This is a genomic window from Reinekea marinisedimentorum (assembly GCF_004341165.1).
Lineage (GTDB): Bacteria > Pseudomonadota > Gammaproteobacteria > Pseudomonadales > Natronospirillaceae > Reinekea > Reinekea marinisedimentorum.
In genome coordinates this window covers 57,672-115,342 of sequence record NZ_SLZR01000008.1, presented here as the reverse complement: position 1 = coordinate 115,342, position 57,671 = coordinate 57,672, and the positions used below count along the sequence as shown (strand labels likewise).

Below are 57,671 nucleotides of genomic sequence, written 5' to 3'. Positions count from 1 at the left end.
ACGTTTTCATCGTACTTTTCACCGAACAGGGCCATAGCTCCGGCTTCGCGTGCCGAATCAATATCCATCAACTCTGTCACTACCGGGCTGTTTGACTGAATCTGCTGGTTTACCAGCAATTCAACCTGCTTTAGCTCTTCCCGGGTAACCGCTTCAAGGTGAGAGAAATCAAAGCGCAGTTTATCGAACGCAACCAGCGAGCCACGCTGCTGCACATGGGTGCCCAGCACCTTCCGCAGTGCGGCATGCATCAGGTGAGTAGCACTGTGATGGCGTGCGGTATTTAGACGCTCATCACGAGCAACGGTTGCATCCAGCACGGCGCCAACGGCGACTGTGCCGCTTACAACCTTAACCCGATGCAGGTGATGCCCTTGCAGCTTGGTGCAGTCAACAACTTCCAGTTCCACACCCTCAGCGGATAAACGACCGATATCACCGGATTGACCGCCGGACTCGGCATAGAAAGGTGTTTTGTCGAGAATAACCAGACCTTCATCCCCGGATGATAGCTCGCTGACAGTTTCGCCAGCCTTCAGCAGCTTAGCCACTTCACCACTGCCAATCAGTGACTCATAGCCCAGGAATTCGGTTTCACCTTCCAGGTTTAAATCAATGTCACGATCGAGCGTAAACTTGCTGTTGGCTTTAGCTCGCTCACGCTGGGCAGCCATCGAAGCCTCAAAGCCCTGCTGATCAATCTCCAGACCTTTTTCACGGGCGACATCAGCCGTCAGGTCAGCTGGGAAACCGTAGGTATCGTATAATTTGAACACCAGCTCACCCGGAATCACCTTACCTTCCAACGATTCGATACCATCCTCCAGGATGGCCATACCGTTGGCGAGTGTGCGGGCAAACTGTTCTTCTTCAATAATCAGAACTTTCTGAACATGAGCCGCCTGCTCCGCTAACTCCGGATAGGCTTCACCCATTTCATTAACCAGATCGGAAACCAGCTTATTAAAGAACAGGCCTTCACAACCAAGCTTATAGCCGTGACGAATGGCACGACGAATAATTCGCCGTAACACATAGCCACGACCTTCATTGGAAGGAATAACACCATCGGCAATCAGGAACGCAGAGGAACGGATATGGTCGGCGATAACACGCAATGAGCGGTTTTCAATATCAGTACAGCCGGTCTCGCGCATGGCTGCTTTGATGAGTGCCTGGAACAGATCGATCTCATAGTTACTGTGTACGTCCTGGAGGATAGCCGCCAAGCGCTCCAAACCCATACCCGTATCAACAGACGGTTTAGGCAACGGCTTACGGATACCATCTTCCTGCGTATCAAACTGCATGAAGACCAGGTTCCAGATTTCGATATAACGGTCCAGGTCATCGTCCGGGCTGCCCGGAGGGCCACCGGGCACATCTTCACCGTGATCATAGAAAATTTCAGAACAGGGGCCACACGGACCGGTATCGCCCATCATCCAGAAGTTATCTTTATCGCCAAGACGGGAGAGCCGATCCGCCGGAACACCTATTTTGTTCACCCAGATATCAGCGGCTTCATCGTCATCTTTATAAACGGTGACCCAGAGTTTTTCGGCAGGCAGGCCAAGCTCTTTGGTCAGGAAGTTCCAGGCAAAACCGATTGCTTCTTCTTTGAAGTAGTCGCCGAAACTGAAATTACCGAGCATTTCAAAGAATGTATGGTGACGGGCGGTGTACCCTACATTTTCCAAATCGTTATGTTTACCACCTGCACGCACGCAGCGTTGCGCGGTTGTCGCTCGTGAATAATCCCGTTTATCTGAACCCAAAAACACGTCTTTAAACTGGTTCATACCGGCATTGGTAAATAGCAGGGTCGGATCATTACCTGGAACTAATGAGCCAGCGGGTACTACTCGATGGCCATTTTCAGCAAAATAATCAAGAAAGCGGCGGCGGATTTCTGAGGTTCTCATTGGAAATAGGATTCTCTATTGAATGCTTCGGCTAAAAAAGGCAGACAATAGTACACACATGGACTCACAGAGGAAATACCAGCTATTTAAGATTAGGAACCCGCTGTTCGATTTGGTCTAAATTCCGCGACAAATGCTTGTAAATTAGTGAAACGATGAGCTGTCACTAGTAGACAATTGCTCGACGGCATAACGAATCATATCGGGATTAAAACCCCGATAACTGAGAAACCGATAGGCTCTGGCCTTCTCTTTTTGATCGGCTACGGCTGAAAACTTACGTTGCAAACAGGCCGCTGCCAACTCGAACCAATCAATATTTTTAGCCTGCATCGCACTCTCCATCAGGTGGGCAATACCTTTCTGGCGGGCGTCATAGGTTATCCGAACCGGGCCACGCCCCTTTTCTATCTGACTGTTCAGCCACATATCAACATAGCGCTCATCCGATTGCAGCCCCTGATCAATCAGCCGTGCCAGCACCTGCTCGATCTCTTCCCCGGAATCAGGAAACTTTCCGCTCAGTTTGCTTTTTAACTCGTGCTGCGAATATTCCCTACGGGCAAGCAAACCCAGCGCGGCATTCCAGATACTCATTCAACCTCCCTTAAAAACCAAAAAGCCCGCTCAATTAGCAGGCTTTGGATTGCGCTTACAGACCCGAGATCAGCCCTTAGCTTTGGCTTTTGGCTTAGCCGGCTCTGCTTCTGCTTCAGCCTTGGCAGGTTCCGGGTCTTTTTTATCCAGAAACTTAGCCCGAACAGCGGTCTCAATCTCATTGGCCATTTCCATGTTGTCACTCAGGAAGCGTGCGGCATTTGCCTTACCCTGGCCGATCTTGTTGCCCTTATAAGAGTACCAGGCACCCGATTTTTCAACCAGGCCGATCTTAACGCCCAGGTCGATCACCTCACCCATATGGTAGATACCCTGGCCGTACATAATCTGGAACTCTGCCTGTTTAAACGGTGGAGCCACCTTGTTCTTCACGACCTTAACGCGGGTTTCGGAGCCCACTACTTCGTCACCGTCTTTGATGGTACCTGTACGACGGATATCCAAACGAACAGACGAGTAGAACTTCAGGGCATTACCACCCGTGGTGGTTTCCGGATTACCAAACATAACGCCAATCTTCATACGGATCTGGTTAATGAAGATCACCAGACAGTTGGCGGTTTTGATGTTACCGGTAATTTTACGCAGCGCCTGAGACATCAATCGTGCCTGCAAACCAACGTGGTGGTCACCCATTTCGCCTTCAATTTCTGCCTTAGGAACCAAAGCCGCGACCGAGTCGATAACGATGACGTCGACAGCATTGGAGCGCACCAGCATATCGGCGATTTCCAGTGCCTGCTCACCGGTATCCGGCTGGGAAACCAACAGATCATCTACCTTAACCCCCAGTTTCTGGGCATAGGAAGGATCCAGAGCGTGCTCAGCATCGACAAACGCACAGGTGCCACCGGCCTTCTGTGCTTCTGCAATAACCTGCAGCGTCAGTGTAGTTTTACCGGAAGATTCAGGACCATAGATCTCAACAACCCGACCTTTAGGCAAGCCACCAATACCGAGCGCAATATCCAAACCCAGCGAGCCGGTTGAGATTGCCGGAATATCCAGCTGGTCTTTATCGCCCAGGCGCATAACCGAGCCTTTACCGAACTGGCGTTCAATTTGACCTAATGCCGCGGTTAAAGCTTTTTCTTTATTGATGTCCATAATCGTTCTTCCGAATTAAAGGCTGTATGAATAAACAGTATATTGTCATAATTTGATTCAGGCTGACAAGCGCTAATTTTGCTTGCTCAGCAATTCAACTAATCGCACCAAGGCATAATCCGCTGCCTGGTCGCGTACCTGCTGGCGATCGCCGCTAAAGAGTCTTTTTTCAGACCATACTTTTTTACCATTTGCCCAGCTGAAACAGACCGTGCCAACCGGCTTGGATTCAGTGCCACCACCCGGTCCGGCAATGCCGCTGACCGACAGTGCCCAAGCGGAAGCAGCATAGTTACGGCCGCATTCGGCCATCTGCTCTGTGACCTCACAACTGACCGCGCCATACTGCTCAATGGTTGCGGACTGTACACCCAGCTTAATTTTCATCTCGTTTGAATAGGTCACAACGGCGCCCAGAAACCACTCGGAGCTACCTGCCAGGTCGGTACACAACTTGGCGATTCCACCGCCGGTGCAGGACTCTACCGTTGCCAGAGTTTCATTCCGTGCAACCAATAAGCGCGCTAATTCATCAATCTGCATATAGCCTCCGGGTTTTGATTAAAACCGGAATGGCATACCATTGCCGGTCCGTAAATTTCAGACACTTGGTAAAGCATGAGCAAGCAAGACGCAACCGCAAAACACACCCCCATGATGCAGCAATACTTCAAATTAAAGAAGCAGCATCCTGACGATCTGCTGTTTTACCGAATGGGTGACTTTTATGAGCTGTTCTTTGACGACGCCAAAGAAGCCTCCAGGCTGCTCGACATTACACTGACCAAGCGCGGCCACAGCAATGGTGAACCGATCCCCATGGCCGGCATTCCGTTCCACGCAGCGGAAGGCTACATAGCCCGACTGGTGCAGACCGGCCGTACCGTTGCGATTTGCGAACAAGTCGGCGACCCGGCTGCCAGCAAAGGGCCGGTAGAGCGTAAGGTTGTCAGAGTACTGACACCAGGCACGCTCAGTGACGAAGCCTTTCTTCAGGACAGAAAAGAATCTCTTCTGGCCGCAATATACACGGTAAACAGCAACTGGGGCCTGGCAACACTGGATATGGCCAGTGGCCGGTTCAACCTGATGGAACTGAAAACCGCGCAGGATTTAACCAGTGAGCTGGAGCGCCTGAAACCCAGCGAACTGCTCTATTCGGAAGGCGCTCAGCCGCCTGAAATCTACGCCAAACCCGCCTTTCGGGCACAACCGGAATGGCTGTTTGATTACGACAGCGCAATAGAAAACCTGACCTCTCAGCTGGGCACTAAAGACCTGAGCGGTTTCGGGGTCGATGAAATGCACAGCGCCATTTGCGCAGCCGGCTGCCTGCTCAATTACGCCCGCGAAACCCAGAAAAGCGACCTGCCCCATATTCGATCTCTGACGCCCGAATACCACAATGACAGCGTAATCCTGGATGCTGCCACGCGCCGAAACCTGGAAATTGACATCAACATCCGCGGCGAATCCGAAAACACCCTGTTTGCACTGATGGATATGTGCAGCACAGCAATGGGCAGCCGCATGCTGCGGCGCTGGCTCAACAGGCCACTGCGCTCGCACAATACACTTAACGATCGCCTGGCAGCAGTAAGCACTCTGCTGGGTGATTTTCGCTTCGAACAATTTATCAGCATTATGAAGCCGATCGGCGATGTCGAGCGGGTACTCAGCCGGGTTGGCCTGCTCTCGGCACGCCCGCGCGATTTAATCCGTCTGCGCGAAGCGCTGGAGGCAATCCCGGCATTACAGGCACAGCTGGCAGAATGCGATTCACCGCTGCTGAACCGGCTGAAGGGCGAACTTCAGGCAAACCCTGCATGGCTGAAAGAAATATCTGCAGCAATTAAAGAAAACCCTCCGGTGGTTATTCGCGAAGGCGGCGTCATCGCCGAAGGCTATGATGCCGAACTGGACGAGCTGCGCGGACTGGACAGCAATGCCGGTGAATTCTTAACCAACCTGGAAACCAGTGAGCGCGAGCGCACCGGGCTCTCGACCCTAAAGGTCGGCTATAACCGGGTTCATGGCTACTATATTGAGATCAGTAAAGCCCAGTCTGGTGACGCGCCAACAGAATACATTCGTCGTCAGACCCTGAAGAATGCCGAACGCTTTATAACCCCGGAGCTGAAAACCTTTGAGGATAAAGCCCTGAGTGCGCGAAGCCGGGCTTTAGCACGGGAGAAGTTCCTTTATGACCAGCTGGTACAAACGCTTGCTGGCGACCTGTTACCGCTGCAAACCTTTTGTCAGGCCCTGATTGAGCTGGATGTTCTGACCAACCTGGCAGCCTGCGCTGACAAATTCAACTGGACAGCGCCGAGCCTTTCCGCAGAACCGGGCATTAAAATCTCAGCCGGCCGACACCCGGTTGTGGAATCGCTGCTGGAAACGCCATTTGTACCGAACGATACCGAACTAACGCCGGAAACCTGTATGCAGGTCATTACCGGGCCCAACATGGGCGGTAAATCGACCTATATGCGCCAGGTTGCGGTCATCGCGCTGCTCGCCTCAATTGGCAGCTATGTACCGGCAGAGTCCGCCAGCATTGGCCAGCTCGATCGCATCTTCACTCGTATGGGCTCTTCCGATGACATTGCAGGCGGCCGCTCTACCTTTATGGTAGAAATGACAGAAACCGCCAGCATCCTCAATAACGCCAGCAATAAAAGCCTGGTTATCATGGACGAAGTCGGTCGCGGAACCAGCACCTTTGACGGCCTGTCACTGGCCTGGGCCAGCGCCAGTCATCTGGTCGGCGAGATAAAAGCGCTGACCCTCTTTGCCACCCACTACTTTGAAATGACAGCCCTGGCAGAAACATTCAGCGCGGCCAGCAATGTTCACCTCGATGCCACCGAGCACCAGGACAAACTGGTCTTTCTGCATCGCGTTCAACCCGGACCGGCTTCCCAGAGCTATGGTATACAGGTAGCCAGGCTCGCTGGCCTGCCAACAGAAGTAATTACTCAGGCAAAATTCAAACTCGATACACTTGAAGGCACACCAGCACCTGCGGCAGCTTCCAAACCGGTAACACAGGGCGACATTCCCGCCCAGGCAGACCTGTTTGCGGTATCAGAACACCCAGTGGCCGAAAGCCTGAGAGCACTGAGCCTTGACGATTTAACACCCAGACAGGCGCTGGAATGGCTGTACCAACAACGGGACAAGCTGTAAAAAGCAGGTCACTGGCGTTGTTTATTCACTTTTAGAATAACGCCCATACTTAATGACCTGAATTTTTAATTGAGGCATCCAAACTCTGGCACTACTATTAGCCAAAACTAAGGAAGAGATAATTCAATGGCATTTGTTGTTTTAGAAAACTGCATTAAGTGCAAATACACCGATTGCGTAGAGGTCTGCCCGGTAGACTGCTTCTATGAGGGTCCAAATTTTCTGGTTATTCACCCGGATGAGTGCATCGATTGTGCGTTGTGCGAGCCAGAATGCCCGGCCGAAGCCATCCTGTCTGAAGATGAGGTTCCGGCGGATCAAATCGACTTTATCGAACTGAACGCTGAGCTGGCAGAGGTTTGGCCAAATATTACTGAGCAGAAAGACCCTCTGCCGGATGCGGATGAACAAAACGGCGTTCCCGGCAAACGCGCTGCATTAGAGCGCTAATCCAGAAACCTGCCTGCCTCCTTTGTGGTTTTCAATACCGCAAAACGAAAGAAGCCCGCGTAAAGCGGGCTAAAGTACTGCAGCCTGATAGCTTATTTCAGGTTCTAAACTCCAAACAGTGCGGTAGAAGTCAGCCCTTGCTTCTCCATAATATCCCGCAACCTGCGTAAAGACTCGACTTGAATCTGGCGAACACGCTCACGGGTTAACCCAATTTCACGGCCTACATCTTCAAGAGTGCTTGTTTCATAGCCACGCAGACCAAAGCGACGGGCGACCACTTCACGCTGCTTTTCTGACAGCTCGTCCAACCAGCGATCAATGCTGGCCTTCAGATCATCTTCCTGCAGTGCATCAGAAGGGTCATTGGCTCGTTCATCAGCAATGGTATCCAACAGGTTTTTATCGGAGGTATGGCCAATAGGTGTATCGACAGAGGTTACGCGCTCGTTCAGTGCGAGCATTTTCTTAACGTCTTCTACCGGTTTTTCCAGCAGAAACGCGATGTCTTCCGGCGTAGGCTCGTGATCCAGCTTCTGAGACAGCTCACGGGCAGCACGCAGGTAAACATTTAATTCTTTTACAACATGAATCGGCAGGCGAATGGTGCGGGTCTGATTCATGATGGCCCGTTCAATAGTTTGACGGATCCACCAGGTAGCATAGGTTGAAAAGCGGAAGCCACGCTCGGGGTCAAACTTCTCGACTGCACGGATTAAACCGAGGTTACCTTCTTCGATCAGATCCAACAGTGTCAGACCGCGATTGAGGTAGCGACGTGCAATTTTCACGACCAGACGCAGGTTACTTTCGATCATGCGCTTACGACCGGCAGGCTCACCTTTACGCGCCAGACGGGCAAAGTAAACCTCTTCTTCCGGGCTTAACAGCGGCGAGAAGCCGATTTCGTTCAGGTAAAGCTGTGTAGCATCGAGAGAACGCTGTAGGTTTCCATTGGCATTGAGCGCCTCCTGAAACTCACCTTCGTCTTTCGAGGAATCGTCAGAATCGAAGCCGTTATAATCTTCTTTTTCAACGTGAGAATTTTCTGATTCAAATTCAGCCCCGGACATTAAATCTTTGAAGGCTGTAATCTGGTCGTCGGCAATATTAGCGGCATTATCCCTGAGTTCAGTCATAGTATTCACCTGTTTTGCTGAGCTTCTTATATCGGTCAGAATGGTGAAGTCTTTAACGCTTCGGCAAATACTGAATAGGATTTACCGGCTTACCATCCTGACGAATTTCGAAGTGCAAGCCGGGCTGGTCTCCCTGCTTACCCATCGTTGCGATTTTCTGCCCGGCAGCTACGCTATCTTTCTCGTTTACCAGAATTCTCTCTGTAAAGGCATACGCGCTTAAAAAGGAATTCGTATGTTCAACGATGATCAGATTGCCGTAACCGGGTAGTCCATCACCTGCATAAACGACAGTTCCTGTCGCCGCTGCAACTACAGAATCTCCAATTCGACCGCCGATATCAATGCCTTTTCTATCCGACACCCTGGAACTAAAAGCTCGCACTATTTTCCCGTCGTGCGGCCAAACCCATGATGCCGCCTTAGACTTGTCATTTAGACTCGCTTTCACAGAAGCGTCATTTTTCTGACTGTTAGTATTTGTAACCGAGTTCTGAACACTGCTGTTCTTGGTCGTTTTAGTGGTTTTTACCGAAGCAGACGCGGTTTTAGAGACTGGAATTTGTTCGCTCAGTTTGAGCGACTGACCTTCAAATATCCGAAAATCTGAGCCGATACCGTTAGCTTTCGCGAGCTTTTTATAGTCCAGCCCGAAACGGAAGGCTATGGAGTAAAGGGTGTCACCCGGTTTAACCAGGTAATAGTCCGGCCTGTAATTTGAAGGCTGTACCGACTTAGCCGCAGGCTTGGTTTGCTGCCAATCGGGCGTGCCCCGTTTTTCCAGAGAAGCATAACGTTCACTGTTCAAACAGGATGTCAGCATCAGAATAATGACAAAAACTATACTGTTTTTTGACACACAAAACACTGTATATATCACCTCGAGTCTGGATGCGTTCTACAGTGAAAACTTCGGATGAACGCCGTTAAAACCTATCAGAACATACTAAAAAGAAATTTAAAATAAAACTTTAATTCCAAATAAGTCTAACCAATCAAGCAGATTAAGTGCATTTTGAGATTTAATTGGCAGAACCGACTTGATTTAATTCAAACACCTGACCTTTTGTATAGAAAATGGGTAAGCAGGCAGCCGGACAGAAATACCAAAACACTGATCAGCAACCAGGCAGCTTCCCCTGTTTGTACCTCATAAGACAAGGGGCCGTACCAGCTGCCGCCACCTTGCCATGGCCACACCTTAATCAGTGCGCCTGCTATGACACCCAACATGAAACTTAGCACCGAATCATGCCAGCGGGACATCAGCCATTGAAGAAATTTACTGAAACTTAATATGCCGGCTACACAACCCAGGCCAACCCAAAGGATGACCATCAGGTCTTTTTCATGCACGGCCTCCACCACTTGCGGGTATATACCGAGCAGCAACAGAATAAAGGATCCGGAAATACCCGGAAGCAGCATTGCGGAAATGGCCAGCGCACCGCCCAGGAACAACACAAGCGGGCTTGAGCCAGCATCTATGGCCGTCATAAACACCAACATAACCGACATAGCCAGCCCCGACGCAAACAGCAGCAGATCTTTAGTGCCCCATTGATGCTCACGCACCAAATGAACCAGCGAGAGTAGAATAACCCCCATAAAAAAAGACCAGACAACCGGGGCAGCCACAGCCAAAAGTACATGCAGCAGATTTAGCACGGTGATCAGGCTGAACAGAATACCGATACCGAGGCACAGCAAGAAATTACCGTCCACCTCCAGCCATAGTTTTTTCCATTTACCCTGTATCACCAGGGGCAGTAAAGCGGGGCGAATGCCTGCCAGTGCGGCAATGAAGCGTTCATAAATGCCGGTGATTAATGCAATCGTTCCACCGGAAACACCCGGGACCGCATCGGCAGCGCCCATGGCCGCGCCCTTTAATATCCAGCCGATAGCTTGCTTGCGCATTATTTTTTTACTCCACTCAACATCGGTACAAAAACAACCGGTTCAATTTTCTGTATCACTAGTTCGTCATCGTTTTTATCAATAACCGTCAGATATTGATCTACTTCACCGATGGGCATAATGAGTCGGCCGCCGTCAGGGATCAGCTGATCGAGCAATTCCTTCGGAGGCTCATGGGGTGCTGCTGTGCCGATAATTACGTCAAAAGGGGCTTCTTCCGGCCAGCCAAAGAATCCATCATCCAGTTTCAGCCGCACATTTCTCAGCTTCAGTGTGGCCAGTCGCTCACGCGCCTTTTCCTGCAACGGCTTAATACGTTCAACGGAGCAGACTTCATCGACCAGGTTCGCCAGCACACAGGTTTGAAAGCCAGAGCCGGTACCAATTTCAAGAACCCGTTCATGGTGAGGCGCCTGCATAACAAGCTCAGACATTCTGGCAACGATATAGGGCTGCGACAGCGTTTGTGCGTAGCCAATAGGCACCGACATATCTTCGTAGGCTTTGTGGCCCAGTGCCTCATCAACAAACAGGTGCCGGGGTACGGCTTCGAAACAGGCCAACACCTTTGAATTGGTAATTCCCTGCTCAACCAGACGATCGATCATGCGGGTACGGGTGCGGGCAGAGGTCATACCAATACCATGAACGCGATTCGACGACTTACTCATGGCATTCGGTTCCGTCGCCTTCCGTTAACTGACATAGCTCTGCAATCACGGAAGTAGCAAAGCAGCCGGCCGGCAGAAAAAAGGAGATGACCGGGTCGCCGTCGATAACCTCAAAGTGCGGTTGCTCGGGTATAACCCTGAACTTCCGGAAGTGACGGCTGACCTTTTTGGCGTGCAGAGCCTCGATAACAGTCTGAAAGCTTTCCAGTACAGTGCCTTCCCGATCATCCAGCGCAGTGAATTCATCTTTGGAAAGACCAGGCAAGCTGCCGCTGGGTGATAGCCGCCCCTGCACACAGCGTTCAGTATCATCAGCAGAGGGGTGCTCGCAGTAAAAGCCTGCTTTACCCTCGGTAAACTGTGCGAAGTCGCCGGGGATAAGCGTGTTCCAGGTACCCGCCTTTACACGCTCAGCGAGCAACAGGTTAAACAGATAGGAGCGTACCGAAGACAGGAACAGTGATTCCAGGTGCCTTGGGAAGCGAGCGCCATTCAGTAGCTGAATACCCTTTTCCACATTCTGACCGCCCATGCCGAAGCGCTGAGCACCAAAGTAATTCGGCACCCCGGCTTCGGTGATCTGCTGCCAGTTTTGTTCAAGCAGGTTGGCCGGCAGCTGCGAGTCGCGAATACGAATCACAAAGCGGTTACCAATCAACTGACCGGTTTTCAGCTTTCTGGAGTGACGGGTGGCACTGAGAATTTCGACATTGGGGATATTCAGGGTACTGAAATCCGGGTCTGTCTTGCCGGGAAGGTGCACGGAAAAGGTTTGTTCAGTCACAGCCTGGCGATCTTTTAAGCCGGCAAAGCTGACATCACGAGGCTTTACGTTCGCCCAGCGGGCAAGTTGCTTTGCAAGCCACTGAGTATTTTGTCCGGTTTTTCTGACTTTTAGCCACAGATGCTCGCCTTCACCGCAGGGTTCTTCCGGCAGTCGCTCAATAACGACGAAATCTTCGGGTAGCTGTTTAATCCTGCCTTCAGTAATGTCAAAACGATGGGCACGCGGCCAGTCAAATTTCAGATTCACGTGGCTGATTTCTCCAGCAGGCATACCGCATCTACAGCGATCCCTTCTTTTCGGCCAACAAAGCCAAGCTTCTCGGTTGTGGTCGCCTTTACATTAATGTTGCCGACAGCCGTACCCAGCAGCTCAGCGATTCGCTCGGCCATGGGCCGTTTATAATCTTTCAAACGCGGCGCCTGTGCGGCAATGGTAATGTCGGCATTCATCAGCCGGTAGCCCTCAACCGTCACCAACCTGTATACCTCGACCAATAACTCAGCGGAATCAGCCCCTTTCCATTGCTCGTCGGTATCGGGGAAGTGCTCACCGATGTCACCTTTTGCAATTGCACCCAGCAGGGCATCGGTTAGGGCATGAAGAACAACGTCACCGTCTGAATGGGCGAGTAGCGCCTGATGCGAGGGAACATCGATACCGCCGAGCTTTATCAAACACTCGCTGCTTTGCGGGTCAAACTTATGAACATCGTAGCCATGACCAATTCTGAACATTAAATTCTGCCTTGTTGCGTTAAGTAAAACTCAACCAGCGCTGCGTCTTCCGGGTGAGTAAGTTTAATGTTATCCGACGAGCCAACCACCAGATTCATGGGCTGGCTAATATGCTCAATTGCAGAGGCTTCATCGGTCACGTTCACTCCGTCATCCAGCGCTTTACGCAGGGCATCGCGCAGCTCCTGCACACGAAAGCACTGCGGTGTCTGGGCGGCACACAGCGTTGAGCGATCAATGGTTTTCGGAATACCCTGCAGAGAGCTGGCCTGCTTGACGGTATCGGTAATCGGCTGACACAGAATACCGCCCATCTGGGTAACCAGTACTGTATCAATTAGCCGCTGAATATCTATCGCCTGAACGCATGGGCGGGCAATATCATGTACCAGCACCCAATCAAATGGATGAACAGATTCAAGCATATGATTCAGACCGTTCAAAACGGTTTCAAAGCGCTCACCACCGGCGGTGAACACCTCAAGCTCATCATACCCGGCAGCGATGGCTTGACCGGCTGCATCTTCTGCTGACAAGCCGATGAAGGCACGCCCCTTGCGGTCGGTTTCAAAACAGGCATTCAGAGTCCAGGCCATCACGGCCCTGCCGGCAATCTCTGTTAACTGCTTGGGCTGATCAGAGCCAAAACGGCTGCCTACCCCACCGGCGGGAAAAAGAAAATGAACGGCCATTAGTTGTTCTCATCTACAACGATGATGTAGGTCTCTCCCGGCTTAACCAGCCCGAGATCCTGACGGGCGAGCTCTTCCACCGCATCATCACCGGATTTTAAATCTGCCACACGGGCTCTGAGCTTATCGTTTGTCGCCTTTTGCACCTTTAATTCCAGTTCTAAGGCTGCGATTTCTTTTTCCAGGCGTTTTTTATCTGCATGGCCATTTTCTGCAAACCAGAATCGATACTGAAGCATGACGATCAGTACCAGCAATGCAATTTGTACAAGGCGCATCTGTTCAACCTTCCTTATGAGTGCGCTTATTTTCACGCATAAAAAAAAGGGAGCCAAGCCCCCTTTTTTAAAATCAAGCATTTAGCTGAAGGTATCGCTGCGGATACCTTCAGAATCTGCCATTACAATTACGCCTGACCTTTAACTTCTTTCAGACCATTGTAAGGAGCTTTGTCGCCCAGCTGCTCTTCGATGCGGATCAGCTGGTTGTACTTAGCAACACGGTCAGAACGGCTCATAGAACCTGTTTTGATCTGGCCAGCAGCAGTACCAACCGCCAGGTCAGCAATGGTTGCATCTTCAGTTTCACCAGAACGGTGAGAGATCACTGCAGTGTAGCCAGCGTCTTTAGCCATCTTGATTGCAGCCAGAGTTTCAGTCAGAGAACCGATCTGGTTGAATTTAATCAGGATAGAGTTAGCGATGCCTTTTTCGATACCTTCAGCCAGAATCTTAGTGTTGGTTACGAACAGGTCGTCACCGACCAGTTGCAACTTGTCGCCCAGCAGTTCAGTCTGGTGCTTGAAGCCGTCCCAGTCAGACTCGTCCAGACCGTCTTCGATAGAAACGATTGGGTATTCGTTAGCCAGACCCTGCAGGTATACGTTGAACTCTTCAGAAGTGAAGATCTTGCCTTCGCCCTTCATGTTGTAGTTGCCAGCTTCTTTGTCGTAGAACTCAGAAGCAGCACAGTCCATAGCCAGAGTAACGTCTTTACCCAGCTCGTAACCCGCCAATTCAACAGCTTCTTTAATTGCAGCCAGTGCAGCAGCGTTAGATTCCAGGTTAGGCGCGAAACCACCTTCGTCACCAACAGCTGTGCTCATGCCTTTAGACTTAAGTACTTTAGCCAGGTTGTGGAATACTTCAGCACCGATACGCAGACCTTCTTTCAGAGTCTTGGCACCAACAGGCTGGATCATGAATTCCTGGATATCAACGTTGTTGTCAGCGTGCTCACCACCGTTGATGATGTTCATCATTGGCAGAGGCATAGAGTAAACGCCAGAAGTACCGTTCAGGTCAGCAATGTGCGCGTACAGCTCAACACCTTTCTCAGCAGCAGCTGCTTTAGCGTTTGCCAGAGATACCGCCAGAATAGCGTTAGCGCCGAAGTTGGACTTGTTCTCAGTACCGTCCAGATCAATCATAACCTGGTCAATTTCAGCTTGGTTCAGAGCGTCTTTACCGATCAGAGCTTCACGGATTGGACCGTTAATAGCGGCAACGGCTTTCAGTACGCCTTTACCTAAGAAGCGGCTCTTGTCGCCATCACGTAGTTCCAGAGCTTCGCGAGAACCAGTAGAAGCACCAGATGGAGCAGCTGCACGACCTTTCGCGCCACCTTCCAGTACAACATCAGCTTCAACCGTTGGGTTACCACGGCTATCAATGATTTCACGAGCTTTAATATCTACAATTTTCGCCATTTCAGGACTCTCCAATGAGTAATAAAAACCAAATCGCGCCATATTGTTGGGATTTGGCAGAACAATATCTTGTTCAGGGTCAATCAAAATGTAATTTTGTTACAGAATTAGGGGATAGCCAAGGTGAAATTCACCAAAACGCCCCCTAAATCAGACATCAAACAGCATCATGCTTTAACACCGCTGAAATAAAACCACTAAATAAACCGTGGCCCTTTCTTGGTGTCGAAGTAAATTCAGGGTGGAACTGACAGGCAACGAACCATGGATGATCCGGATTCTCAACAATTTCCACCAACGCTCCATCTTGCGAGCGACCGGCAATAACCAAACCGGATTTTTCCAAGTCTGCCACATAATGGTTATTTACTTCATAACGATGACGATGACGCTCAACAATGCGCGGTTCGCCATACGCTTCCCTGGAATGCGTACCTTCTGTCAGCTGGCATTCCTGGCCGCCCAGGCGCATGGTGCCGCCCAGATCGGTGCTTTCATCACGCTCAACAACCTTACCATCGGCCTCGATCCACTCGGTAATCAAACCAATCACCGGATGGCGCGACTGACGGTCAAACTCGGTCGAGTGAGCGCCTTCCAAACCACAAACATTGCGGGCAAACTCGATCACCGCAACCTGCATACCCAAACAAATACCCAGGTATGGAATCTTGTTTTCACGCGCATACTGCGCCGACAGGATCTTACCTTCAACACCACGATGGCCAAAGCCACCCGGCACCAGAATACCGGATACGCCGGCGAGTACTTCCACGCCGTTCTTTTCCACATCTTCAGAATCGATGTACTTAATTTTCACCTTGGTACGCGAGCGGATACCGGCATGATCAATCGCTTCGATCAGAGACTTATAGGCATCCAGCAGATCCATGTACTTGCCAACCATAGCAATGGTGACTTCATTCTCAGGATTCAGCTTACGGTCGGTCACATCGTCCCAGTCTGAAAGGTCGGCTGGAGCGCACTCCAGTCCAAACTTCTCAACAACAATAGCGTCTAATCCCGATTTCGCCAGCATGCCAGGAATGCGGTAAATAGTATCGGCATCGAGCAGTGGAATAACGGCGCGTTCTTCAACGTTTGTGAACAGTGCGATCTTACGCAGCTCGGTTTTACCAATCGGACGCTCAGAACGACAGATCAGGATATCCGGCTGCAAGCCAATGGTGCGCAGCTCTTTCACCGAGTGCTGGGTCGGCTTGGTTTTTACTTCACCGGCAGTGGCGATATAAGGCACCAGTGTCAGGTGCATAGACAGCGCACGGCGGCTGCCCAGTTCGATCTTCAGCTGACGAACAGCCTCCAGGAACGGCAGGGATTCGATGTCACCGACCGTACCACCGATTTCAACCAGCGCAACATCAGCGTCACCGGCACCTTCAATAACGCGGCGCTTAATTTCATCGGTAATATGAGGAATAACCTGAACAGTACCGCCCAGGTAGTCGCCACGGCGTTCTTTACGCAGCACATCCTGATAGATGCGGCCGGTCGTAAAGTTATTGCGGCGGGTCATGGTGGTATTGACGAAGCGTTCGTAGTGACCCAGGTCCAGGTCAGTCTCGGCGCCATCTTCAGTAACAAATACCTCACCATGTTGAAACGGACTCATCGTTCCGGGGTCAACATTAATGTAGGGATCAAGTTTAAGAAGCGTAACTTTTAGCCCACGCGCTTCCAAAATGGCGGCTAACGACGCTGAGGCAATGCCCTTCCCTAATGAAGAAACAACACCACCGGTAACGAAAATATAACGAGTCATATAAGATCCCATCAAAAAAACAAAGAAAACCCGTGAAGCGACAGGGCTCCAAAGGTTCGGAAAATTAAGGGTAATTAGCTATTTAAGATGGGAGGCCAGAGTAGCAAAAAAGCAAATTTTGCTCAATCTGGAATTACATTATTTTGCCAGATTACCCGGTAACCGGTTTCACCCACCGCAGCCTGAAATTCTTCAGCAATAAACAAATCGCCGACCGCGACCAGATGATCGCCGCTGTATAGGATCGGCACCCGGTAACGCAGCCAGGGTTTCACCCGATATTCCTGAAGCAGGCGTTTTAAATCGCGGGATTTGGAGCGCCCAATCGGCTTAACCGTTTCGCCTTCGGTACGGGTTCGCCAGTGCAAATCGGGCAAATCAGCCCTGATACGCTCAGTACCGCGACTGACTTCAACCAGCCGGACTTCGCCGACTCCAGCCCATGGCTGTAACTGCTGATCAGATACCAAAGGCGGCGCACCCACCTCTGCCATATCTTTCACCCAATAAATGGCCGGACCATGACGGCGAATCGCCCCGTTACCGAGACGCACCTCGGGGGTAGCATCGGGCCGGGCTTTGATAACATGATTGTAGATCGCCTGCAGCCGGTCGCGTGAGGGTACCTGCTGGCCAATAGCCGTCAGCCAGGCGTGCAGCAGGCTTAGTATTTGGTCGTCACTGAAATCATCGAGCTGAACCAGTTTCAGGCCATCGTCAAAACTCAGCCGGTGCTGCAGCGCTTCATCGACGGATACCGGATTAGCACTGGACTCCGGCTCATCCAGCAGACGAATAACGTTCTGCACACGCTCCCGGTAACCCGGCCAGCGCTCTTCAAAGCGCGGCAAAACCTGATGGCGCAGGTAGTTCCGGTCCAGAGACAGATCGGCATTGGACTCATCATCTATCCAGGTAAGCTTCAGCTCGTTAGCGTAATCGATCAGCTGCTGCTTACTCAAACTCAGCAATGGCCGGTAAAGCCGGTAGTGGTCGCGGCTAGCCAGTGACGCCATCGCCTTAAGCCCATGCGGACCGGCACCACGCATTAAACGCAGAAAAAAGGTTTCAACCTGGTCATCCAGGTGATGCGCCAGTAATAAAACGGCATTTTCAGGCAGCAGTTCCCTGAACTGCTGGTAGCGGAACTCCCGCGCGGCCGCTTCCAGGCCACTGCCTTCCGGTACGACCTCGCCAGCGCAAACCTTTATCTCACAAGCCAGCGCACTGCACACCTGCTGACACTGCTCCGCCCAGTCATCTGCACTGACTGAAATACCATGATTCACATGAATAGCGGTGACATTTTCCGGCCCGACAGCCCGGCAGGCCAGCTCAAGCAAAAGCCGGGAGTCAAGCCCGCCGCTGTAGCCAACAAAGAAATGCGTCGAGCCTAAGCGGGATAAATCAGCTTTGAAGTCGTGAAAAAAGGCGTCATACCAGCCGGAGGAATAAGACAAGATAGCTACCCTAAGTTAATTGCCAAAGAAAGCGGAGTTTCTCACGGTCACCGCGCCGCCACAATTCAGACGCCCGGGGAACATCTACCCGCTCAACGTAGGTGGCTCCGATTTTTTCACAGGTACGAACAGAGGCGATATTATCGGGATTGCAGGTAATCCACAGCTCCGTAAAGCCGGCTTCCAGTGCAATCGGCTTGAGCAGCTGGCAGGCCTCGGTTGCATAGGCATGACCACGGAAACCGCGGCGGATGCCGTAGCCGATCTGGCCACCGTACTGCACGAGCATGGGCGAATGGCCCATTCGCAGGTCAATTTGTCCGATCGGCATTCCGTTCAGCAGAATAATATCAAACAGGCAGGCCGGAACGCTTTCCAGAGCCTCCTCTGCGCGGATCATGCGGTTGTAAACCAAGCCGACTGAATCACCAAATACCGGATCGGAATATTTTTCACGGATCAAATTATGCTTACCCAAAAACACATTCCTAATGCAGGTTAATCGATTTTCGCAGCAGAGGGTAGAAAGCCGGGCATTAAAAAGCCGGAGCGGAAAAGCACCACTCCGGCCATCAGAATCAGAATTGGACTAGGCCTGTACGCCGTATGACATCAGGCGCTTGTAGCGGCGCTCCAGCAAATCTTCGATAGGCTGCTGGCGCAGTACATCCACCTGCTGAGTCAATGCGTTCTTCACGCTTTCATTGATGGCATCAAAGTCTCGATGCGCGCCACCCAGCGGCTCATCAATAATCTGATCAACAATTCCCAGCTCTTTCAAACGGTGAGCCGCAATCCCCATGGCTTCCGCCGCTTCTGCGGCTTTGTCTGCGGTTTTCCAGAGGATCGATGCACAGCCTTCCGGCGAAATAACAGAATAGGTGCTGTATTGCAGCATGTTCAGATGGTCACAGACACCAATCGCCAATGCACCGCCAGAGCCACCCTCACCAATCACCGTTGCGATAATCGGTGTTTTCAGTGAAGACATCTTCAGCAGGTTGTAGGCAATGGCTTCCGACTGGCCGCGCTCTTCAGCACCGATACCCGGGTAAGCGCCCATGGTATCGATAAAGGTGATCACCGGCATCTTGAAGCGTTCAGCCATCTGCATCAGGCGCAGGGCCTTGCGGTAACCTTCCGGTCGGGGCATGGCGAAATTGCGGCGAACCTTTTCTTCAATTTCGCGGCCTTTCTGGTGACCAATCACCATAACCGGCAAATCATTCAGGCGGGCAACCCCGCCCACAATGGCCTGATCATCACCGTAGTGGCGGTCACCATGTAATTCATCAAACTCAGTAAACACGCCCTTGATGTAATCGAGTGTATAAGGGCGCTTAGGATGGCGAGAAACCTGCGAGATCTGCCACGCAGACAGCTTGCCGTAAATCTGACTGGTCAGCTTAGTCGCCTGTGCACTGAGCTTGTCGATTTCCGCTGAAATATTCAGATCGTTCCTGTTTCCCACCAATCGGAGTTCATCAATTTTAGAGATGAGCTCTGCAATCGGTTGTTCAAAGTCTAAATAATCCGGATTCATCATATTTCCCATTAACGACAAAATTCGTGTGACTGGCAAGTTATCGGTGCATCGGCATCCATTGCAGTCACGGTACACCAAAGGATAGACGCCACCTTAAAGATTTGCTTCAGATCAAACAAGATCAGGTGTGAAGATTTAGCTATGAACAAAAGTAAACAATTACTGGTACCTGAATTTGTAGCCGCCATCACCAAAACGTTGCTTAAGCGTGTGCAGCATTTCATCTTCGAGGCGAATACGATGCTCGCTGCCCAGGCGAATCTCGCCGTTTGCCCAGTCGTTCTGGTATTTGATCCAAACTTCACAGCCCTGCCCTTCGGGCAGATTACTTTGAGTCAGCTCCTGCAATTCATTCATAAACGCTCGGGCAGAACCGGCATCGACCCGGAATTCCACTCCCTTGATCAGCTTCTGACGGGCTTCTTCGAGTGAGTAAAGGCTTTGAGTACGAATCCGCGGCCGGTCACTGTAGTCATCCCAGCCGAGCTCGGCTTCCACCACGACAACGGTATCGGGCTCGAGCCGATCCTTGAATTGCTGATAAGCTTCGCCAAACAGCGTCATCTCAATGCGGCCACTGCGGTCATCGAGCGTGACGATTGCCATGGTATCGCCCTTCTGGGTTTGTCGGGTGCGCACACCCAGCACCAGGCCGGCAAGTGTTTTCACGTTCCCACGCCGGAAACGCTTCAGCTCCTCACCGGAAGCTTCGATATCGGAAAGCCGCATCGATACCAACTGCCGCACTTCTGCCTCAAATTCATCAATCGGGTGACCGGTCAGGTACAGCCCCAGGGTTTCTTTCTCGCCGGCCAGCCGCTCCTTCAGCGAGGCTTCACAGACATCCATATACTGCTCGTATACGTCACCGTTCTGCTCTGCCTCCAGTTCACCGAACATATCCAGTATACCCGCCGCCTGATTGCTGGCTTGCTGTTCCGCGGCCTTAACGGCATCGGGCATGGCTGTCAGCATTACGGTGCGGTTTGGCCCAATGTTATCCAGCGCACCGGCTTTGATAAGAGCATCAATGGCGCGCTTGTTCACCTTGCGCGAATCAATGCGATCACAGAAATCAAACAGATCGGTAAACGGGCCACCCTGTTTACGGGCCTCTACGATCGCCTCAACCGGGCCTTCACCCACGCCTTTAATCGCGCCCAGGCCATAAATCACCTGGTTGTTTTCATTCACGGTAAAGTAGTACTCACCCTCGTTAACATCCGGTGGCAGTACATCGATGTTTATCTGTCGGCATTCCTCAACGAAGATCACCACCTTTTCAGTATTCTGCAATTCCGACGACATGGTTGCCGCCATAAAGGCAGCCGGGTAGTGGGTTTTCAGCCAGAGGGTCTGATAAGACACCAACGCGTAGGCTGCCGAGTGCGATTTGTTGAAGCCGTAGCCGGCGAATTTTTCCACCAGGTCGAAGATCTTCATCGCCAGGTTGCCATCGATGCCGTTGTTGATCGAGCCTTCTTTAAAAACGGCGCGCTGTTTGGCCATCTCTTCCGGCTTCTTCTTACCCATGGCACGACGCAGCATGTCTGCGCCACCCAGCGTATAGCCAGCGAGTACCTGGGCGATCTGCATCACCTGTTCCTGATACAGAATAATGCCGTAGGTCGGAGCCAGAATAGGCTTCAACAGTTCGTGCTGGTATTGCGCATCCGGGTAAGAGATGTCCTCACGACCGTGCTTACGGTTAATAAAGTTATCTACCATGCCTGACTGCAGAGGCCCTGGTCGGAACAGTGCCACCAGTGCGATCATGTCTTCCAGGCAGTCTGGCTGCAAACGGTTCACCAGGTCTTTCATACCACGCGATTCCAACTGGAATACCGCGGTGGTTTTAGCCTCTTTCAGCAAATCGAAGGCGGCTTCATCGTCGAGCGGGATGCGGGCAATATCGATTTCTTCTTTACCCTCCGCCTTCAGCCGGGGGTTAATAATTTTCAGCGCCCAGTCGATGATGGTGAGTGTTCGCAAACCCAAGAAGTCAAACTTAACCAAGCCTGCGGATTCAACATCGTTCTTATCAAACTGAGTCACCAGGCCGCTGCCGTCTTCATCACACAGCAGTGGAGAAAAGTCTGTCAGCTTGGTCGGCGCAATCACCACACCACCGGCGTGTTTACCGGTCTGGCGGGTAATGCCTTCCAGCTTCAGGGCCATTTCCCAGATTTCCATGGCCTCTTCGTCTTCCTTCAGGAACTCACGAAGCTCGGTTACCTCGTCCAGGGCTTTACCCAGCTTCATACCCGGATCGGGTGGAATCAGCTTGGAGAGCTTGTCGGCCAAACCGAACGGCTTACCCTGAACACGCGCGACATCGCGCACCACAGCCTTCGCCGCCATGGTGCCGAAGGTGACAATCTGGGAAACCGCTTGACGACCATAGGTGTCGGCCACGTACTGAATAACCCGTTCACGGCCATCCATGCAGAAATCGACATCGAAGTCGGGCATGGAGACACGTTCCGGGTTAAGGAAACGTTCGAACAGCAGGTCGTATTCCAGCGGGTCAAGATCGGTAATATCGAGCACCCAGGCGACTAGCGAGCCAGCACCGGAACCACGACCCGGGCCAACCGGGACCCCGTTCTCTTTACCCCAGCGGATAAAGTCCATCACGATCAGGAAGTAACCGGGGAAGCCCATTTGGATAATGATATCGAGCTCAAATTCCAGCCGGTCGAAATAGTCTTTGCGACGTTCCTGATAGTCTGACTGTTCCGGGTTGAGCGCAACCTTCAGGCGGTTTTCCAGACCTTCGGCCGACAACTTGCGGAAGTAATCGTCCATGGTCATGCCTTCGGGTACCGGATAGTCAGGCAGGTAATACTTACCCAGCTCGACCGTTACCGAGCAACGTACGGCAATCAGCAGGGTGTTTTCGATTGCTTCCGGGATGTCGGAAAACAGCTCGGCCATCTCTTCAGGCGATTTCAGATACTGCTCTTCGGAATAATTTCTAACCCGTTTCGGGTCTTCCAGCGTTACGCCTTCGTTGATGCACACCCGGGTTTCATGGGCTTCGAAGTCTTCACGCTCCAGAAACATAACATCGTTTGTGGCCACGACCGGAATCGACAACTTACGGGCAATCTGCAGGCTGCCCTGCACAATGGCCTCGTCTTTTTCCCGCGAGGTGCGTTGCAGTTCAAGATAGAAACGGTCGCCGAAAATACCCTGCCAATGCTCGGCTATGGCCTCTGCACTTTCAGGCTTGCCGCGCAACAGCGCCTGGCCAACCTGGCCACGGCGGGCGCCGGAAAGCAGAATCAAACCCTGTTGTTTCTGTTCAATCCATTCGGCTTTGACGATGGCTTTATCATCATGTTGATTGGTCTGATAAGCATCGGAGATCAGTTCGGTAAGGTTGCGATAGCCTTTCTCACTGCAGGCCAATACCGTCATCAGGTACGGTTCACGCGGCTCCGCAGGGTTTTCAAGCCAGAGGTCGGCACCCAGAATAGGCTTAACACCCGCGCCGAGCGCGGCGTTATAAAACTTAACCAGGCCGAAGAAGTTGGTGATATCGGTAACGGCAACGGCCGGCATGCCACCCTCAGCAATCGCGCCCACCAGAGGTTTGATGCGCACAATGCCGTCAATTAAGGAATATTCGGTGTGAATTCGCAGATGTACAAAGCTTGTCATGAGTGTCTACTTTTTAACGTTTGCCAGCTGATTCTTAACTGGCGCAAATGATTTTCTGTGCTCGGGCAAAACGCCAAAACTTTGCAGGGCCTGTAAATGCTGCCGGGTGCCATAACCCTTGTGGCGCTTAAAGCCATACTCAGGGTGTTTTTCATCCAGGGCGCTCATTTCCGCATCCCGCGTGACCTTTGCGATGATCGATGCCGCGGCTATTTCCGCAACCTTACCATCACCCTGAACGATCGCCTCTGCCGGGCAGGGTAATCCCTTGGGAATTTTATTTCCGTCGATCAGGCACAGCTCAGGTTTAATTGTTAAGCCATCAACCGCCCGGGTCATGGCCAGCATGGTTGCCTGCAGAATATTGATCTGATCAATTTCTTCAACCGTTGCCCGGCCAATGCTGACGGCAAGGGCAAACGTTCTGATTTCATCAGCCAGCAGCAGGCGTTTCTTTTCAGACAGTTTCTTGGAATCATTCAGGCCGTCGATCGGCCGGGATGGGTCCAGAATGACCGCAGCAGCCACGACGTCACCGGCAAGCGGCCCACGACCGACCTCATCCACGCCGGCGGTGATACTGCCGGAATCGAAAAAATCCAATCCAAATTGCGTCATTTTAAGGCCAGATTCAGTACTGCGGAAGCGGCCTGCTCATCCGCATTCAGGGCCAGTTTTTTGTGCCAGTCGGTTGCCAGAGCAACAAAGGACTGACGGTAAGCATCATCACTCAGGGCGGTGATCATATCTTCAGATATCTGTTCAACGGTTGCCGCCTGCTGCAGACGCTCCGGTACCCAATCGCGCTGTTCAAGAATATTGGGCAGAGAGGCCCAGCGGGTAGTCGCCAGCCGGGAAATAATAAAATAGGACAGCGGGCTCATCTTATAGGCAACGACCATCGGCTTTTTCAACAGCAGGGTCTGCAGCGTGGCTGTACCGGATGCCACCAGGGTGGCATCGCTGGCGGTTATTGCGTCGTCAGCCTGCTTATCCAACAGGGTCACCGAGGCGCTGATCGGGTGATCCGCCAGTATCGCTTCAATTTGCGCCCGCCGCTTGAGGTTTGCCGCCGGAATAACAATATCGATGGGGCCGATTCTTTCGCTGACCACGGTTAGTGCGTCGAGAAACAGGCGGGTAAGCAGCTTTACCTCACTGCCCCGAGAACCCGGCAGCATGGCCACCACGGGCCGCTCGCCAGAGATTGCGAGTTTGTTTCGCGCCTGTGCGGTATTCGGTTGCAGCGGAAGCTGATCGGCCAGGGTGTGGCCTACAAAGGTGACCGGAATGTTTTCCTGCTCATAGAATGCGGCTTCAAACGGCAGCAGCGTCAGCATATGGTCGACCGCCTTACGAATCTTGCGGATGCGGCCCTTACGCCACGCCCAGACCGAAGGTGATACATAGTGCACTGTTTTTATACCGGCCTTGCGCAGCTGCTGTTCTAAGCCGAGATTAAAATCCGGAGCGTCAATGCCGACAAAGACATCCGGCTGAAAACCGATGCACCAGTCACGGTATTGATCGCGAATAGCGAACAGCTCGCGCAGCCTGCCCAGCACCTCGGTAATACCCATCACCGAAAGACGCTCCATAGGTACCCGCGAGGTAAGACCTTCGGCGATCATCAGCGGGCCGCCGATGCCACCAAATTCGATATCAGGGTATTTAGCCTTGAGGGTTTTCATCAGCCCAGCACCGAGAATATCGCCGCTGGCCTCGCCGGCCAGAACAGCGACACGGAGCTTACGGGCCATCAGCGGGCAATTCCGCGACTGGAACGGGCAATACTGTTAACGAAGACGGCAACCTCTTCATGGGCGGCCGCGCTTTCCTGCAGTTCTGCCAGGGCATCTTTGAGGATTTTGCCTTCACGATAGACCGTTTTGTAGGCCTGGCGCAGTGCCCGAATGGCTTCTTTGGAAAAGCCGCGACGCTTGAGGCCCTCGACATTCATACCATAAGGCGAGGCCGGAAAGCCCTGTACCGTGACATAGGCCGGCACATCTTTGAGTACCGTTGAGCCGGTGCCAACAAAGGCGTGCTCACCAATCTGACAGAACTGGTGAATACCGGTGTTACCACCGAGAATGGCATGATTGCCGATTACACAGTGTCCGGCAACCTGCGCACTGTTCGCAAGGATCACATGGTCACCGGTACGGCAATCGTGGGCCACATGGCTGTAAGCCATGTAGAGGCCATGGCTGCCCAGTACGGTTTCACCTTCGCCCTGAACGGTACCGCGCTGCAGCGTGGTAAATTCACGAATGGTATTGCCATCCCCAATGATCAGCCGGGTCGGCTCACCTTTGTATTTTAGGTCCTGACACTCTTCGCCAACACTTGCGAACTGGAAAATACGGTTATTCTTACCAATCACCGTTGGGCCGTTGATAACCACGTGAGGACCAACCCAGGTTCCCGCGCCAATCTCTACATTGGCACCGATCACCGAGTAAGCGCCGATTTCCACGCCCTCAGCAATGACTGCTGAAGGATCCACTATAGCCGTTGGATGAATCACATTAAGCCTTTCGTTCTGCACAGATGATTGTTGCGCTGGCGGCCAATTGACCATCAACGGTTGCCTGGCCGGTAACCTTGTACATGCCACGGCGTTCAGAGACAAATTCAATCTCCAGTTCCAGGCGGTCACCCGGAACCACCTGACGCTTAAACTTGACGTTATCAAGGCCAGCAAACAGATACAGGTAACCATCTTCAGGACGGTTGCCTGTCGTTAAAAAGCCATAGACGGCAGTCAGCTGCGCCAGTGCTTCACAAATCAATACACCTGGGAAGATGGCCTTATCCGGGAAGTGCCCCTGAAACATGGCTTCATTGGCGGATACATTCTTAAAGCCCTTGATGCGCTCGCCCGGGGTATATTCGGTCACTCTGTCCAATAACAGAAACGGATACCTGTGAGGCAACAGCTCTTTAATCTGTTCAATATTCAGCGGTAGTTCGATGCTCATCAATCTTCCTTCGTACGTTCTTCTAATGCCTTCAGGCGTTCGTTCATTTTTTCCAGCTGACGGATGCGGGCAACCATTTTACGCCATTCGTTACCATCCTGCGCCGGAATGCCGGAAGCGTAATAGCCGGCCTGGGTTGTGCCCTTAGTCACCATCGACTGACCGGCAAAGAAGCTGCCATCAGCAATTTTCAGGTGACCGGCAAAACCGGACTGGCCACCGATGGTGCAGTTTTTACCAATCTCGGTACTGCCGGCGATGCCAACCTGGGCAACAACAACGGTCTTACTGCCCACCTTAACGTTGTGGCCGATCATAATCTGGTTATCAATAATGACATCGCTTTCAATCACGGTATCGTCAATAGCGCCACGGTCGATGGTGGTATTGGCTCCAATCTCGACACGATCCCCGATCACGGTCCGGCCAATCTGCGCGATTGGATACCAGCCGGTTTCAGTCGGTGCATAGCCAAAGCCATCGCTACCGATGACCGCGCCACTGAAGATCTGGCAGTTCTCTCCAACAACACAGTGATGCGCCAGCGTTACCCGATGGTGTAATCGAGAATGCCGGCCGACGGATGCTTGCTCACCGATAAAACAGTGGGCACCAATGATCACGCCATCGGCAATGACCGCGCCCTTTTCGATAACCGCATAAGGGCCAACGGATACGTTCTCACCAAGGCTTGCCTCGCTATCGATGATCGCCGAAGGATGAATCACCGGCGCAATCTTCGATTCAGTGGCGAAGTAATGGGATATCTTGGCAAAGGCCAAATAGGGGTCATCAACCACCAGAGCAATGCAGCCCTCGGGGCAAAGTTCCGCGTCTTCGCCGGTCACCAGAACCGCACTGGCCTTAGTGGCCGACAGCACACGGCGGTATTTTTTTGATGAGAGAAAAGAGATTTCACCTTCACCGGCAGAATCCAGTGACGACAACGATTGAATAGCCGTCGCCAGCTCCGACTCACTCAGAGCCACCTTCAGGTCTAATTTTTCTGTCAGCGTTTTCAGTGAAACCATTGTTTTCCTCTTTTTTATTATTCGTCGGTAGCGTTAGAGTGACTGTCAGTGAAGCGCTGGTCAAATGCTTCCAGTACCGGCTGAGTGATGTCAGTCAGGGTTGCATTCCACAGCACCGCTTGCGAATCCAGAACGACATCAATCTGCTCGCCCGCAACGTAGTCTTCAACGATTGAGCTGATCGCCGGCTGGTAGTAGCGAATGAACTCGGAACGGCTCTTCTGCTGCGCCTGCTGAATCTGTGCATTGATTCTAGCCATTTCAGACTGGTACGCATTAATTTCCTTCACGAAATTCTGCTTCTCTTCTTCGGTAAGAATGTCAGCATCCGTTTCCAGTCGGCTTTGTCGGGTGGAGACACCCTGCTCCAATTCTTTCAGGCGTGTCTGATGCCCGGCAAGCAGCTCCCGCAGCTGATTGGTTGCGTCTTCGGCAGCCAGGCTTTTAAACAACACTGTCTGGGTATCCATAACGGCTATTTTTGTCTCGGCCCAGGCAACGCTGCCTGCGCAGGCAACAACCAAAATAAGCGCAGTGCGAAACAACTTTTGCATTCTGTTTTCTCCAGTCATTTTTTAAATTAATCCTTACAGTTAGAACGACACACCCAGGCTGAAGGAAAATACCTGAGTATCGTCATCATCCTCGGCATTCAGCGGGAACCCCAGGCTGAAACTCAGCGGTGCAAAGGCCGTAATCCAGGTCAGGTCGGCCCCCACTGAGTAGCGAATCTCACTTAAATCAACGCCCTCAACACAGGTATCGCTGTCATCCGAACAGTTTTCGGTAAAGACGTTGCCCGCGTCCAGGAACAGCGAGGTCCGGAATGCGCTCTGGTCTTTCGCGAACGGCGTTGGCACAAGCAGCTCTGCGCCATATTCGATCTGGATATTACCGCCGATGGCACTGGCGTCGATATCGTCATCAATACTGGTACCTAATGGGCCAAGCGAGTTCGATTCAAAGCCGCGTACCGAGCCGGAGCCGCCGGAATAGAAGTTCTTGAAGAACGGCAATGTATCGTTGCTGCCGTAACCATCGCCGTAGCCTAAATCGGTATGCAGACGGAACGAGAAGTCATCATTGATCGGGAAGTATCGCTGAGCCGCCACCTGCAGCTTGTAGTACTCCAGATCACCCAATGGCATGGCGACTTCAAGGTTGGCACTGATGGAACTGCCATCGGTCGCCTTGATGGTGCCGTTCAGCGTATTGTACGACCAGCCAAACTTGCTTCGAATGATGGTGTAGTCATAGCCGTACTCGTCGGCAAAATCATACATTTCCTGAGAGGAATACTCGTCATCGAGCCACAGCTCTTCATAGCTGGCACCCAGACCGAAGGACACCCGCTGGTTTTCACTTAATGGATAACCCAGAGTCACCAGCGCACCCAATGCATTGGTGGCGTAGGTAGCATCGTCATCATCGTCGTAATCGGTGTATTCGTAGTAGAGATCCAGCCCCAGGCTGACGCCATCGAGTGTGAAGTAAGGGTTTTCGATGCCAATGGAATAGTTCTGAGTATCATCATCGACAGACACCGAGGTGGAGAAATCGAGACCTCTACCCAGGAAGTTATTCTGCGACAGCGAGAAGGCGGCAAAGAAACCGTCTGAATAACCACCGGACAAGCTGATCTGAGAGTTCTTAGCTTCCTGAACGCTCACCACCAGGTCAACCAGGTCGTCACGGCCGGTAATACGCTGTGTCTTGATATCAACCGAGCTGAAATAACCCAGACGCTGCAAACGGCGCTTGGAAAGATCCAGCTTGCTGTTAATCAGCAATGCCCGTTCGTGCTGGCGCAACTCACGGCGAATAACCTCGTCGTTAGTGGCGCTGTTGCCCTGAATCACGATGCGATTGACATAAACCGGCACACCCAGCTGCACCTGAATGATGACCTGAACGGTAAGCGTATCCGGGTCGGTTTTCTGGAAATCCTTCACGCGCGCAAAGGCATAGCCGTTTTCACCAGCCAGTTTATTAATACTGCTGACTACAGACTGCACATCAGACTGAGAATAACGCTCACCCACCTTGATGGTATTCAGCGCTTCGATATCTGCAGTCAGATGCTTCAGATCACCCACAATTTCAACACCGGCGACGTCATACGGCTCGCCTTCGGTGACATTCAGGGCAAGGGTGATGTCTTCTTTGTTCTCAGAGATAGACACCTGTTGCGAGTCTACCTTGAAGTCGAGGTAACCGCGGTCAAAATAGAAATCTTCCAGGCGCTGAACGTCGCCAATCAACGCAGCACTGGAGTATTTATCTTTAGAGCTTAAAAACGCCCACCAGGCAACGTCGTCAGTCTTTTTGATATCAACCACATCATAGAGTTCGATATCGGTGAACACGTTGTTACCGACAAACTCCAGGTACTTCACCTTGGCGACCGGGCCTTCGGTAATTTTCAGCTCAATATCGACACGGTTGCGCGTCAGCGGTGTAATTTCAGCATCTACCCGGGCGTTATAGCGCCCCATAGAGCCGTACTGTCTTTCCATTTCCAACTGAATGTTTTCCAGCAGCGACTGGCTGAAAATTTCACCCTTGGATAAACCGACATCGTCAAAGATGCGTTGCAAGGTGTCATCCGGGAAGCTGCTGTTGCCATCGAAGTCAATGTTTTCAATCGCCGGGCGCTCGACCAAAACAAAGATCAGCGCATCGTCTTCACGGCTCACGTCGACCGAGTAGAAATAACCCAGGGAATAGATGTCGTGAATCCAGCTGCTGGCACTGTTTTCATCAACTGTATCGCCCTCCTGAATAGAAAGCTTACTGAGCACATTACCCAGTGAGACACGCTGCAAACCCTGAACATCAATCTTGTCTACGACAAATGATTCAGCCGCTGCCAAAGCAGACAACCCAACTAAACATGCCGCCAGTGCAGCCTTTCTGAAAACACCCAAGCTTTTATCCTTTTGAACTCAACACAGCCCGTTGACAGGCTGTCTGCATTTATAATTTTTTTAATTGAATAATGTAATAGGGCTACATTATCCGTGTTACATCGTTAAAGAAGGCAACCAGCATGAGCGCAATAATGAAGGCCATGCCGATCTGCATACCAATAATCTGGGCACGCTCCGGCAGTTCACGCCGGAAAACCAGCTCGATACTGTGCATCACTACATGCCCGCCATCAAGTACCGGCACCGGCAGCAGGTTGACGATAGCCAGGCTGATGCTGATAAAGGCCAGAAAGCCGATAAAAACCTCCAAACCGGAGGTCACCGAAACGCCTGCCATTTGCGCCATCGAGATCGGACCACCGATCTGACGCAGTGACACCTTGCCGGTCACCATTTTCCACAACATCTGGTAACTTAATGTCACCATATCGAAAGTATCTTGAAAACCACGAGAAACTGCTTCGATCGGCCAATATCTTGAGGTGATCAGCTGGTTTTCTGCCCAAGAAACCGGTGCCACCGCAGCGCCGACATAACCATAAGTCTGCCCGTCGCGCTCAACAGTACCGGGCGTCACCGTCAGCTGAATGGTCTGGTCGTTGCGCATAACCGTCAAGGCTACCGGCTGATCGGCGCTGCCCTGAATAACATCGACCCAATCCAGCCAACCGGCAACCTCAGTATCATTCGCGGTCAGGATAACATCACCCACCAGCAGGCCATCGCGCGCCGCAGCGCCACCCGGTTCAACCCGGCCGATCTCCGCCGGATATTCCGGCAGACGGGGAGATAACCCCAGCGCTTGCAGCGGGTTAGGAGACTGTTCGTTGGATAGCCAACTTTCAATGGGCAGCTCAACCCTCAGGCTGCGATTACCGCGCTCCACTTCAAGCTGAATGACGCCGGTATCGCCCACTCTGGAGGCAACTGCAAGGTTCATATCGGCGTAGGTCATGACTTCTTTGCCATCCACCCTGCGCACCAGATCGTCACGCTGCAGCTGCACCTCTGCGGCCGGTGTTCCCTGTACCGGCTGATCGATCAGCGGTATCAGATCGCGCACCCCAATCACATACATCAGGCTGAATGCCACGATGGCGAATAACAGGTTGGCAACCGGCCCAGCCAGGGCAATGGCAATCTTCTGTAGCGGCGACTTACGGGTAAAAGCCTGATCTAACTCCGCCTCAGGCACTTCGCCTTCACGCTCATCGAGCATCTTTACGTAGCCACCCAATGGTATCCAGGCGATAGCGAACTCAGTTCCGTGCTTGTCGACCCGTGTCCAGATCGGCTTACCAAAACCAACGGAGAACCTAAGCACCTTAACGCCGCACTTACGCGCTACCCAGAAATGACCGTATTCATGAATGGTCACCAAAATTCCGAGCGCGATCAGCAGCCCAAATACCGAATTAAAAAACTCCACCTTATAACCTCGTTCTAATCAGTTGCTGTGCCAGCAGCCGTGCCTGCTCATCGACTGCGATCAGTTGATCGACTGACGCTACCGGCTCTGCTGAAGTCGCTAACATTACCTGTTCGTTGATCGCCGGAATATCCATAAAACCGATTAGATTGTTTAAAAAAGCACTGACAGTCACTTCGTTGGCGGCATTCAGAACGGCCGGCAGCGTACCACCACTGTTCATGGCGTCCATAGCCAGTCGCAGACAGGGGAACCGGGCAATATCCGGCTGGTCGAACTGCAGCGTTAGCAGCTGGTTAAAGCTGAGATCATCACTGCCACTGGCGATACGCTCCGGATAGGCCAGACCGAAGGCAATGGGCGTTCTCATATCCGGCGCACCCAACTGGGCAAGCACGGAGCCATCGACATAACGCACCATGCTGTGAATGACACTTTGCGGGTGCACAACAACCTCGATATCCGCCGGTTTCAGATCGAACAGCCAGCAGGCCTCGATCAGTTCCAGGCCTTTGTTCATTAGCGAGGCCGAGTCTACCGAGATTTTACGCCCCATAGACCAGTTAGGGTGTGCAACAGCCTGCTCCGGCGTAACGCTTTGCAGCTGCTGCGCTGAAAAATTAAGAAACGGCCCGCCGGAGGCTGTCAACAAGACCGATTTCACCTCAGCCGAGTTCCTACCGCCGGGCAGACACTGGAAGATGGCATTATGCTCGCTGTCGATTGGCAGCAACTGCGCACCGGAATGCTTTACCGCCTCCATCAGCAGATGACCGGCGACCACAAGGCTTTCTTTATTTGCCAGCAACAGCTTTTTACCGGCCTGGGCCGCAGCAATGGAAGACTTCAACCCGGCAGCACCGACGATCGCCGCCATAACCATATCGACATCATCATGGCTGGCAACATCACAGATAGCCTGCTCACCGACCAGAATCTCACAGCTGTGAGCGATCATCGCCGCGAGCTTTACCCGGCTGTCATCATCTGAAACCACCGCGAAAACCGGTTTAAATCGATCAATATCGGCCGCCAGCTGCACCAGATTAGAATGCCCGGTGAGTGCAAAAACATTGAAACGATCAGGATGGGCAGCAATGACATCGAGCGTACTCTGTCCGATCGAGCCGGTTGCACCTAAAACAGTAACGTTCGCTTTGCTCATAAATCAGACAACCATCAGCACAAACCACAGCAATACAAATACTGGCGTTGCGGCGCAGAGGCTGTCGATGCGATCAAGCACACCACCGTGGCCCGGCAACAGCGCTGAGCTGTCTTTGATACCGCGGTTGCGCTTCAGCAGGGATTCAAACAGATCGCCAATCACCGAGATAGCGACCACGGCAGCGGAGATCAGCAGCAACCAGAGCCAGCCCTTGAGGCTGAAACCCGGCAGGAAGAAAAATGCGATACAGACAGAAATCAGCATGGAGGCAGCCATGCCACCGTAGACGCCTGCCCAGGTCTTGCCGGGGCTAACCTTCGGTGCCAGCTTACGGTTGCCAAACGCACGGCCGGCAAAGTAGGCGCCGATATCAGCGCCCCAGACCAGCAGCATCAGCCAGGTCAGCAGCAATGCCGATTGATCCTGATTTTTAAGCCATACCAGCCCCATCCAGAAGCCACCGAGCACAGGGACCAGCGTCGACAGCTTCAGTTTTCGGGAAGAAAGCCATTCAATGCGCTTCGGGTAGCTGATCACCACCACAGAGGCAAATAACCACCACACCAGTGGCACCAGCGATATCAATGGCCAGGCCAGCGAATGCACATCAACAATCAGGTGCAGCACCACAAGCAGCGCAGCCACACCGGCAGCCACACCAAGGCGCGAGATACTTTTCTTGTAGCCCACCAGATTGGACCATTCCCAGGCACCAATCAGCGCGATCAGGGCAATAAAAACCCGGAAACCGGCATCCGGCAGCCAGAAAATCCCCGCCAACATTAACGGAGCTAAAACGATAGCGGTCAAAATACGCTGCAGTAACATTATTATTTTACTTCTCTTGTTCTAATTGATCATCGGTTTTGCCAAAACGCCGAACCCGATGAGAAAAAGCATCAAACGCCCGCATTAAAGACTTCTTGTTGAAATCCGGCCAATATTCATCGGCAAAGTAAAATTCGGTGTAAGCCATCTGCCACAGCAGGAAGTTGGATATACGCTGCTCACCGGCGGTACGGATACATAAATCCGGTGGCGGCAGATCACCCAGCATCACCTGAGCATTCAGGGCTTCTTCGGTAATCTCTTCCGGCTTCAGCTTACCGTCGTGCACCTGCTCAGCAAGTTTCCGCGCCGCCTGAGTAATATCCCAGTGGCCGCCATAGTTCGCCGCAATCGCCAATACCATGCCGGTATTGCCCGCAGTTTTCGCCTCTGCCGCTGCAATGGCCTTCTGTATCGCCGGGCTAAACCCGGTCACGTCACCAATAATGCGCAGCTGCAGATTATTGCTGGCGAGCTTTTTGACTTCCCGATTTAAAGCCATCAGGAATAAGTCCATCAGTGCATTCACTTCATCTTTGGGCCGACGCCAGTTTTCAGAGCTAAAAGCGTACAGCGTCAGAACCTCCACACCCGCCCGGGCGCAGGCCTCGACGGTGCGGCGTACAGCCTTTGCACCCGCCTGATGCCCAGCAATACCGCCCAGCAACCGCTTTTTAGCCCAGCGATTGTTACCATCCATAATAATAGCGACATGCCGGGGAACCGACGTTACAAGCTGATCTGACACTGATACCTTCTCTTAAATCTTCGGCGCTCACCCAAGGGTGCATACCAAACGCTTATTCCATTAAATACAACAAAGGCAACATGACGCCATGTTGCCTTTATATAGACCTGCAATACTGATCAGACTTTCATCAAGTCTGCTTCTTTCTCGACCAGGTGCTTATCAACCTCAGCAATCGCTGCATCGGTCAATTTCTGAACATCTTCTTCGCCTTTCTTGCCTTCATCTTCGGAAAGCTCTTTCTCTTTCACCAGCTCTTTGATGGTGGCATTAGCATCACGACGACCATTGCGAATAGAAACACGCGCCTTTTCGGCTTCGCCACGCGCAACCTTAATCAGCTCTTTACGGGTTTCTTCGGTCAGCATTGGCATAGCCAAGCGGATGTTGGCACCCGCGGTAGCCGGGTTCAGACCAAGGTCAGACTTCATGATCGCCTTTTCAATCGCAGGAACCATTTGCTTTTCCCACGGCACGATAGAAAGCGTACGACCATCTTCAGCGATTACGTTAGCAACCTGCTTAATAGGTGTTTCGGTGCCGTAATAGTCAACGGTGATCTTATCAAGAATCGCCGGATTGGCCCGACCGGTACGGATCTTATTAAAGGCTTCGCCAAGCGCGACAATAGCCTTGCGGTTATGCGTTTCCGCTTCTTGTAGTATTTCTTGAATCATTTACTAAATTCCTTTGTCACATCCACAATTGAATGAAAGTTGATATGTCGATTTCACCCTGGCCTTTCTGACTAATCTGTAGCGGATGGGTGCTGCGGCCACCTATTCTAAGTGGTTTCGTCAGTTTCAAACACAAAAACAATGACATACCTGAAAATTCCGGATGGCACATTATACACACCCGCAACGCCTTTGCCCGCCATCTGAAGCTAAAAACAACGGCCCTGATCAGGCTTGCAACACAGTTCAATTTTCGACAGGCACAAAAAAGGGCGGCCAAGCCACCCTTTCCATTTCACACCAGGCTCGGCCTGTGCAGAATTAAGCGCCTTTAACAGCGGCCGCTACTTCTGCTGCGAAATCAACTTCTTCTTTCTCGATACCTTCACCCACTTCAAAACGGGTAAAGCTGACGATTTCAGCACCAGCTTTCTTCGCCAGAGCACCAACCTTGATGTCAGCATCTTTAACGAAAGGCTGTTCTGTCAGAGAGATTTCAGCTTCGAACTTCTTGATACGACCAATCATCATCTTCTCGATGATCTCAGCCGGCTTGCCAGATTCCTGAGACTGAACGCGAACGATCTCTTTTTCACGCTCCAGAACTTCCGGTGCAATTTCAGAAGGACGAACGAACTGCGGGTTGATAGCAGCCACATGCATAGCAATGTCTTTTGCCAGCTCAGCAGTACCGCCAGTCAGCTCTACAGCTGCGGCAATTCGGCCACCGTGAACATAGGCATCTACAGTCTTGCCTTCGCCGCCAACAAATACGACACGACGTACAGTAATGTTTTCGCCGATTTTCTGAACCAGAGCTTCACGCTGAGCTTCCAGATCACCTGCCATTAACGCAGCAACATCAGTTTCTTTCTTCTCGAAAGCCGCATCAGCAACCTTGTTAGCAAAGCCCAGGAAGTTATCATCACGTGCAACAAAGTCAGTTTCACTGTTGATTTCCAGCAGCATTACTACAGAGTTATCTTCCGCTGTACGGGTAACAATGACGCCTTCAGCAGCAGTACGGCCTGCTTTTTTAGCAGCCTTCAGACCAGAAGATTTACGCAGGTTGTCAATCGCCTGTTCGATGTCACCATCGGTTTCAACAAGTGCTTTTTTGCACTCCATCATGCCCAGACCGGTACGCTCGCGTAATTCTTTTACCATGCTTGCACTAATTGCCATGACCATAGTCCTCAATTCAATTAATTTTGCAAATTATCAATTCAGTATGCTTTTCAAAGTGGAAAAGGGGCCAAGGCCCCTTATCAACTTAACCTTAAACAGACAGCTTACTCAGCTGCTGCTTCGCCTTCTTCAGCCACTTCTACAAACTCATCAGCGCTTGCAGATTTAGCTTCCAGGACTGCATCAGCCATGGAACGAGCGTAAATTTCGATTGCGCGGATTGCGTCATCGTTACCTGGGATCACGTAATCAACGCCATCCGGGTTAGAGTTGGAATCCACAATGCCGATTACAGGAATACCCAGCTTGTTAGCTTCCTGAATAGCGATACGCTCGTGGTCAACGTCAACTACGAACAGCGCATCTGGCAGGCCGCCCATATCTTTGATACCGCCGATAGATTTCTCCAGTTTGGAGATCTCACGAGTCGCCATCAGGCGCTCTTTCTTGGTCAGCTTTTCAAAAGTACCGTCAGATTCCTGAACAGTCAGCTCACGCAGGCGCTTGATAGACTGACGAATCGTCTTGTAGTTAGTCAGCATGCCACCCAACCAGCGGTGAGCAACGTAAGGCATATCAGCACGGGTTGCTTCTTCACGAACGATGTTGCTCGCAGAACGCTTAGTGCCCACAAAAAGAATCTTGTTCTTTTTAGCAGCCAGTTCACCAACATAAGCCAAAGCATTGTTCAGCGCAGGAACAGTGTGCTCCAGGTTGATGATATGAATTTTGTTGCGAGCACCAAAGATGTACTTGCCCATTTTCGGGTTCCAGTAACGGGTCTGGTGACCGAAGTGTACGCCTGCTTTCAGCAGGTCACGCATAGATACAGTTGCCATAAAATCCTCAATATTCGGGTTAGGCCTCCACACACCCCATAATCCAACCCCTTTCGGGCACCCAGAACTATGTGACGGCGTATGTGAGATGTTTTAGTTAATGCTCCCTTCAGGAGCGGCGCGCTTTATACCAAATTTCACCCCGCGACACAAGCAAAGCCAGGGAAGTTTTGCCATCGGAGCCAAGCCAATAACAGCAATTTGTACTAGCCAGGCTATGCATTGCTGCAAGCGGCAAGCAAAACCGTTAGAATCAGCCATTAATTTTTGAATTTGACCTCGGGAGCAACATGGCCGTCATCATTAAAACCCCAGCTGAAATCGAAAAAATGCGCGTGGCCTGCAGACTGGCCGCAGAAGTATTGGAAATGCTGGATGATCATGTCGTACCCGGCGTCTCAACTGGGGAATTAAACCGGATTGCCCATGACTACATCGTCAATGTCCAGGGCTGCATTCCAGCACCACTGAATTATGGCAACCCGCCGTTTCCGAAATCCATCTGCACATCGGTGAACCAGGTGATCTGTCACGGCATCCCCGCAGATGACAAGATTCTGAAAAAGGGCGACATCGTCAATATCGACGTTACCGTCATTAAAGACGGCTACCACGGCGATACCAGCAAGATGTATCTGGTCGGTGATGTACCCGGGCATCTGAAGCGCCTGTGCACTGTGACCCAGGAGTGCCTGTACAAAGCCATCGACATCGTTAAACCCGGCACAACGCTGGGCGATATCGGTCACATCATTCAAACCCATGCCGAGGCCAACCATTACAGCGTTGTCCGCGAATTCTGTGGCCACGGCATTGGCTCCGGGTTCCATGAAGAGCCTCAGGTTTTGCACTATGGCAAGCCTGGCGTCGGACTGGCGGTGAAAGAAGGCATGATCTTCACCATTGAACCGATGATCAATCAGGGAAAAGCTCAGTGTAAAATACTGGGAGACCAATGGACGGTGGTAACCAAAGACCGAAAAGCCTCTGCTCAGTGGGAGCACACTATTTTGGTCACGGCGACCGGCGCTGAAGTGCTGACCGCCCGGAAAGAAGAATCTTTCTAAGTCGCGATTCGTCTCGATTAACAAAGGACCTCAACTTTGGATCTCACCCGATATTCAGATCAAAGCTTGCTTGACGCGCAGGCCATTACTCTGCGCCTGCAGAGTGAGCGCCCCATTCCGGTCTTAAAAGAGTCACTGAAACACCTGACAGCGACCCTGAACGACCGCTACAGCCATGGCGCATCCATTCGCGATCTGGTTTTTGGCCGGGCCGCCGCCATGGATGCCTTACTGCAATGCATCTGGCGCACCTTTGACTGGGTGGATGATGATCAGATCGCACTGATCGCCGTAGGCGGCTATGGCCGCGGTGAATTACTCCCCTGTTCCGACATCGATCTGCTGCTGCTGTTCACTGAAGAGCAGTACATCGATAAAAACGTCGACTCGCTGCAGTCCTTTCTGACCCTGCTGTGGGATATCAAGCTCGAGGTCGGCCACAGCGTACGGACCATCGAGGCTTGCATCACCGAAGCCGCAAACGATGTCACCATCACCACCAACCTGATGGAGTCACGGGCGCTGGTCGGTAACGCATCGCTGAGAGAGACGCTCAACAACGCAGTCGGCCCCGATAAAATCTGGCCCAGCAAAGACTTTTACCAGGCCAAAATTCAGGAGCAGGAAGAGCGCTACCAGAAGTTTAACAATACCGAATACAACCTGGAGCCAAACGTCAAGGGCGGCCCCGGCGCACTGCGCGATATTCAGAACATCGGTTGGGTTGCCAAACGCCATTTCGGTGATTCCTCGCTGGCCGATCTGGTCAGCCGCGATTTTCTGACCGATGCCGAGTATCAGGATTTAATACAGGGCCAGGATTTTCTCTGGCGGGTGCGCTATGCGCTGCACATGATTACCGGCCGGGAAGAAGACCGTCTGCTGTTTAACCTGCAGGAACAGGTCGCAGAAATCTTCGGCTATACCGAACGTGGGGGCCAGCTGGCCGTTGAGCACCTGATGCAGGACTACTTCCGTAAAGTATTCCGGCTGAACACCCTGAACACCATTCTGCTGCAGCATTTCGATCAAACCATTCTCAACGAATTCAAAACCGATCAGGTTACCCCGATCAATTCCCGCTTTCAGATTCGCAACGATTACATCGAAGTCACCAACGACAATGTATTCCAGCGTAAGCCGTCTTCCTTGATGGAAATCTTCGTGCTGTGCGCGCAAAACGAAAGCATTAAAGGCATCCGCGCCAGTACCATGCGCCTGCTGTTTGCCAGCCGTGATCTGATCGACGGTGCGTTCCGTCAGGATATACAGAACATCTCCTTCTTTATGGAGCTGCTACGCAGCCCCAACGGTGTGTTTCACGGCCTGATGCGCATGAACCGCTACGGCATTCTCGGGCTTTACCTGCCGGAGTTCGGGCGTATTGTTGGCCAGATGCAGTTCGACCTGTTCCATGTTTATACCGTCGATGCCCATACCCTGCTGACCATCCGCAACCTGCGCAGTTTCCGCCACGCCAACAACACTCAGCGTTTTCCTATCGCCACCAGCATCATCCACCAGCTGCCCAAGCTGGAGCTGGTCTACATTGCCGCGCTCTATCACGATATCGGCAAAGGCCGTAATGCAGACCACTCTCAGGAAGGTGCCAAGGAAGTCCGTCGCTTTGCCCAGCGCCATCGCTTGTCTCACTGGGAAACAGAACTGGTTGTCTGGCTGGTACAGAATCACCTGTTGATGTCGATGACGGCTCAGCGCGAAGACATCTCCGACCCTGAAGTGATCAATCACTTTGCGCAGGAGATCGGCGATATTCAGCACCTGAACTACCTCTATGTACTGACAGTCGCCGATATCTACGCCACCAATCCCAACCTGTGGAACAGCTGGCGGGCCGCACTGATAGAGCGCCTGTATAAAGAAGCGCAGCGCGCATTGCGACGTGGCCTGGAAAACCCGGTCAACAAAGATGAGTTGATTCACGATACCCAGGAAGCGGCCATCGAGCTGCTGGAACAGAGTGGTATGAGCCGCGAAGACGTATTGAGCCTGTGGGACAACTCACAGGATGACTACTTCCTGCGTGAAACCCCAGAAAACATCGCCTGGCACACCCAATCCATCGCCAACCACGGCCGCAACGTGCCATTGGTACTGATTAAGGAAACCGATCAGAAGCGCTTTGCCGGGGGTACTCAGGTGTTCATCTATGCACCCGACCGACCGCACCTGTTTGCCGATATTGCCGCCACGCTCGACACCCTGAATCTGGACATTCAGGACGCCCGCATCATGACCTCATCAACCTCCGATTTCAGCCTGGATACCTTTATCGTGCTGGAACGCGATGGTCAGAGCATCGGCAATAACGAACAACGGCTGTTTGAGATTCAGCATAAGCTGCTGCTTGAAATTCAAAACCCGCACGACTCTCCGCTGCCAAACCGGCGCATTACCCGTCAGCTGAAGCACTTCAAGGTGCCTGCCGAAGTGACGGTCAGTAACGATATGGTTAACAACCGCACCATTGTTGAAGTGATGGCAGCCGACCGTCCGGGGCTGCTTGCCGATATTGGCCGCTGCTTCCGACGCCTGAACCTGACCCTGCTGAGTGCGCGCATTTCCACCCTCGGTGAGCACGTGGAAGACGTCTTTTTCATTCTCGATAAAGACGGCAATCAATTAAGCGACCTGAAAGATGTTCAGACCCTACAGTCTGAATTACTCGAAACCATTTCCGAAGCGATGGAAAGATGAACCCCAATCTAGCAAAACTACAGCCCTACCCGTTTGAAAAACTGCGCGCGCTGACTGCCGACGTGCAACCTGCCGATCTCAGCCCGGTATACTGGGGTGTGGGTGAACCCAAGCACGAACCGCCGGAATTTTTCCGTCAGGTCATGATAGAGAGCATGGCCGGGTTTTCGAACTACCCGGCCACAGCCGGCTTGCCGGAGCTGCGCGAAGCCATCGCCAACTGGGTGAAAAAGCGTTTCCAGCTTAGTGAAGAAACCGCCTTCAGCGCCGACGAAAACGTGCTGCCGGTCAACGGCACCCGGGAGGCCCTGTTCGCCATTGTTCAGGCATTGTTTGACCCTAACGCCGATGCAACGGAAGTCTGGTCACCGAACCCCTTTTATCAGATTTACGAAGGCGCAACGCTGCTCGCCGGTGGCTCCCTGCGCTTCCTCGATTGTGTCGCCGAGCACAACTATCAGCCAGATTTCGCCAGCATCAGTGATGATGAATGGCAAAAATGTCAGATGCTGTTCCTGTGTACACCGGGCAACCCAAGCGGCGCAACCCTGTCACTGGCGCAGCTGCAACTGCTGATTAAAAAGGCGATCGAGCACGACATTATTCTGATCAGTGACGAATGCTACAGCGAGCTGTACCGTGACGAGCACAACCCACCGGTTGGCCTGCTGCAGGCCGCCAGTGCCATGGGCCACCATCAGCTGAAAAACTGCCTGGTGTTCCACAGCCTGAGCAAGCGCTCAAACCTGCCGGGGCTGCGCAGTGGTTTTGTCGCCGGTGATGCCGAGCTGATCTCCGCCTTTATGAAGTACCGCACCTATCACGGCTGTGCAATGCCGGTGCCAAACCAGCGCGCCTCTATTGCCGCCTGGAATGATGAAGCCCATGTGATTGCCAACCGTGCACTCTACAACCAGAAGTATCAGGCGGTGGTTGGTGAACTGAAGTCAGTGCTGCCGCTGACCATTCCTGAAGCCAGCTTCTATCTGTGGCCTAACCTCCAGGAAGATGACGAACAGGTCGCCCGCCGCTGGCTGGAGCTGGCCAACATTCGGGTGTTGCCCGGTCAGTACCTGTCCCGATCGGTCAATGGCTTTAACCCCGGCTACGGTCATGTGCGCATCGCACTGGTGGCCACGCTGGATGAATGCGTCGAAGCGGCACAACGCCTTAAGAAGATTTTGTAACGGATATAAAGATGATTAAGATTTATGGCATCCGCAACTGCGATACCCTAAAAAAAACGCTCAAGTGGTTTGAAGCCAACAACGTTGAGTTCCAGTTCATCGACTACAAAAAACAACCGCCGGAAGAGCCGCTGGCCAGAGCGTTTATCGACGCTCACGGCTGGGAAACCGTCATCAACAAGCGGGGCACCACCTGGCGCAAGCTGGATGACGAAACCAAAAACGCTGTAACCGACGAAACCGCTGTTTCGCTGATCATGCAGCACCCCTCAATGATAAAACGGCCAATCATTGAACAAGACGGTAGGTTCCTGATTGGCTATGACGAAACACAATTTGCTCAGTTTATTTAATGGAGAAAAGCATGACTTATTTCGCGATGGCACTGGGTACGAGCACCCGCAACAAAGATGGCAAAATCATCGAAGCCTGGTACCCGCAGCCGCTACTGAACCCGACCGATGCTCTGATCGAGGAAACGTCGGTCATTGTTAAGCATGATTCCGGAAATAAGGTGCATGTTCTTGAAAAAGAACACTACGACGCATTAGCCGCGCTGTTCGAAAAGAATGACCTGGCGCTGAATGCCAGCCTGCTAAAGGCAGCGAAAGACAGCGATCAGACGCTGGTTCTGACCATTCTTGAAACCGACGCTGCACCCTCCTGCGTTGCCGAAGGTTACCTGAAGCTGCACCTGCTTTCTCACCGCCTGGTTAAGCCACAGCAGGTTAACCTGGATGGCCTATTCGGCGTACTGCACAACATTGCCTGGACCAACGAAGGCCCGATTGATATTCCGGAACTGCCGGAACGTCAAATTCAGGCTCGCATCGCCGGCCGAGTTCTGGAGGTCAACTGCATCGACAAATTCCCGAAAATGGCTGACTACGTTGTACCTTCCGGCATCCGTATTGGTGATACCGCCCGTGTCCGCCTGGGTGCACACCTGGGTGAAGGCACCACCGTCATGCACGCCGGCTTCGTCAACTTCAATGCCGGCACAGAGGCTGTTTCTATGATTGAAGGCCGTGTCTCGGCAGGCGTTCTGGTTGGAAACGGTTCAGATGTGGGCGGCGGCGCATCCATCATGGGTACGCTTTCTGGCGGTGGTAAAGAAGTGGTTTCTCTGGGTGAGAACAGCCTGCTCGGCGCTAACGCCGGCACCGGTATTCCACTGGGCGACCGCTGCACCATCGAAGCTGGTCTGTACATTACTGCAGGTACCAAGGTTACTATGCTGGATTCCAACAAAGAACCAACAGGGGTTGTTAAAGCCCGTGAACTGGCGGGCAAATCTGACCTGCTGTTCTGGCGTAACGCTCAGACCGGTCGCGTTGAGTGCCTGACCAACAAGTCTGCTATCGAGCTGAATGCCGACCTGCATTCACATAACTGATCGGTAACCTGAACGACCGATCACCACCATTGCCCCTGTTTATCAGGGGCAATGTATTTTCAGCGCAAGGATTTGCCGATGCCCTCCTGTTCTACCGAAATCAACGGCCTGAAGCTGTTGCATGCAAACCCCTGCTACGCACACGATGTCTTTGCCACCGTTGCAGATAACCGCAGCTACCTGCGCCAATGGCTGCCATGGGTAGACCCGACCCAAACGGTAGAGGATACCCGCCTGTTCCTGGCAACCTGCCAGCAGAAGTACGCCATGCAAAAGCAATTTACTACGCTGATGTACCTGCACGGTCAGTTTATTGGCATCGCTGGCTATAACGATTTGAATCACGCCAATCACACAGGTGAAATTGGCTACTGGATGGCGATGCACTGCCAGGGCAAGGGCTTTATGAGTGCTGCGGTACGAAAAATTATCGAGCTCGGCTTCAATAACTTCGACCTGAACCGGCAGGTGATTCGGGCTGCGGTGGATAACAAACCCAGCCGCGCCGTTGCCGAACGCTTAGGCTTTACCTACGAGGGTGTTGAGCGGCAATCAGCCAACCTGAATGGCCGCTATCTGGATATGGCTGTCTACAGCCTGCTGAAACAGGAATGGCTTGAGCAGCAACCGGAGGATTGAACTAGAAACCGTTCAATCATAAAGCGGGTGGCTAGCCCGCCTGCCTGGCCCAATTAAATTCCATCTGATGTGCGGTAATATCCGCCAGCTCCTGTGAGACCAGCCTGGCCACCAGATGCAGGCTCATATCAATACCCGCGGTAATACCACCGGATGTCACTATATGGCCCTGATCAACCCAGCGCCGGTCCGGCAATACCTTAACCGCCGGGAACTGTTCGGCCAGCTCTTTCTGATCATCCCAGTGAGTGGTCACTTCCAGCCCGTCGAGTAAGCCGGCCGCGGCCAGCAGAAAAGCACCACTGCACACCGAGCTGACCACAGTGGCCGACTCGCTGACGCTGTCAATCCAGGCCGTTACAGCCGGTTTATCCATTTCATCGTTGTGCACACCGCCTACGACCACCAGCACATCGATATCGGGGTGGCTTTCAAAACTGTAGTGCGGCTGCACCAGGTAGTCGCCACGGGCAATCACCGGCCGGTCGTGCTCGGCAATCAAAAAAACGTCTTCAATAGCGTTCTCTTTTGAAAGCCTCTTTGCGGTTGTAAAGACTTCAAACGGCCCGGAAAAATCCATTACTTCAGCGTTGTCATACACAAAAATAGCTACGTTCATAATCTCTGTCCTTACAATAAAGCCAGGCAACTAATTAGACCTGAGAATCTGCTGAATTACATCGGGAAGCTCAGATAATTTTGTAACTGAGTATTCCGCAGACTCTATATGGGGCCAGTCATGGCTGCCTTCAAACCATACCGGTGTCATGCCGCAAGCCTGGCTGCCCCGGTAATCGTTAACCGGATGATCGCCGACAAAAACCGACTGCTCCGGCACACAGTTCATCGCCGCAATGGCCTGATGAAAGATTGCCGGCTGCGGCTTGGCCACACCAACCTCTTCCGAAACAAGACAGACATCAAAATACCGCGTCAGTTCCAAACGCCGGATCTTTGCCCGTTGACTCTTACGGCTGCCATTGGTGACCAACGCCATAGCGTAGCCTGCGTTCTTGAGTTCATCCAGGCATTCATAGAGTCCATCCATGGGCATGGAATTAAACGGTATCCAACCCTGCCAGTGTTCGATCAATTCCGCGCAGGGCACCGGTTGTTTCCAGATCGGCAGCTCCATCAGCGCCCGGCTGCGGTTTTCATGGCCACCATAGCCACCGGCATCCAACTCGTTCAGCAGCAGACCGAATGCCTGGACATCCATGTGCTCTGCCAGCAGATGTTTAAAATCCTGCAGAAACACCCCGGCATAAGCGGACACCGTTTTGGATCGGTCTGTCAGCGTATTATCCAAATCGAAAAAAACTGTCGTCATTTATTCATTCCCTTGATCAAGATAGCTAGAAAATACTTCCAACGGCGTATCATGGTCTTTGTTGTCGGCATCTGCTATTCATTGTGGCAAGCTTTATTTACAAAAATTTGACCTTTGCTGCAGTACTGGTAAATTCGCCCTAATAAACAGGCAACCTAAAACAACAACAATAACCGACAGTACAACGATAACCGGCAGTAGAACAATAACCCGCAGTAAGGTACACATATGCACACTCCATTCAATTGGCTGCTATTACTTTCTTTATTCCAGCAGATGAGTGTCTTTCTGGTGATCGCCTACCTATTCAGTAAGACGCCCCTTTTCGCGCCGGTGGTGAATGTATCTCTGCGCCTGCCGCATAAAGTCGTCATCTACTTCGTCTTCTCTGCATTCTGTATTCTCGGCACCTATTTTGGTCAGCCGGTATTTGATGCGATTGCCAATACCCGCGCTGTTGGCGCCGTGCTTGGCGGTCTGTTTGGCGGCCCGGTGGTGGGCACACTGGTCGGCTTAACCGGAGGCCTGCACCGCTACAGCCTGGGTGGCTTTACCGATCTGGCCTGTGCTATCTCAACCACCGCAGAAGGCCTGCTCGCCGGCATGGTTCACTTCTGGTTTCACAAGGTCCGGCAATCGCCCAAGGCACTCTACTCGCCCGCACTGGCTCTGGTAGTTACCTTTACCGCTGAGCTGCTGCAGATGTCGATTATTCTGCTTGTCGCCAAACCCTTTGAGCAGGCACTGGGGCTGGTCAACCTGATTGCGGCACCCATGCTGTTTGCCAATTCAATCGGAGCTGCGCTGTTCATGGCGATGATCCGTGACCGCCAATCCATTTACGATAAATTCAGTAGCACTTACTCGGCGAAGGCGCTTAACCTTGCCAGCCGCATGGTTGGGCTGTTCAAGCCCGGTTTCAGCACCGAACAGGCCCGCAAGATGGCCGATATCATTTTGGAAGAAACCGGCGTATCCGCCGTGGCCATTACCGACCGGGAAAACGTGCTGGCCTTCACCGGCATGGGCGACGACCACCACTACACCGGCGAGAAAATTTCCGCGCAGATCACCCTGGATGCCATCGCGGAAAACCGGGTGATGTTCGCCGATGGCATTGAAACACCCTATACCTGCTCGCATTCCGAGGATTGTCCGCTCGGTTCAGCGCTGGTTATTCCGCTGCGCTCTGCCGATGAAGTTATCGGCACCGTAAAGCTGTATGAGTCCAAGCGCCGGTTATTTCTCAACATCAACCACACGCTGGGTGAAGGTATTGCACGCATTCTGGAAGAGCTGATTCTGGTGGGTCGCTACCAGCAGCAGAAGCAACTGCTGACGGAGTCGGAACTCAAGCTGGTGCGTGCGCAAATCAACCCGCACTTTCTGTTTAATGCACTGAACACCATCAGCGCTGTTATCAAGCAGGATGCCGACCGTGCGCGGGAGCTGACCGGTGACCTGGCACGCTTCCTGAGAACCAACCTGAAGCAGAATCAGGATGTCACCACACTGGCGCAAGAACTGGAGCTGACCAACTCCTACCTGCAGATTGAGCAAGCCCGGTTTGCCGAACAGTTGCAGGTAAACGTCAATATCGATGAAAAATGGCTCGATTACAGGCTACCCAGCTTTACCATTCAGCCGATTGTGGAAAACGCCATCAAACATGGCACCTCGCAACAACTGGAAGCCGGCAAGCTCTCTATCTACATCGAGGAGCGCAGCCCCTTCCCGGCACTGATCATTGAAGACAACGCCGGCCTGTACCAGTGCAAAGAGCCGGAAGCCGATGGCACCTTCCGGTTGAGCGAAGACGGCCTGGGCATCAACATCGTCTGCACCCGGCTGAAAAACATGTTCGGCAAGAATGCCCGACTGTCTATTGAATGCGATAAAAATGAATCTACGCGGGTAATCATTCCTCTGACGGAGGCCGTATGCTGAACGCAATCATCGTCGACGACGAACCATTAGCCCGTCAGGAGCTGCGCGACCAGCTCGAACAGGCGGGCAACTTCAGCATTCAGGCCGAGTTTAGTAACGCCATTGACTGCCTGAAAGAGATTCGCAAGCTTAACGCCGATGTGCTGTTTGTTGATATCCACATGCCCAAAATTACCGGCCTGGAGATGGTCAACATGCTCGATGAGCAGGAGCGGCCTCACATCGTTTTCGTTACGGCTTACGATGAGTACGCCATTCAGGCCTTTGAAGACAATGCCTTCGATTACCTGCTGAAGCCGATCGAACCGGAGCGATTACAAAAAACCCTGACCCGGCTGAATCAGGCCGTTTCCCGAAAGACCAACCAGAACATCCCGGCCCAACCCTTAACGCTGATTCCCTGCTACCAGCAAAATAAGGTTCGGCTGGTACAGCTCAGTGATGTTAATTATGCCTTCAGCGATTTAACCGGTGTTCATATCGGCACCCAGGCCGGCGAATACCATACCCAGCTAACCCTCTCAGTACTGGAAGAAAAAACTGAACTGGTTCGCTGCCACCGGCAACACCTGGTACACCCGCAGGCGATTTCCGAGATTGAACTGCTCGATAATGGCTCGGCTAACCTGCTGACCAAATCCGGGAAGTCGTTGCCGGTCAGCCGCCGTTACCTGAAAGAGTTGAAAGCGCTGTTTGGCATTTGACGGTGGAACAGTATTCAGTTGGAAAAAGTTCAGTTTTTTGTAAAGAAAATGAGTGAAAGCTGATAACTTTTCTCGTTCTTTATGCTAATCTTCCGGCACTTTTTTCATCTATTGAAGTCTGAGTATCATGTTTTTTGGCAGGTCTTTTCCCCGCGCTGCTGCTGTTCTGCTGACCCTTAACACATCCTTCCTACCGCTGGCGCACGCCATAGATTTAGGCAGTGACCAATTGCGTCTGCATGGTTTTGGTTCACTGGCGGTCACCCACTCCGGTGATGGTGAAATTTACTTTCCTTATTACCTGACGAAGGAAGAAATGGATGAGGCGGGTACCTATTTCGATGAATCCCTGCTCGGGTTGCAGCTGGATGCCACACTGACCGATTCACTGGAAGCGACCTCGCAGGTCATCGTCCGTAACCGTAAAGACGATTCACTGGAAAACTCTCTGGAACGCGTCTCGATCAAATACGCCAATGGCGGATTTCTGGCCCGTGTCGGCCGCATTGGCATGAATATATACACCCTTTCCGAATACCGCGATGTCGGCTTTGCCTACACCTGGGCGCACCCGTCGATGGAGTTCTATGGCCAGTTTGGTATGGACTATTTCGATGGTGCCGAGGTTGCCTACAGCTTTCAGCTGCCCGCCGGTACTTTACAGGCCAGTGTCTATGGTGGTCAGGCCACGCAGGAGTTCGGCGGCTCAACCGAGCTTGATTACACCGATCTGCTCGGCAGCACGCTGATCTGGAGTCACAACAGCTGGGTGATTCGGGGCGGCTGGTTCCGTGGCACGATCGATGGTGACCTTCAGTCCTTTGCCAATATCAGGGCTGGCTTGCAGAGCGCGGTTGAATTCAGCGACAGCTACAGCGTGGAAACCTGGGCTGAAGCCGAAGCCCTGATCGATGATTTTGAAATTGATGGCACAGACATCAACTACACCTCGCTCGGTGTTACCTACGATGCCTACCCGTGGTTGATTGAATCTGAACTAAGCTATACAGACTTGGAAGCTGAAGCCCTTTCCGGGTTCTTCAGTGGCTATATCAGCACCGGATATTCATTTGATGTGATCACGCTGTTTGCTATGGCGGGCTTCATTGAGCCGGCTGAGGAACGAAAGGTGGTATCGGATGTCGAAACACTGAGCGGGCCTTACGCTTCGTACCAGGAAGAACTTGAAGCGTTGCAGCAAGGGGTTCAAAGCGCCTACAACAACAGGGTTGACCAAAACAGCCTGTCTATTGGTATGCGTGTAGATGTCCGCCAGAACATGGCCATTAAGCTGCAATGGGATCACACCTGGATTGACGAATACGGCAATGGCCTGTGGTACAGAGACAAAGAAAACGAAGATAAAACCGAAGTGGATACACTTTCACTGAAACTGGATTTTGTTTTTTAGATATGAATAAGCTGCTCCTGACATTAGTGCTATGTGTGCTCACGAGCTATCCGGCTTATGCCGGAGACATTGTCGTGATCGTCAATCAGAGCAACAGCACAGCTGAACTCTCCCAGCGAGACCTGATTGATCTGTACATGGGCAAGAACCTGGCCTTTCCAGACGGTGACTCCGCCGATACTTACGATCTGGACATGGGTTCAGAGGTTCGCGAACACTTTTACCGGTCACTGGTTAATAAAAGTGTGGCTCAGGTGAACGCCTACTGGGCCAGGCTGCTCTTTACCGGCCGGGTAAAACCGCCCAAGGAAGTCACCGACTCACGGGCCATTATTGAGCTGGTCAGAACCAACCCAAGCGCCATTGGCTACATCGACAGCAACTACCTCGACGCCACCGTCAAAGAAGTCTACCGAATCCACTAGCTGACTGAACACCATTAGAATCAGAGCCGAATAAAAACTCTTTAAAATCAAACCTGTAGCAGTGATTTGCTGTGCTAATCTTTAAACAACGCTTCAGTTTTCAGACCAAACTGCGGCACACCGGCCGGATTAAGCCATCAAAAGTGATGACTGATTCTAAGTCTGTGATTCAGTTGATGCAGAATTACCAGTATGCGATAGGATAAATCGACAATACCCTTCGGGATTGTTCGGCAAAGGATGTATTTCGTGTTCAGCAAATGGAAAGACACGCTCGTTCTGCGGGTTGTGGCCTCTATTATCATCTATTCATTCGTGCTGACGTTGGGCGCGACAGTCTTCTTTTACCAGAATACCTACAGCCGGGAAATCAACCGACAAACCAGCCGCATCGATCAACTGGCGTTAACGGTTGAAAACAGCGCCGCCATTGCGGCTTATCTTTCTAACCGGGAACTGGCACTGGAAGTACTGAACGGTCTGGTAAAGAACGATATTGTCGACGTTGCCATCATTACCGGTGAACAGGGCTTCGAAGAAAGCATCCACCAGCACGATACCGCGGCAACAGCGCCACCCATCCATTACGAACTGCCCTCACCCTTTATGCAGGGCGAACTGGCCGGCAGGCTTTCCATTACCCCAAACCAGCAGCTGATCGAAAACTCTGCGCGCAACGCGGCAGCATTGCATGCGCTCATTCTGCTGGCTTATGCCATTACCATTATTTCCCTCGTGGCCTCGCTGATACACAGCCTGCTCACCAAGCCACTGACCAATATGAAGAACGCGGTTATGGCTGCAAAGCCGGGTTATGACAAAGAGCTCACCTACATTCCGCAAAACCCTAACAATGAAATCGGCCAGCTGGTTCAAAACTCCAATGAGCTGCTGACCTCTATCCACGATACACTACAGCGCGAGAAGCAATTAAGCCGCAAGATCGTCAGTGTGGAGCGCCGCTACCGCCTGCTGTTTGAACAGTCCGGCGTCGGTATCGCGCTGATTACCCAGGCTGGCCGCATCGATCTGTGTAACAGCACCTTTGCAAAGTTTACCGCCCGATGCGATACCCGCGACCGGGACGACACCACCTCCATTACCTTTGCCGAGATGTTCGTGAAGCAGCAGGAAATGACCGAAACGCTGCGCTCAGTTAGCGCCGGGAACAAGATCATCTCCGGCGATTTTAAATTCCGTGGCCATGATCAGAGCCAACAACACTGGTTCCACTGTCTGTTTTCACTGGCGATGGAAACCAACGGCCAGCCCTTGATTGAAGTAGTGATGTACGATATCTCTGAACGCGCTATGCGTGAAAAGCAGTATCGGTTTGAGGCCGAGTACGATTCGCTCACCATGCTGTATAACCGCAGAGCCACCGAAAGACGCATCAGTGCTGCACTGGATGACGCCAAAACACAGGGCCGGCAGTGTGCACTGATTGTCATAGACCTTGATCACTTCAAGCCGGTAAATGATAAATACGGCCACGATGCCGGTGACATTGTTTTAATAGAAAGTGCCAAGCGACTGCGCGAGTCCGTTCGGCGCGGTGATATTGTGTGCCGCTGGGGAGGCGATGAATTTCTCATTGTGCTGCGTCAGGGCCGTGAAGACCTAAAGGTTGAGCCTGCCGCCAGAGCTATTCTGGATGCACTGACTCAGCCGATTGATATTGGCCGCTCCAGATCTGTTTCTATCGGCGCGAGCCTGGGGGTTGCCTGCACCCCAGAGCATGGTATTGAAAAGAGCGAGCTGCTGAAAAAGGCAGACGACGCCATGTATTTAATTAAGCAGAATGGCCGCAACGGCTATTGTGTTTCCGGCCAGCAACCCCACTATATAGAACGCTAAAACATTTTCTGAATTGACCGGAAGGCACCGGAAATACGGGTCATAACGACCCATCACACCAACAACGTCAGCGTCATTTTGACCGCCTGAAACAGCCAAATAAAACCGGTTCTTATTCAGCGCTGCCATGGCTGCTGCGCCCTGCAATCATACGGCAACCACTCACTGGTTATTTCATACCGCTCACCACTTTATAGCGCCACTCGCAATGTTGCAGTCCGTGCATTGCTGACACTCTACATACAATAACTCCGAACCCTAAAATAAAAACAGAGGTTGATTATGCTTTGGTTCTTAATTTGTCTCGGCGCATTAATTGCCGGTTATTTTTTCTACGGTGCGATCGTTGAACGCATCTTTTCCCCAAAACCAGAACGTGCCACTCCGGCAATGACGATGGCTGATGGTGTGGATTATGTTCCGTTATCCAACAAAAAAGTTTACCTGATTCAACTTCTGAACATCGCCGGCCTTGGCCCAATCTTCGGTCCGATTCTGGGTGCACTTTATGGCCCTGTTGCCATGTTGTGGATTGTTATCGGTTGTATCTTCGGCGGTGCCGTACACGACTATTTCTCCGGCATGCTTTCCGTACGCGCTAACGGTGCCTCGGTACCAACCGTTGTCGGTGAACACCTCGGTAATGCTGCAAAGCAATTCATGAATGGTTTTGCAGTTTTACTGCTCATGCTGGTAGGTGTCGTATTCGTATTAGGCCCTGCAAAACTGCTGGCTAACCTGCTGGAAATGAACGTTGCCATGTGGGTAGGCATCATCTTTGTTTACTACATCATCGCGACCATTGTACCGGTTGATAAAATCATCGGTCGTCTGTATCCGTTCTTCGGTGGCCTGCTGGTATTCATGTCTGTTGGCCTGTTAATCGGTCTGGCGGTCAGCGATCACGGCTTCTACTCTCAGGGTCTGGACTTCACTGCTAACCTGCACCCTAAAGAACTGCCGCTGTGGCCTCTGCTGTTCATCACCATTGCCTGTGGTGCAATCTCTGGCTTCCACGCTACGCAATCTCCATTGATGGCTCGCTGCATGCAGAATGAATCTTCTGGTCGCTTCATCTTCTACGGCGCAATGATCGGTGAAGGTGTTATCGCGCTTATCTGGTGTTCTCTGGGTCTGTCTTTCTACGAGTCTACTGAAGCACTGAACGCAACTCTGGCTAACGGTGGCCCTGCGGCTGTTGTTCATGAAGTTTCGACTTCTCTGCTGGGTGCATTCGGTGGTCTGCTGGCTGTTCTGGGTGTCATCGTTCTGCCAATCACTTCCGGTGATACCGCATTCCGCTCTGCCCGTCTGATCCTGGCTGACTTCTTCAAGCTGCCTCAGCAGGGCTTGCCTAAGCGTCTGATGATTGCTGTTCCACTGTTCGTAATCGGCTTCATCATCTCTAAAGCGGAGTTCGGTGTTATCTGGCGTTACTTTGGCTGGGCCAACCAGACCACTGCAATGGTTATGCTGTGGGCTGCGGCTGCGTACCTGGCGAAAGAAGGCAAGTTCCACTGGATCTGCTCACTGCCAGCTACCTTCATGACTGCGGTAACCTTTACCTACCTGGCAAACGCACAGATTGGCTTTGGGTTGTCTATGCAGATCGCTAACGTCATCGGTATCAGCGCTGCAATCGCTGCGCTGGCTGTATTCCTGATTAAATTCAAGGCTTCACCAGCAGCTGAAACAGAATCCTCTACGGCGGGATAAAGCGTAAGCAACTCTAACTTTCAGCGGCCTTCGGGCCGCTTTTTTTATGCCGGTAACCATCAGCTGCCCGATATCAACTTTACCGATTTTTATCGCTCATACGGTTTAGCAAGTTAGCGCCAGTTAAGGTAGTCTAGCAGGCATAATTTTTAGCCTTCCGGTATGTCATGATTCCCCATCTTGTCCCGCTTGCAGCACTGCTTATTTCCGATGCCCTGGTACTTTTAGGTCACGGCTTGCTACTCACGCTGCTGCCTGTTTCAGCAAGCTTGCTCGGCTTTTCTGATCTGCAAATTGGTTTAACCGGCTCCGGTTATTTTGTCGGCTTTGTAGTTGGCTGCTTTACCACGCCAATCATCCTGAAGCGCGTGGGTCATATACGAACCTTCGCGGTTCTGGCAGCACTCTATACCGTGCTCATTCTGTTCTTTGCCTGGAGCCAAAGCTTTATTGGCTGGATGCTGCTGCGCTTTATGATCGGCGCGGTTATCTCGGGCATCTATATGATTATTGAAAGCTGGCTGAACGAACGCGCCGACGCCAAAAACCGTGGCTCGATCCTGTCGTTCTACGCCATGATGAACCTCGCCATGATCACGCTGGCGCAACAGCTGCTGAACCTGAGCAACAACAACATTCCCATGCTGTTTACCATTGCCGGCATCTTTCTGTCGCTGTCCATCGTGCCGGTCTCGTTGACACTGACGCTGGCGCCGGCGCCGGTGAAGAAGATTCATGTCAACTTTTCCAAGGTATGGAAGCACTCGCACATCGGCATACTCGGCTCCGTCTTTACCGGCCTGATTACCGGTTCGTTCTGGTCGCTGGCGCCGATTTACGCAAAAGATAGCGGCCTGACGACCTTTCAGATTGCCAACTTTATGTCGGCCGTGGTTTTGGGTGGTGCCATCTTCCAGATTCCACTGGGCCGATTTTCAGACCGCTATGACCGCCGCCTGATTCTCACCTTTATTGCGCTGGCCGGTGCGATCATTTCAGCCGTTATTTTCGTTACCTCGTTCCAGAGTTTTTACGCCGGTGCGGTCTCCACCGGGCTGGCCTTCTTATGGGGTAGCGTTGGTATGACCATGTACGCCATTTGCCTGGCGCATGCCAATGACAATGCCGACAGTGCAGACTTTGTCGATATCGGCAGCTCCATGCTGATCACCTATGGCATCAGTTCTGCTATTGGTGCGCCCGTTGCCTCGGCATTTATGTCGGTCTTTGGTCACGAATATCTGTACGTCTTTATGGCGCTGAGCTTTGCGTCGTTCTGTGGTGTGTTGATTGTTCGCCGCAAGTCGCACGTACTGCCGGTGGTCGCCACCAGCAACGAAGATTTCCAGGCCGTTGCCGGCATGACCACACAGGAAGCCTTTGTGCTCGACCCAAGGTCTGATGAACAGGAGCGGCACGAAAGCGACGTGGAATTTACAACAGAAGTCGTGTTCAGTGCAGAGCCAGACGTGGAAGATGAAGAAGAAACGCAGGCAGAACCAAACGTTGGCGATAAAACGTCAGGGCACGATAAGCCAGTGCCCTAACGGTCACTCATCAACAAACTGATTCGCAATACTGACAAATGCCGATTCGAGCTGAATGAAGGCATCAACAATGTAGGGGTCAAAGTGCGTACCGCGACCCTCTATAACAATTCGGCGGGCCTCTTCATGGCTGAACGGCTCTTTGTAGGCACGGCGGGAAATCAGTGCATCGTAACAGTCGGCCAGCGCCATCAACCGTGCTGAAAGCGGAATTTTTTTACCAAACAAGCCTTCAGGATAACCGGTGCCATCCCAGCGTTCGTGGTGCGAATACACAATCTCTTTGGCTATCTTCAGAAAGCTGGAAGAACCATACACCACTTCTGTTCGCTCCAGTGCCTGCAGCCCGTAGGTGGTGTGTTTTTTCATTTCCTCCCACTCTTTTGGTGTGAGCTTACCGGGCTTCAGCAGAATGGCATCGGGTACAGCAACCTTACCAATATCGTGCAACGGCGCCGACTTATAGAGCATGTCGATGTAGTCGGGCGTTAAGGTCTCGGCAAATTCGGGGTGCTTGCGCAGGCGATCGGCCAACGCTTTTATATAGTGCTGGGTACGGCGGATATGTGCGCCGGTTTCGTTATCGCGAGCCTCAACCACGGTAGACATGCAATACATGGCGATATCCTGCGTGCGGGAAATCTCTTGGGTGCGCTCTCTGATCTTAACTTCCAGCAATGATTTTTCGTATTCGAGGCGTTTTCGGGTACGCGCCAGCGCCAGATGGGTTTCAACACGGGCCTTCACAATAGGCATGCTGAACGGTTTGGAGATGTAATCTGCAGCGCCGATCTCAAAACCGTTTATTTCAGATTCAACATCACTCTTAACGGTCAGAAAAATAACCGGCGTATCCTGCGTGCTTTCATGCATTTTCAGCAACTGACAAACTTCGTAGCCATTCATATCCGGCATTAATACATCAAGCAGAACGAGGTCTGGACAATATCCGTTTTCAATCCGGTCCAGCGCCTGCTGGCCATTCTTGGCCACTGAAACGGTATATTTTTTGGCCAGCAGATCGACGAGGATATCGATATAAAACACCTCGTCATCAACGATGAGCAGCTTTTCTTTCTCTTCCGACATCTCCCTGGCCTCTCATTTACTGCCGTACACTTTCCGTCAATGTTTTTACAGCATCTTCAAACTCGAATTTCTGTATCTCTGCACTCAGTTTCTCATACTGGTGTCTGGGCAAATAACCCTCCAGCTCAGCAACATAGCTGCGGGCATCCGGGTTGCCGCTGTTAAGCGCCTGCAATAAAGATTCAATTGCAGATTTCGGCGGCTGCCCCTCGACTCTGGGCTTAGGCTGAAGACGATCCACCTCTTTCTGAACAATCACCTTGCTGTACTGGCTGGTCGCCAACGCTTCAAATAAACGCTGAAATTCTTTACTGAACTGCCGCCAACCGTGGCTGCTGAGGGTATCTGCATCACGCTTAATTTGGGCGCACAACTCACCAGCTGCGTCGCTCAAAGCAAAGGCACCGATATTTCCGGCAACACCACAGAGGGTATGAACCATACGTTCAGCGGTGTCGGTTTCGCCTTGATCCAGCGCATGCTTGACCTCAAACAGGTCATTTTGATGCACTACAAAGAACTCTGCAACCAGTCTGGAATAAAGTTCCCGGTTATTTCCGACCCGCACCACGCCCCAGGCCTCATCCAGGCCATCAACAGCTTTGCTGTCTTTTTGCCGCTTATCCGACTTCATATCAGCGGGGGATGGCACCGGTGCCCGCTCCAGCCAGTGGCTGAGCACCTCCTGCAGTCGTGCCGGGTCAATCGGTTTAGCCAGGTGATCATTCATGCCTGCATCCAGACAACGCTGCCGGTCCTCCTTCATGGCGTGGGCGGTCATGGCAATAATTGGCAGCTGCTGAAACTCTTCCATTTTGCGCAGTGTTTGGGTTGCGGTAAAACCATCCATCACCGGCATCTGGATATCCATCATCACCAGATCAAATTTCTCCATTGCCAGCTTTTTCAACGCTTCCTGGCCGTTGGTGGCAGTGGCAACTTTCAGCCCCAGCTGCGTGAGCATGGCTTCTGCAACCTCCATATTGATGGAGTGGTCTTCGACCAGTAATACCCGGCCTTTCAGCTTCATCGCCGGTTCTGGCTGGCGTTGTTCCGGAGCCATATTCTGCTGATGGAATAACTTCATGATGCAATCAAACAGCAGCGAGCTGTTGAGCGGTTTAATCAGAAAGGCATCGACACTGCCGGAGGATGGCTGGTTCTGGAAGTATTCCCGGCCATAGGCGGTTACCAGAATAATGGCAGGCATCACAGCCAGCGACATGGCTTTGATCTTTGCCGCTGCCGAGACACCGTCCATACCGGGCATTTTCCAATCCATCAGGATCAGCCGGTAAGGTTTTTGAGTCTGACTGTTTTGCTCAGACAGCAGCTCCAAAGCCTGATAACCGCTTTCGATACAATCGACCTCAAAGCCAAAGGCAACCAGCAGCTCGGAATTAATTTCACGGGCCGCG

Annotated in this window: 52 protein-coding genes (2 of these 52 cut by a window edge); 16 read left to right on the top strand and 36 right to left on the bottom strand. The window is 52.1% G+C overall.

Annotated elements, in window-relative coordinates; all coding sequences use genetic code 11:
• The 4 genes from alaS to BCF53_RS10585 form a co-directional block, all read right to left on the bottom strand.
• Window positions 1-1,925, bottom strand: partial view of an alanine--tRNA ligase gene (alaS, locus tag BCF53_RS10600; protein WP_132701712.1) — the 5' portion only. It extends 679 nt beyond the left edge of the window; 1,925 of the gene's 2,604 nt are visible here — the first part of the coding sequence; the start codon lies at window positions 1,923-1,925; the stop codon falls past the left edge of the window.
• Window positions 1,926-2,069: 144 nt separating this feature from the next.
• On the bottom strand, window positions 2,070-2,522 hold the full coding sequence (locus BCF53_RS10595) for a regulatory protein RecX (protein WP_132701711.1): 453 nt from the start codon (window positions 2,520-2,522) through the stop codon (window positions 2,070-2,072).
• A gap of 69 nt (window positions 2,523-2,591) precedes the next feature.
• Window positions 2,592-3,650: a recombinase RecA gene (gene recA / locus BCF53_RS10590; RefSeq protein ID WP_132701710.1), complete on the bottom strand. Its 1,059-nt coding sequence runs from the start codon at window positions 3,648-3,650 to the stop codon at window positions 2,592-2,594.
• A gap of 72 nt (window positions 3,651-3,722) precedes the next feature.
• A complete protein-coding gene (locus BCF53_RS10585; protein ID WP_132701709.1) occupies window positions 3,723-4,193 on the bottom strand; it encodes a CinA family protein in 471 nt (156 codons plus the stop codon).
• Window positions 4,194-4,268: 75 nt separating this feature from the next.
• Between BCF53_RS10585 and mutS the strand changes: the two genes are divergently transcribed.
• Together mutS and fdxA are read left to right on the top strand one after the other, a co-directional pair.
• On the top strand, window positions 4,269-6,842 hold the full coding sequence (gene mutS, locus BCF53_RS10580) for a DNA mismatch repair protein MutS (protein WP_132701708.1): 2,574 nt from the start codon (window positions 4,269-4,271) through the stop codon (window positions 6,840-6,842).
• Window positions 6,843-6,968: 126 nt separating this feature from the next.
• Entirely contained in the window at window positions 6,969-7,292 is a 324-nt protein-coding gene (gene fdxA / locus BCF53_RS10575) for a ferredoxin FdxA (RefSeq protein WP_132701707.1), read from the top strand.
• A 104-nt stretch (window positions 7,293-7,396) separates the two neighbouring features.
• Here the strand turns inward: fdxA and rpoS are convergent, their stop codons facing one another.
• From rpoS to eno, 9 genes are all read right to left on the bottom strand, one after another.
• Window positions 7,397-8,431 (bottom strand): RNA polymerase sigma factor RpoS, encoded by a 1,035-nt coding sequence (gene rpoS, locus BCF53_RS10570; RefSeq protein ID WP_243645814.1) that lies wholly within the window; start codon window positions 8,429-8,431, stop codon window positions 7,397-7,399.
• 52 nt (window positions 8,432-8,483) lie between these two features.
• Window positions 8,484-9,290 carry a peptidoglycan DD-metalloendopeptidase family protein gene (locus BCF53_RS10565; protein ID WP_132701706.1) on the bottom strand — a complete coding sequence of 269 codons (807 nt, stop codon included), beginning with the start codon at window positions 9,288-9,290 and terminating at the stop codon, window positions 8,484-8,486.
• A 191-nt stretch (window positions 9,291-9,481) separates the two neighbouring features.
• Window positions 9,482-10,351 (bottom strand): DUF368 domain-containing protein, encoded by an 870-nt coding sequence (locus tag BCF53_RS10560; protein WP_132701705.1) that lies wholly within the window; start codon window positions 10,349-10,351, stop codon window positions 9,482-9,484.
• Window positions 10,351-11,022, bottom strand: coding sequence for a protein-L-isoaspartate(D-aspartate) O-methyltransferase (locus tag BCF53_RS10555; protein WP_132701704.1), 672 nt, complete (start codon window positions 11,020-11,022; stop codon window positions 10,351-10,353). Before BCF53_RS10555 ends, BCF53_RS10560 begins: the two co-directional genes overlap by 1 nt.
• Window positions 11,015-12,055, bottom strand: coding sequence for a tRNA pseudouridine(13) synthase TruD (gene truD / locus BCF53_RS10550; RefSeq protein WP_165901886.1), 1,041 nt, complete (start codon window positions 12,053-12,055; stop codon window positions 11,015-11,017). Before truD ends, BCF53_RS10555 begins: the two co-directional genes overlap by 8 nt.
• Window positions 12,052-12,543 carry a 2-C-methyl-D-erythritol 2,4-cyclodiphosphate synthase gene (ispF, locus tag BCF53_RS10545; RefSeq protein ID WP_132701702.1) on the bottom strand — a complete coding sequence of 164 codons (492 nt, stop codon included), beginning with the start codon at window positions 12,541-12,543 and terminating at the stop codon, window positions 12,052-12,054. The genes truD and ispF overlap by 4 nt, the downstream gene beginning before the upstream one ends.
• On the bottom strand, window positions 12,543-13,235 hold the full coding sequence (locus BCF53_RS10540; RefSeq protein ID WP_132701701.1) for an IspD/TarI family cytidylyltransferase: 693 nt from the start codon (window positions 13,233-13,235) through the stop codon (window positions 12,543-12,545). The genes ispF and BCF53_RS10540 overlap by 1 nt, the downstream gene beginning before the upstream one ends.
• Window positions 13,235-13,513 carry a septum formation initiator family protein gene (locus BCF53_RS10535; RefSeq protein WP_132701700.1) on the bottom strand — a complete coding sequence of 93 codons (279 nt, stop codon included), beginning with the start codon at window positions 13,511-13,513 and terminating at the stop codon, window positions 13,235-13,237. The genes BCF53_RS10540 and BCF53_RS10535 overlap by 1 nt, the downstream gene beginning before the upstream one ends.
• A 128-nt stretch (window positions 13,514-13,641) precedes the next feature.
• Complete coding sequence (gene eno / locus BCF53_RS10530; RefSeq protein WP_132701699.1) at window positions 13,642-14,943, bottom strand: phosphopyruvate hydratase; 1,302 nt, start codon at window positions 14,941-14,943, stop codon at window positions 13,642-13,644.
• Window positions 14,944-14,957: 14 nt separating this feature from the next.
• Here eno and BCF53_RS19565 point away from each other — a divergent pair, with 14 nt between their 5' ends.
• Window positions 14,958-15,092, top strand: a complete 135-nt coding sequence (locus tag BCF53_RS19565; protein ID WP_279389135.1) for a hypothetical protein — start codon at window positions 14,958-14,960, stop codon at window positions 15,090-15,092.
• A gap of 8 nt (window positions 15,093-15,100) precedes the next feature.
• Here the strand turns inward: BCF53_RS19565 and BCF53_RS10525 are convergent, their stop codons facing one another.
• The 19 genes from BCF53_RS10525 to rpsB all read right to left on the bottom strand — a co-directional run bounded on the left by BCF53_RS10525 (window position 15,101) and on the right by rpsB (window position 37,220).
• Window positions 15,101-16,726, bottom strand: coding sequence for a CTP synthase (locus BCF53_RS10525; protein ID WP_132701698.1), 1,626 nt, complete (start codon window positions 16,724-16,726; stop codon window positions 15,101-15,103).
• 122 nt (window positions 16,727-16,848) lie between these two features.
• Entirely contained in the window at window positions 16,849-18,186 is a 1,338-nt protein-coding gene (tilS, locus tag BCF53_RS10520) for a tRNA lysidine(34) synthetase TilS (RefSeq protein WP_132701697.1), read from the bottom strand.
• A 10-nt stretch (window positions 18,187-18,196) separates the two neighbouring features.
• Complete coding sequence (locus BCF53_RS10515; RefSeq protein WP_132701696.1) at window positions 18,197-18,664, bottom strand: GNAT family N-acetyltransferase; 468 nt, start codon at window positions 18,662-18,664, stop codon at window positions 18,197-18,199.
• A gap of 111 nt (window positions 18,665-18,775) precedes the next feature.
• Window positions 18,776-19,729, bottom strand: coding sequence for an acetyl-CoA carboxylase carboxyltransferase subunit alpha (locus tag BCF53_RS10510; protein WP_132701695.1), 954 nt, complete (start codon window positions 19,727-19,729; stop codon window positions 18,776-18,778).
• A gap of 162 nt (window positions 19,730-19,891) precedes the next feature.
• The gene (gene dnaE / locus BCF53_RS10505) at window positions 19,892-23,398 is read right to left on the bottom strand and encodes a DNA polymerase III subunit alpha (protein WP_132701694.1); all 3,507 of its coding nucleotides are present in this window, start codon (window positions 23,396-23,398) and stop codon (window positions 19,892-19,894) included.
• A 6-nt stretch (window positions 23,399-23,404) separates the two neighbouring features.
• The gene (gene rnhB, locus BCF53_RS10500; protein WP_132701693.1) at window positions 23,405-24,016 is read right to left on the bottom strand and encodes a ribonuclease HII; all 612 of its coding nucleotides are present in this window, start codon (window positions 24,014-24,016) and stop codon (window positions 23,405-23,407) included.
• Window positions 24,013-25,158: a lipid-A-disaccharide synthase gene (lpxB, locus tag BCF53_RS10495; RefSeq protein WP_132701692.1), complete on the bottom strand. Its 1,146-nt coding sequence runs from the start codon at window positions 25,156-25,158 to the stop codon at window positions 24,013-24,015. Before lpxB ends, rnhB begins: the two co-directional genes overlap by 4 nt.
• Window positions 25,158-25,928: an acyl-ACP--UDP-N-acetylglucosamine O-acyltransferase gene (gene lpxA / locus BCF53_RS10490; protein ID WP_132701691.1), complete on the bottom strand. Its 771-nt coding sequence runs from the start codon at window positions 25,926-25,928 to the stop codon at window positions 25,158-25,160. The genes lpxB and lpxA overlap by 1 nt, the downstream gene beginning before the upstream one ends.
• 1 nt (window position 25,929) lies before the next feature.
• Window positions 25,930-26,382 (bottom strand): 3-hydroxyacyl-ACP dehydratase FabZ, encoded by a 453-nt coding sequence (fabZ, locus tag BCF53_RS10485; RefSeq protein ID WP_132701690.1) that lies wholly within the window; start codon window positions 26,380-26,382, stop codon window positions 25,930-25,932.
• On the bottom strand, window positions 26,382-27,413 hold the full coding sequence (lpxD, locus tag BCF53_RS10480) for a UDP-3-O-(3-hydroxymyristoyl)glucosamine N-acyltransferase (RefSeq protein WP_132701689.1): 1,032 nt from the start codon (window positions 27,411-27,413) through the stop codon (window positions 26,382-26,384). The genes fabZ and lpxD overlap by 1 nt, the downstream gene beginning before the upstream one ends.
• 17 nt (window positions 27,414-27,430) lie before the next feature.
• The gene (locus BCF53_RS10475) at window positions 27,431-27,967 is read right to left on the bottom strand and encodes an OmpH/Skp family outer membrane protein (RefSeq protein ID WP_165901884.1); all 537 of its coding nucleotides are present in this window, start codon (window positions 27,965-27,967) and stop codon (window positions 27,431-27,433) included.
• Between the two features lie 39 nt (window positions 27,968-28,006).
• Complete coding sequence (gene bamA, locus BCF53_RS10470) at window positions 28,007-30,340, bottom strand: outer membrane protein assembly factor BamA (RefSeq protein WP_132701687.1); 2,334 nt, start codon at window positions 30,338-30,340, stop codon at window positions 28,007-28,009.
• 82 nt (window positions 30,341-30,422) lie between these two features.
• On the bottom strand, window positions 30,423-31,772 hold the full coding sequence (gene rseP / locus BCF53_RS10465; protein ID WP_132701686.1) for an RIP metalloprotease RseP: 1,350 nt from the start codon (window positions 31,770-31,772) through the stop codon (window positions 30,423-30,425).
• Between the two features lies 1 nt (window position 31,773).
• Complete coding sequence (ispC, locus tag BCF53_RS10460) at window positions 31,774-32,937, bottom strand: 1-deoxy-D-xylulose-5-phosphate reductoisomerase (protein WP_132701685.1); 1,164 nt, start codon at window positions 32,935-32,937, stop codon at window positions 31,774-31,776.
• A 3-nt stretch (window positions 32,938-32,940) separates the two neighbouring features.
• On the bottom strand, window positions 32,941-33,750 hold the full coding sequence (locus tag BCF53_RS10455) for a phosphatidate cytidylyltransferase (RefSeq protein ID WP_243645813.1): 810 nt from the start codon (window positions 33,748-33,750) through the stop codon (window positions 32,941-32,943).
• 25 nt (window positions 33,751-33,775) lie between these two features.
• Entirely contained in the window at window positions 33,776-34,516 is a 741-nt protein-coding gene (locus BCF53_RS10450) for an isoprenyl transferase (protein WP_279389134.1), read from the bottom strand.
• A 119-nt stretch (window positions 34,517-34,635) separates the two neighbouring features.
• The gene (gene frr / locus BCF53_RS10445; protein ID WP_132701683.1) at window positions 34,636-35,193 is read right to left on the bottom strand and encodes a ribosome recycling factor; all 558 of its coding nucleotides are present in this window, start codon (window positions 35,191-35,193) and stop codon (window positions 34,636-34,638) included.
• Between the two features lie 321 nt (window positions 35,194-35,514).
• The gene (gene tsf / locus BCF53_RS10440) at window positions 35,515-36,378 is read right to left on the bottom strand and encodes a translation elongation factor Ts (RefSeq protein ID WP_132701682.1); all 864 of its coding nucleotides are present in this window, start codon (window positions 36,376-36,378) and stop codon (window positions 35,515-35,517) included.
• A 107-nt stretch (window positions 36,379-36,485) separates the two neighbouring features.
• Window positions 36,486-37,220, bottom strand: coding sequence for a 30S ribosomal protein S2 (gene rpsB, locus BCF53_RS10435; protein WP_132701681.1), 735 nt, complete (start codon window positions 37,218-37,220; stop codon window positions 36,486-36,488).
• Window positions 37,221-37,510: 290 nt separating this feature from the next.
• Here rpsB and map point away from each other — a divergent pair, with 290 nt between their 5' ends.
• From map to BCF53_RS10405, 6 genes are all read left to right on the top strand, one after another.
• A complete protein-coding gene (map, locus tag BCF53_RS10430; RefSeq protein WP_132701680.1) occupies window positions 37,511-38,287 on the top strand; it encodes a type I methionyl aminopeptidase in 777 nt (258 codons plus the stop codon).
• Between the two features lie 36 nt (window positions 38,288-38,323).
• Window positions 38,324-41,005 (top strand): [protein-PII] uridylyltransferase, encoded by a 2,682-nt coding sequence (glnD, locus tag BCF53_RS10425; RefSeq protein WP_132701679.1) that lies wholly within the window; start codon window positions 38,324-38,326, stop codon window positions 41,003-41,005.
• Window positions 41,002-42,192: a succinyldiaminopimelate transaminase gene (gene dapC / locus BCF53_RS10420; RefSeq protein WP_132701678.1), complete on the top strand. Its 1,191-nt coding sequence runs from the start codon at window positions 41,002-41,004 to the stop codon at window positions 42,190-42,192. The genes glnD and dapC overlap by 4 nt, the downstream gene beginning before the upstream one ends.
• 11 nt (window positions 42,193-42,203) lie before the next feature.
• Window positions 42,204-42,545 carry an ArsC family reductase gene (locus BCF53_RS10415; protein WP_132701677.1) on the top strand — a complete coding sequence of 114 codons (342 nt, stop codon included), beginning with the start codon at window positions 42,204-42,206 and terminating at the stop codon, window positions 42,543-42,545.
• Window positions 42,546-42,556: 11 nt separating this feature from the next.
• Entirely contained in the window at window positions 42,557-43,588 is a 1,032-nt protein-coding gene (gene dapD / locus BCF53_RS10410; protein WP_132701676.1) for a 2,3,4,5-tetrahydropyridine-2,6-dicarboxylate N-succinyltransferase, read from the top strand.
• 78 nt (window positions 43,589-43,666) lie between these two features.
• A complete protein-coding gene (locus BCF53_RS10405; RefSeq protein ID WP_165901883.1) occupies window positions 43,667-44,227 on the top strand; it encodes a GNAT family N-acetyltransferase in 561 nt (186 codons plus the stop codon).
• A 31-nt stretch (window positions 44,228-44,258) separates the two neighbouring features.
• On the opposite strand, the gene BCF53_RS10400 is transcribed toward BCF53_RS10405, so the two are convergent.
• Both BCF53_RS10400 and BCF53_RS10395 read right to left on the bottom strand, forming a co-directional pair.
• Complete coding sequence (locus tag BCF53_RS10400) at window positions 44,259-44,846, bottom strand: DJ-1/PfpI family protein (RefSeq protein WP_132701674.1); 588 nt, start codon at window positions 44,844-44,846, stop codon at window positions 44,259-44,261.
• Window positions 44,847-44,876: 30 nt separating this feature from the next.
• A complete protein-coding gene (locus tag BCF53_RS10395; protein ID WP_132701673.1) occupies window positions 44,877-45,557 on the bottom strand; it encodes an HAD family hydrolase in 681 nt (226 codons plus the stop codon).
• 228 nt (window positions 45,558-45,785) lie between these two features.
• Between BCF53_RS10395 and BCF53_RS10390 the strand changes: the two genes are divergently transcribed.
• The 7 genes from BCF53_RS10390 (at window position 45,786) to BCF53_RS10360 (ending at window position 55,164) form a co-directional block, all read left to right on the top strand.
• Window positions 45,786-47,504 carry a sensor histidine kinase gene (locus BCF53_RS10390; protein ID WP_132701672.1) on the top strand — a complete coding sequence of 573 codons (1,719 nt, stop codon included), beginning with the start codon at window positions 45,786-45,788 and terminating at the stop codon, window positions 47,502-47,504.
• The gene (btsR, locus tag BCF53_RS10385; protein WP_132701671.1) at window positions 47,498-48,208 is read left to right on the top strand and encodes a two-component system response regulator BtsR; all 711 of its coding nucleotides are present in this window, start codon (window positions 47,498-47,500) and stop codon (window positions 48,206-48,208) included. Before BCF53_RS10390 ends, btsR begins: the two co-directional genes overlap by 7 nt.
• Window positions 48,209-48,335: 127 nt before the next feature.
• Window positions 48,336-49,619, top strand: coding sequence for a hypothetical protein (locus BCF53_RS10380; protein ID WP_132701670.1), 1,284 nt, complete (start codon window positions 48,336-48,338; stop codon window positions 49,617-49,619).
• A gap of 2 nt (window positions 49,620-49,621) precedes the next feature.
• Window positions 49,622-50,044, top strand: a complete 423-nt coding sequence (locus tag BCF53_RS10375; RefSeq protein ID WP_207902706.1) for a type 2 periplasmic-binding domain-containing protein — start codon at window positions 49,622-49,624, stop codon at window positions 50,042-50,044.
• A gap of 249 nt (window positions 50,045-50,293) precedes the next feature.
• The gene (locus BCF53_RS10370) at window positions 50,294-51,901 is read left to right on the top strand and encodes a sensor domain-containing diguanylate cyclase (RefSeq protein WP_165901882.1); all 1,608 of its coding nucleotides are present in this window, start codon (window positions 50,294-50,296) and stop codon (window positions 51,899-51,901) included.
• 282 nt (window positions 51,902-52,183) lie between these two features.
• Window positions 52,184-53,617, top strand: a complete 1,434-nt coding sequence (locus BCF53_RS10365; RefSeq protein ID WP_132701668.1) for a carbon starvation CstA family protein — start codon at window positions 52,184-52,186, stop codon at window positions 53,615-53,617.
• Between the two features lie 167 nt (window positions 53,618-53,784).
• Complete coding sequence (locus BCF53_RS10360) at window positions 53,785-55,164, top strand: MFS transporter (protein WP_132701667.1); 1,380 nt, start codon at window positions 53,785-53,787, stop codon at window positions 55,162-55,164.
• A 3-nt stretch (window positions 55,165-55,167) separates the two neighbouring features.
• Here BCF53_RS10360 and BCF53_RS10355 read toward each other — a convergent pair whose 3' ends face one another.
• On the bottom strand, window positions 55,168-56,253 hold the full coding sequence (locus BCF53_RS10355) for an HD domain-containing phosphohydrolase (RefSeq protein WP_132701666.1): 1,086 nt from the start codon (window positions 56,251-56,253) through the stop codon (window positions 55,168-55,170).
• A gap of 16 nt (window positions 56,254-56,269) precedes the next feature.
• Window positions 56,270-57,671, bottom strand: partial view of a transporter substrate-binding domain-containing protein gene (locus tag BCF53_RS10350; RefSeq protein WP_165901881.1) — the final stretch only. 3,197 nt of this gene lie beyond the right edge of the window; only the last 1,402 of its 4,599 coding nucleotides appear in the window; its start codon lies off the right edge, out of view; its stop codon occupies window positions 56,270-56,272.

What these genes read in the sequence shown, in the direction of transcription:
- BCF53_RS10595 (WP_132701711.1), bottom strand. Translation starts at nt 2,522, where the DNA reads ATGAGTATCTGGAATGCCGCGCTGGGTTTGCTTGCCCGTAGGGAATAT.
- recA (WP_132701710.1), bottom strand. Translation starts at nt 3,650, where the DNA reads ATGGACATCAATAAAGAAAAAGCTTTAACCGCGGCATTAGGTCAAATT.
- BCF53_RS10585 (WP_132701709.1), bottom strand. Translation starts at nt 4,193, where the DNA reads ATGCAGATTGATGAATTAGCGCGCTTATTGGTTGCACGGAATGAAACT.
- mutS (WP_132701708.1), top strand. Translation starts at nt 4,269, where the DNA reads ATGAGCAAGCAAGACGCAACCGCAAAACACACCCCCATGATGCAGCAA.
- fdxA (WP_132701707.1), top strand. Translation starts at nt 6,969, where the DNA reads ATGGCATTTGTTGTTTTAGAAAACTGCATTAAGTGCAAATACACCGAT.
- rpoS (WP_243645814.1), bottom strand. Translation starts at nt 8,431, where the DNA reads ATGACTGAACTCAGGGATAATGCCGCTAATATTGCCGACGACCAGATT.
- BCF53_RS10560 (WP_132701705.1), bottom strand. Translation starts at nt 10,351, where the DNA reads ATGCGCAAGCAAGCTATCGGCTGGATATTAAAGGGCGCGGCCATGGGC.
- BCF53_RS10555 (WP_132701704.1), bottom strand. Translation starts at nt 11,022, where the DNA reads ATGAGTAAGTCGTCGAATCGCGTTCATGGTATTGGTATGACCTCTGCC.
- ispF (WP_132701702.1), bottom strand. Translation starts at nt 12,543, where the DNA reads ATGTTCAGAATTGGTCATGGCTACGATGTTCATAAGTTTGACCCGCAA.
- BCF53_RS10540 (WP_132701701.1), bottom strand. Translation starts at nt 13,235, where the DNA reads ATGGCCGTTCATTTTCTTTTTCCCGCCGGTGGGGTAGGCAGCCGTTTT.
- BCF53_RS10535 (WP_132701700.1), bottom strand. Translation starts at nt 13,513, where the DNA reads ATGCGCCTTGTACAAATTGCATTGCTGGTACTGATCGTCATGCTTCAG.
- eno (WP_132701699.1), bottom strand. Translation starts at nt 14,943, where the DNA reads ATGGCGAAAATTGTAGATATTAAAGCTCGTGAAATCATTGATAGCCGT.
- BCF53_RS19565 (WP_279389135.1), top strand. Translation starts at nt 14,958, where the DNA reads ATGAGTAATAAAAACCAAATCGCGCCATATTGTTGGGATTTGGCAGAA.
- BCF53_RS10525 (WP_132701698.1), bottom strand. Translation starts at nt 16,726, where the DNA reads ATGACTCGTTATATTTTCGTTACCGGTGGTGTTGTTTCTTCATTAGGG.
- BCF53_RS10510 (WP_132701695.1), bottom strand. Translation starts at nt 19,729, where the DNA reads ATGAATCCGGATTATTTAGACTTTGAACAACCGATTGCAGAGCTCATC.
- dnaE (WP_132701694.1), bottom strand. Translation starts at nt 23,398, where the DNA reads ATGACAAGCTTTGTACATCTGCGAATTCACACCGAATATTCCTTAATT.
- rnhB (WP_132701693.1), bottom strand. Translation starts at nt 24,016, where the DNA reads ATGACGCAATTTGGATTGGATTTTTTCGATTCCGGCAGTATCACCGCC.
- lpxB (WP_132701692.1), bottom strand. Translation starts at nt 25,158, where the DNA reads ATGGCCCGTAAGCTCCGTGTCGCTGTTCTGGCCGGCGAGGCCAGCGGC.
- fabZ (WP_132701690.1), bottom strand. Translation starts at nt 26,382, where the DNA reads ATGAGCATCGAACTACCGCTGAATATTGAACAGATTAAAGAGCTGTTG.
- lpxD (WP_132701689.1), bottom strand. Translation starts at nt 27,413, where the DNA reads ATGGTTTCACTGAAAACGCTGACAGAAAAATTAGACCTGAAGGTGGCT.
- BCF53_RS10475 (WP_165901884.1), bottom strand. Translation starts at nt 27,967, where the DNA reads ATGCAAAAGTTGTTTCGCACTGCGCTTATTTTGGTTGTTGCCTGCGCA.
- ispC (WP_132701685.1), bottom strand. Translation starts at nt 32,937, where the DNA reads ATGAGCAAAGCGAACGTTACTGTTTTAGGTGCAACCGGCTCGATCGGA.
- frr (WP_132701683.1), bottom strand. Translation starts at nt 35,193, where the DNA reads ATGATTCAAGAAATACTACAAGAAGCGGAAACGCATAACCGCAAGGCT.
- tsf (WP_132701682.1), bottom strand. Translation starts at nt 36,378, where the DNA reads ATGGCAATTAGTGCAAGCATGGTAAAAGAATTACGCGAGCGTACCGGT.
- rpsB (WP_132701681.1), bottom strand. Translation starts at nt 37,220, where the DNA reads ATGGCAACTGTATCTATGCGTGACCTGCTGAAAGCAGGCGTACACTTC.
- map (WP_132701680.1), top strand. Translation starts at nt 37,511, where the DNA reads ATGGCCGTCATCATTAAAACCCCAGCTGAAATCGAAAAAATGCGCGTG.
- dapC (WP_132701678.1), top strand. Translation starts at nt 41,002, where the DNA reads ATGAACCCCAATCTAGCAAAACTACAGCCCTACCCGTTTGAAAAACTG.
- BCF53_RS10415 (WP_132701677.1), top strand. Translation starts at nt 42,204, where the DNA reads ATGATTAAGATTTATGGCATCCGCAACTGCGATACCCTAAAAAAAACG.
- dapD (WP_132701676.1), top strand. Translation starts at nt 42,557, where the DNA reads ATGACTTATTTCGCGATGGCACTGGGTACGAGCACCCGCAACAAAGAT.
- BCF53_RS10405 (WP_165901883.1), top strand. Translation starts at nt 43,667, where the DNA reads ATGCCCTCCTGTTCTACCGAAATCAACGGCCTGAAGCTGTTGCATGCA.
- BCF53_RS10400 (WP_132701674.1), bottom strand. Translation starts at nt 44,846, where the DNA reads ATGAACGTAGCTATTTTTGTGTATGACAACGCTGAAGTAATGGATTTT.
- BCF53_RS10395 (WP_132701673.1), bottom strand. Translation starts at nt 45,557, where the DNA reads ATGACGACAGTTTTTTTCGATTTGGATAATACGCTGACAGACCGATCC.
- BCF53_RS10390 (WP_132701672.1), top strand. Translation starts at nt 45,786, where the DNA reads ATGCACACTCCATTCAATTGGCTGCTATTACTTTCTTTATTCCAGCAG.
- btsR (WP_132701671.1), top strand. Translation starts at nt 47,498, where the DNA reads ATGCTGAACGCAATCATCGTCGACGACGAACCATTAGCCCGTCAGGAG.
- BCF53_RS10380 (WP_132701670.1), top strand. Translation starts at nt 48,336, where the DNA reads ATGTTTTTTGGCAGGTCTTTTCCCCGCGCTGCTGCTGTTCTGCTGACC.
- BCF53_RS10375 (WP_207902706.1), top strand. Translation starts at nt 49,622, where the DNA reads ATGAATAAGCTGCTCCTGACATTAGTGCTATGTGTGCTCACGAGCTAT.
- BCF53_RS10365 (WP_132701668.1), top strand. Translation starts at nt 52,184, where the DNA reads ATGCTTTGGTTCTTAATTTGTCTCGGCGCATTAATTGCCGGTTATTTT.
- BCF53_RS10360 (WP_132701667.1), top strand. Translation starts at nt 53,785, where the DNA reads ATGATTCCCCATCTTGTCCCGCTTGCAGCACTGCTTATTTCCGATGCC.
- BCF53_RS10355 (WP_132701666.1), bottom strand. Translation starts at nt 56,253, where the DNA reads ATGTCGGAAGAGAAAGAAAAGCTGCTCATCGTTGATGACGAGGTGTTT.